Here is a 54,944-nt window from a genome sequence, read left to right as displayed (position 1 = left end):
TCGCCACCCGTCCCTCGTCCCAGACCGGCTCCGGCGCCTCCCGCACCCGCCCGTCCGCGCCGAAGACCAGGAAGCGGTCGAAGGAGCGGGCGAACCAGCGGTCGTGCGTCACCGCCAGCACCGTCCCCTCGTACGCCTCCAGGCCCTGCTGGAGTGCCTCGGCGCTCTCCAGGTCCAGGTTGTCGGTCGGCTCGTCCAGCAGCAGCGCCGTGGATCCGGCCAGCTCCAGCAGCAGGATCTGGAAGCGGGCCTGCTGGCCGCCCGAGAGCCTTCCGAAGGGCTGTTCGGCCTGGCGGTCCAGCTCGTACCGGCGCAGCACGGACATCGCCGCGCCCCGGTCCCGGGCGTGCTCGGTCCACAGGACGTCCAGCAGGGTGCGCCCCTCCAGCTCGGGATGGGCGTGGGTCTGCGCGAAGTGGCCCGGCACGACCCGCGCGCCCAGCTTCCACTGCCCCGTGTGCGCCACGTCCCCGCCGGCCAGCAGCCGCAGGAAGTGCGACTTGCCCGAGCCGTTGGAGCCGAGCACCGCGACCCGCTCCCCGTAGAAGACCTCCAGGTCGAACGGCTTCATCAGCCCGGTCAGCTCCAGTCCGGAGCAGGTGACCGCCCGCACCCCGGTGCGCCCGCCGCGCAGCCGCATCCGGATGTCCTGCTCGCGCGGCGGCTCCTGCGGCGGGCCCGCCTCCTCGAACTTCCGCAGCCGGGTGCGGGCCGCCTGGAGCCGGGAGGCCAGGCCGTCGTTGTAGGCAGCCTTCTGCTTGAGGGTGTTCACCAGCCGCTTGAGCTGCGCGTGCTGCTCGTCCCAGCGCCGCCGCAGCTCCTCGAAGCGGGCGAAGCGCTCCCTGCGCGCCTGGTGGTACGTGGCGAAGCCGCCGCCGTGCACCCACACGTCCGACCCGGCCGGCCCCGGCTCCACGCTGACGATCTTCTCCGCCGCCCGCGCCAGCAGCTCCCGGTCGTGGGAGACGAACAGCACCGTCTTGCGGGTCTCGCCCAGCCTCTCCTCCAGCCAGCGCTTGCCGGGGACGTCGAGGTAGTTGTCCGGCTCGTCCAGCAGCAGCACCTCGTCCGGGCCGCGCAGCAGCGCCTCCAGCACCAGCCGCTTCTGCTCGCCGCCCGACAGGGTGCGCACCTGCCGCCACTGCGCCTTGTCGTACGGCACGCCCAGCGCGGCCGTGGTGCACACGTCCCAGGCGGTCTCGGCCTCGTAGCCCCCGGCCTCGGCCCAGTCGGCCAGGGCCTGCGCGTACGCCATCTGCGCCGCCTCGTCGTCGACCTCCATGACCGCCAGCTCGGCGGCGTCCACGGCCTCCGCGGCCTGGCGCAGGCGTGGCCGGGCCACCGAGACCAGCAGGTCGCGGACCGTCCGCTCGTCGCGCACCGAGCCCACGAACTGCGGCATCACCCCGAGCCCGCCGCCGACCGTCACCGTGCCGCCGTGCGGTTTCAGCTCGCCGGCGATCAGCCGCAGCAGCGTCGTCTTCCCGGCTCCGTTGGCGCCCACCAGGGCCACCACCGAGCCCTCCCCCACCCGGAACGAGACGTCGCCGAGGAGCACCCTCCCGTCGGGCAGGTAGTACTCCAGATGCGCGGCCTCGACGTGTCCCATGCCCCGACTCTGACCGGGGCCGCGGCCCCGTGGCAAGCGAATAAGATGCGCCCATGAGCTTTGGGCAGGGGGGACCGGGCTGGGGCCCGGGAGGACCATCCGAACCGTCCACGCCGGACTGGGCGGCGCTCGCCGAGCGGTCCGAGCGAGCCCGTGCCCGGCGCCGCCGCTGGCTGGTGGCCGGCGGCGGGGCGGTGGCCACGGCCGCCGTCGCCGCGATCGTCGCGACCGCCGTCGTCAGCGAGGGCGGGTCCGGCGCCGGGGCGTCCGCCGGTCCGTCGCCGCGTCCGCTCCCGTCCGCCGAGACGCTGCCGCCCGGCCCGGAGCAGCCGGAGCCGACCTTCTCCTCCGAGCCCCCGCCCCCGCCGCCCGACCCGCGCGACTTCCTCTCCGACGCGGGGAGGGACAAGGCCCCGCTCAGCGCGGACACGCTCTTCCCCGGCCCCTCGATGAAGGCCAACGGCCGCGCCTACGACAAGGGCGCCACCGCCTCCACCAGGAGCTGCGCGTCCGGCACCCAGGGCGCCCTCGGCCCGGTGCTGGCGGGCAACGGCTGCCGCGAGCTGATCCGGGCGACGTACGTGCGCGACGGGCTGGCGGTCACCGTGGGCGTCGCGGTCTTCGACAGCGACGAGGCCGCGCGGAAGGCCAAGGAGCAGGCCCGGCCCAACGTCGCCTCACTGCCCGGCGCGGGCGTCCCCACCTTCTGCCGGGGCGGCGTGATCTGCGTCAGCTCCGCCAACGCGCTGGGCCGCTACGCGTACTTCACCATCTCCGGCTACACCGACGGCAGGAGCGTCACGGTCTCCGAGTCCGCCAAGGAGGCCGCCCGCCGGGCCGGCCGCGACACCGCCGACTTCGCCTTCGCCCGCATCCTCAAGCGCGGCCAGGACCAGGCGGCGGCCTCCGTCACCGGCTGACCCGGGCGGCGTACGTGCGCGGACCTGTACCGGCCCGGCCCCGTACGCGCGGCCCCGGACCGGGCGATCCGGTCCGGGGCCGCGCGGGACGTCAGTCCCGCTGTGCTCCCGCCGGGAGCGTGCGCAGGGTCACCTGGGTGGCCGTCTTCTGCTTGAAGGACCAGTCGAGCATCTTCGTCGCGTCCCGGTAGCGGTCGGAGCTGTTGAGGATCACCCCGACGACCGTGCGCTTGTCGCGCGTCGCCGCGAAGACCAGGCAGGGGCCGGCCTTGGAGCCCGTGCCGGTCTTGATGCCGATCACGCCCTTGTACGAACCGAGCAGCTTGTTGGTGTTGTACCAGGTGTACGTGCGCCCGTTGGTCGCCTTCTGGACGGTCTTGGTCGCCTTGACCACCGTCTTGAACGTGGAGTTCGCCAGCGCGTGCCGCGCCAGCTTCGCCATGTCGCGGGGGGTCGAGTAGTTCTTGCCGCTCTTGGAGATGCCGTCGAAGGAGTCGAACTTCGTGTTCTTCATCCCCAGGTCGGCGGCCTTCTTGTTCATCTTGGAGATGAACGACGTGGTGCGGGCGGCCGTCGTGCTCCCGCTGCCGAAGGTGTCCGCCAGCGCGTACGCCGCGTCGCAGCCGGAGGGCAGCATCATCCCGTACAGCAGCTGGCGCACCGTGAGCTTGTCGCCCGTCTTCAGGTCCGCGGTGCTGGCCCCGTACCTGGTCACGTAGTCGCGGTAGGCCTTCTTGACCGTGACCTTGCGGTCCAGGTCGACGCCCTTGGTGGTCACCACGACCGCCGCGGCCATGATCTTGGTGGTGCTGGCCATCTCGCGCCGGGTGTCGGCGCCCTTGCTCCACAGGGTCTTGTTGGGACCGCTGTCCAGCAGGAAGGCACCCTTGGCGGCTATCCCGGACGGTCCCCCGGCCGCCTGGGCGGGCGCCGCCAGCGGGCCCGCGACGAGCACGGCCCCGGCGGCCGCCACCACCACGCCCGCCCCGCGGGTCCCCCTCGTTCGAAGTCTCAATGGATGCTCCGTCATCATGGTCATCGTGGTCGACGGGCCCGCACGGCGCGGGCCCGACTACTGGACGACCGAGCGGCGGCGGTGGTTGCGCACCCGAACCGGCCAATCCGTCAGCAGCATCCCGCTCCGGCCACCGCATCGGCGCCGGGGAGCGTGCGCCGGTTGCGCGCCTCGGCGTTACGCGCGGCCAGCAGTTCGTCGGCCGGATAGCCGACCTCCTCCAGGGTGAGCCCGTGCGGCCGCACCACGTGCACCGCCGAGTCCCGCACCCCGGCCGCCAGCACCCGGCCCGGCCAGGACGGCGGCCGGTGGCCGTCGCCGACGAAGAGCAGCGCGCCCACCAGCGAGCGCACCATGTTGTGGCAGAAGGCGTCGGCGACCACCCGCGCCTCCACGATGCCGTCGGGGCGCCGCCGCCAGTCCAGCTCCCTCAGCGTCCGTATGGTCGTCGCGCCGTCGCGCCGCTTGCAGTACGCCGCGAAGTCGTGCTCCCCCAGCAGCCGCTCGGCCGCGGCGTTCATGGCGTCCACGTCCAGCGGCCAGTCGTGCCACAGCACGTGGCCGCGCTGGAGCGGGTCCACACCGCCCGGGTGGTCGCAGACCCGGTAGGCGTAGCGGCGCCAGACCGCCGAGAACCGGGCGTTGAAGTGCGGCGGGGCCTCGCCGATCCGGTGGACCCGCACGTCGTGCGGCAGCCGCCCGGCCAGCCGGCGCAGCAGCCTCTCCCGGTGCTCGGCCCACAGCCGCTCGGGCAGGTCGACGTGCGCCACCTGGCCGCGGGCGTGGACGCCCGCGTCGGTGCGGCCGGCGACCGTCAGCTCGAAGGTCTCCTCCGAGCGGGTCACCACCCGCAGCGCGTCCTCCAGCTCGCCCTGCACGGTGCGCCGCCCGCGCTGCCGCGCCCAGCCGGAGAAGTCCCTGCCGTCGTACGACAGGTCCAGCCGGACCCGTACGTACCCGGGCTCCACGTCGTCGTTCACACCGTGATCCTCTCAGAGCGCTCGAACGGCGGCGGACCCGCTCCCGGAGGGGGAGACGGGTCCGCTGCGGTGTGCTCGGGGTGCTTCGGGGCCGAAGGGCGCCTCAGGCGTCCTTCTTCTCCTCGGCCGGGGCCTCCTCGGAGTCCGCGGCCTTCTCCTCGGCCGGGGCCTCGGCGGCCTCGTCCTTCGGGGCGTCGCCCGCGGCGTCCTTCTTGAGGTCCTTCACGGCCTCGTCGCCCGCGGCGTCCTTGGCGGACCGCTTCGTGGCGGCCTCGGCCTCGCCGACGGCCTCCTGCTGCACGGTCAGGGCCTCCACCAGCTCGATGACGGCCATGGGCGCGTTGTCGCCACGGCGGTTGCCGATCTTGGTGATGCGGGTGTAACCGCCGGGGCGGTTCTCGTAGCGCGGGCCGATCTCGGTGAAGAGCGTGTGCACGACGCTCTTGTCGAGGATCGTCTGCATCACCTGGCGGCGGTTGTGGAGGTCGCCCTTCTTCGCCTTGGTGATCAGACGCTCCGCCACCGGGCGCAGGCGGCGGGCCTTGGCCTCGGTGGTGGTGATGCGGCCGTGCTCGAAGAGGGCGGTGGCGAGGTTCGCCAGCATGGCCTTCTCGTGCGCGGCGCCGCCGCCGAGGCGGGCGCCCTTGGTGGGCTTCGGCATGGTTCTTCTCCTCGATGTCTGCACCGGCCGTGTCAGGTACCGGTGTCAGTGTCCGGACGGGCTTGTGCCCGCCGGAGCCCGGGGCGCGCCGAGCGGCCCCGGAAGCGTGGGCCGACCGGGCGCGGCGGGTGCCGCGCCCGGTCGGGGTGCCGGTGCGGGACCGGCGTCAGTACCGTCCGGCGCCGGTCAGTACTGCTCGGTCTCGACGAAACCGGAGTCCGCGTCGTCGTCGGCGCCGAAGGCGTCCGCGGCGGCGGTCGGGTCGAATCCGGGCGGGCTGTCCTTGAGGGTCAGGCCCATGCCGGCCAGCTTCGCCTTGACCTCGTCGATCGACTTGGCGCCGAAGTTGCGGATGTCGAGCAGGTCCGCCTCGGAGCGGGCCACCAGCTCGCCCACCGAGTGGATGCCCTCGCGCTTGAGGCAGTTGTAGGAGCGGACGGTCAGCTCCAGCTCCTCGATCGGCAGGGCCAGGTCGGCGGCGAGCGCGGCGTCCGTCGGGGACGGGCCCATGTCGATGCCCTCGGCGTCGACGTTCAGCTCGCGGGCCAGGCCGAACAGCTCGACCAGGGTCTTGCCGGCGGACGCCATGGCGTCACGGGGACGCATGGCCTCCTTGGTCTCGACGTCGACGATCAGCTTGTCGAAGTCGGTGCGCTGCTCGACACGGGTCGCCTCGACCTTGTAGGTGACCTTGAGGACCGGCGAGTAGATGGAGTCGACCGGGATGCGGCCGATCTCCTGGCCCGCCTGCTTGTTCTGCACGGCGGAGACGTAGCCGCGACCGCGCTCGACGGTCAGCTCCATCTCCAGCTTCCCCTTGCCGTTCAGCGTGGCGAGGACCAGGTCGGGGTTGTGCACCTCGACGCCGGCCGGCGGGGCGATGTCGGCGGCGGTGACCAGACCCGGGCCCTGCTTGCGCAGGTACATCACGACCGGCTCGTCGTGCTCCGAGGAGACGACCAGGCTCTTGATGTTGAGGATCAGGTCGGTGACGTCCTCCTTGACGCCCGGCACGGTGGTGAACTCGTGCAGGACGCCGTCGATCCGGATGCTGGTCACGGCGGCACCGGGGATCGAGGAGAGGAGCGTACGACGCAGGGAGTTTCCGAGGGTGTAGCCGAAGCCCGGCTCCAGCGGTTCGATCACGAACCGGGAACGGAACTCGTCCACGACCTCTTCGGTCAGTGAGGGGCGCTGAGCGATCAGCATGGGGATGTGCCTCCAGTCTTCGGCAACCGCTATTTGATGCCGAGCACCGGGCATGCGGCCCGGTTTCCACTGCAAGGGTACGGGCGGCGCGGCGTGTACGCGCCGCGCCGCCCGTACCGCGAGCCGTTACTTCGAGTACAGCTCGACGATCAGCTGCTCCTGCACCTGGGTGTCGATCACCTGGCGCTCGGGCAGCGAGTGGACGAGGATCCGAAGCTGCGACGGGATGGCCTCCAGCCACGCCGGCACGGTCTTCTCGCCGGCCTCCGCCTGAGCCACCTGGAAGGGGGTCATGTTACGGGAGGACGGACGGACCTCGATGATGTCGTTGGGAGCGACGCGAGCCGACGGGATGTCGGTCTTGCGGCCGTTCACCATGATGTGCCCGTGACGGACGAGCTGACGGGCGTGGTCGCGGGACTTGGCGAAGCCGGCCCGGTAGACCACGTTGTCCAGACGGGACTCCAGGATGCGGAGCAGGTTCTCACCCGTCTTGCCCTGCTTGCGGTTGGCTTCGTTGAAGTAACCGCGGAACTGCTTCTCAAGGACCCCGTAGATACGAGCGGCCTTCTGCTTCTCACGCTTCTGCAGCAGGTACTCGCTGTCCTTGGTGCGCCCGCGCCCGTGCTCACCCGGGGGGTAAGGACGGATCTCGATCGGGCACTTCGCGCTCTCGCACTTAGCTCCCTTGAGGAAGAGCTTCTGCTTCTCCCGACGGCAACGCTTGCAGTCGGCCCCGGTGTAACGCGCCATTGTCGTGTATCTCCTACTTCAGCTGGTCAGACGCGGCGGCGCTTCGGCGGGCGGCAGCCGTTGTGCGGGGTCGGGGTGACGTCCTGGATCGAGCCGACCTCGAGGCCGGTGGCCTGGAGGGAGCGGATCGCGGTCTCACGGCCGGAGCCGGGTCCCTTGACGAACACGTCGACCTTGCGCATGCCGTGCTCCTGCGCACGCCGGGCGGCCGACTCGGCGGCCATCTGCGCGGCGAACGGCGTCGACTTGCGCGAGCCCTTGAAGCCCACGTGACCGGCGGAAGCCCAGGAGATCACGTTGCCGGTGGGGTCGGTGATGGAAACGATGGTGTTGTTGAACGTGCTCTTGATGTGAGCGTGCCCGTGGGCGACGTTCTTCTTCTCCTTGCGGCGCACCTTCTTGGCGCCGGCCGTACGGCCCTTCGGAGGCATAGAGAGTTTCTCCTATGGAGGTGGTCGGTCCTACAGTCCGGACCACTGGCGGTGTCCGGTGAGGACTACTTCTTGCCCGGCTTCTTCTTGCCGGCGATCGCGCGGCGCGGGCCCTTGCGGGTGCGGGCGTTGGTGCTGGTGCGCTGGCCCCGGACGGGCAGGCCGCGGCGGTGGCGCAGACCCTGGTAGCTGCCGATCTCGACCTTGCGGCGGATGTCGGCCTGGATCTCGCGGCGGAGGTCGCCCTCGGTGCGGATGTTGGCCTCGACGTACTCGCGGATCCTGACGAGCTCTTCCTCGGTCAGGTCGCGGACGCGGGTGTCCGGGTTCACACCGGTGTTCGCGAGCGTCTGCTGGGAGAGCGTGCGACCGATGCCGAAGACATAGGTGAGGGCGACCTCCACGCGCTTGTCGCGCGGGAGGTCAACGCCTTCGAGGCGTGCCATGAACGTGGCTCCTGGTTTCGTTGGAGGTCTTCCGCAGCACCGTTCCCGTAGCAAGTACGAGCCGGGTCCCCGGCCTCCGTCCGGGGGTGTCGTCCCCACCGGCGTCGACGGATGTCACGGCGGGGGGTCGGGTGTCTGCGTATCTACGTGTCGCTTGCGTCGCGCGAAGAACCGCGAGAGGTGCGAGGCGAGAGGTCGTGCGTCAGCCCTGGCGCTGCTTGTGGCGCAGGTTGTCGCAGATGACCATGACCCGGCCGTGGCGGCGGATCACCTTGCACTTGTCGCAGATCTTCTTGACGCTCGGCTTGACCTTCATGGGTGTGAGGTTCTCCGGGTCAGGCCACCACCCCGCGGTGGGGCGGGGTGAGGGCGAGATCTACTTGTAGCGGTAGACGATCCGCCCGCGCGTCAGGTCGTAGGGAGACAGCTCCACCACGACACGGTCGTCGGGAAGGATACGGATGTAGTGCATCCGCATCTTGCCGCTGATGTGCGCGAGGACCTGGTGCCCGTTCTGGAGCTCCACCTTGAACATCGCGTTCGGGAGAGACTCGACGACGGTGCCCTCGATCTCGATGGCCCCTTGTTTTTTGGCCATACTTGAGCGCTTCACCTTCCGGGATCGGCTACCTGGGTCAGCCCGTGGGTGCGCGCAGGCACACATGGACCGACGAGCCAGTCTACGCCACGGCCCGGGGAAACACGAATCGGAGATGTATGCCCATCACGGGAGATCCTTATGCGGATCCCGGCGGACTTCGGAGGCGGCCCGGGTGGTGCGGCCGGGGCACGCACTCCGGGCGCCCGGGGCCGGCCCGCTCCGGGCCGGCGCGGTCGGGGGGCGGTCAGTCCAGCGGGTCGGGGGCGGTGGTGACGCCGTACTCCGCCAGCTTCGCCCTGCCGCCGTCCGGCGCCGTCAGCACCAGCGGCCCCTGCTCGGTCAGCGCGACGGAGTGCTCCCAGTGGCAGGCCCAGGTGCCGTCGTTCGTCTTGACCGTCCACTCGTCCTCGAGGACGTGGGTCTTGGCGGTGCCCAGGCTGACCATCGGCTCGATCGCCAGGCACATGCCCGGCACCAGCTTCGGGCCCCGGCCGCGCCGGCGGTCGACGTAGTTGAGCAGGTGCGGGTCCATGTGCATCTGGCTGCCGATGCCGTGGCCGCCGTAGTCCTCGATGATCCCGTAGCGGCCGGAGGCCGGACGGGGCTGGCGGCGGATGTAGCCCTCGATCGCCTTGGAGACGTCCACCAGCCGGTTGCCCTTGCGCATCGCCGCGATGCCGGCCCACATCGACTCCTCGGTGACCCGGCTCAGCTCCTGCACCTCGGGCGCGTGGCCCTCGCCGACGAAGACGGTGATCGCCGCGTCCCCGTGCCAGCCGTCGACGATCGCGCCCGCGTCGATGGAGATGATGTCGCCCGACTCCAGTACCGTCTCCCGGTTGGGGATGCCGTGGACGACGACGTCGTTCACCGAGGTGCAGATGTTGCCCGGGAAGCCTCCGTAGCCGAGGAAGTTCGGCTTGGCGCCGTGGTCGGCGAGCACCTTCGCGGCGACCTCGTCCAGGTCCTTGGTGGTCGCGCCGGGCACCGCGGCCTTGCGGCACGCCGCGTGCATCGCGGCGACGACCAGCCCGGCCGCGCGCATCTTCGCGATCTGCTCGGGGGTCTTGATCTCCACCATGACGGCTGACGCCTTCCAGCTTGCGGTTCTACGGCAACATCCCGCCCGGCGCGCTGCCGCCGGGCCCATTCCCTACACGATACGGCCGCGGCGCCCGTCCGGGGCACCGCGGCCTTCTCGCCGTTCTTCCGGACCTACGCCGGGGACTGCTCGGCACCGCGGCCGAGCGCCTCCATCGAGCGCCGGGTGACCTCGGCCACCTTGCCGAGCGCCGAGATCGTCACCACCAGGCCCTGGGCCTTGTAGTGGTCGATGATCGGCTCGGTCTCCGTGTGGTAGACCTCCAGGCGCTTGCGGACGGTGTCCTCGTGGTCGTCCTCGCGCTGGTACAGCTCGCCGCCGCACACGTCGCAGACGCCCTCGGCCTTCGAGGGGCTGTACTGCACGTGGAAGATGTGGCTGCTGTCGTTGCGGCACATCCGCCGCCCGGCGATCCGCTTGACCACCTCGTCCTCGGGGACCTCCAGGTCGAGCACCGCGTCCAGCCGGGTGCCGGCCTCCCGCAGGATGCCGTCCAGCGCCTCGGCCTGGACCAGGTTCCGCGGGAAGCCGTCCAGCAGGAAGCCGCCGGCGGCGTCGGGCTGCTCCATGCGGTCGCGCGCCATCCCGATGGTGACCTCGTCGGGTACGAGCTTCCCGGCCCGCATGTACTCCTGCGCCTTCTGCCCGAGCTGGGTGCCCTGGCTGATGTTGGCGCGGAACAGGTCGCCTGTGGAGATGTGCGGGATGGACAGGTTCTCGGCCAGGTACGCGGCCTGCGTGCCCTTGCCCGCGCCAGGCGGTCCGACGAGGACGATTCGCATCAGCGGAGGAACCCTTCGTAATGGCGCTGCTGAAGCTGGCTCTCGATCTGCTTCACGGTCTCCAGACCGACACCCACGATGATCAGGATGCTGGTCCCGCCGAACGGGAAGTTCTGATTCGCGTTGAACAACACCAGCGCGACGGTGGGCACCAGAGCGATCAGACCCAGGTACAGCGAACCCGGCCACGTGATGCGGTTCAGCACGTAGCTCAGGTACTCCGCGGTGGGACGACCGGCCCGGATACCCGGGATGAAACCACCATACTTCTTCATGTTGTCGGCAACTTCTTCGGGGTTGAAGGAGATGGCCACGTAGAAGAAGGCGAAGAACACGATCAGCACGAAGTACGTGATGATGTAGTACGGGTGGTCACCCTTGACGAGGTGCTGGTTGATCCAGTCGGCCCAGCCCGCCTGCGACCCGCTGAACTGGACGATCAGCGCCGGGATGTAGAGCAGCGACGAGGCGAAGATGACGGGGATCACACCCGCCTGGTTCACCTTCAGCGGGATGTAGGTGGAGGTGCCGCCGTACGAGCGGCGCCCGATCATCCGCTTGGCGTACTGCACCGGGATGCGGCGCTGCGCCTGCTCGACGAAGACCACCAGGGCGACCATCGCCAGACCCGCGAGGATCACCACGCCGAACTCGATCCAGCCGTCCGCCAGGTTGCCCTGGAGCTTGATCGCCCAGAGCAGGCCCGGGAAGCCGGCGGCGATCGAGACGAACATCAGGATCGACATGCCGTTGCCGATGCCGCGGTCGGTGATCAGCTCGCCCAGCCACATGATCAGCGCGGTGCCGGCGGTCATGACGATCACCATGGTGATCGTGGTGAAGATCGAGTCGTCCGGGATGATCTGGTCGCGGACGGTGCACTGTGCGAAGAGGCTGCCGCTGCGGGCCGTCGCCACCAGGCCGGTGGCCTGGAGCACGCCGAGCGCCACGGTCAGGTAGCGGGTGTACTGCGTGATCTTCGCCTGACCGGACTGCCCCTCCTTCTTGAGGGCCTCCAGCCTCGGGATCACCACCACCAGCAGCTGCAGGATGATGCTCGCGGTGATGTACGGCATGATCCCGAGCGCGAAGATGGTCAGCTGCAGCAGTGCGCCACCACTGAACATGTTGACCAGGCCGAAGAGGCCGGCGCCGGCGCCCTCGGCCTCTTTCACGCACTGGTTGACGTTCTCGAAGCTGACACCCGGGACGGGTACGTGCGCCCCGAGCCGGAAGAGCACCATGATGCCAAGGGTGAAGAGCAGCTTCTTGCGCAGGTCGGGCGTCTTGAACGCCCGGGCGAACGCGGTGAGCACGGTGCCTCCTGCGCCCCCCGCGTCACGCGCGAGAGGTTACGGTCGTGAGGATCAACGGATAAAACGGTACGGATTCCACAGGAGCGCGCCTGTGGAGGTCAATAACGCACGCCACCTTACCGGCGACCATGCCCCCCTTGGAACGACCAACCGGGGACGCCCGTTCCTGGGCGCCCCCGGTTGGTCACTTCACCGTGCTCAGACGAGCTCGGTGACGGTGCCTCCGGCAGCGGCGATCTTCTCCTTGGCGGAGCCGGAGACCTTGTCCACGGTCACCTGCAGCGCCACGGAGATCTCCCCGTTGCCCAGCACCTTCACGAGCTGGTTCTTGCGCACCGCGCCCTTGGCCACCAGGTCCTCGACCGTGACCTCGCCGCCCTCGGGGTAGAGGGAGGCCAGCTTGTCCAGGTTGACGACCTGGTACTCGGTGCGGAAGGGGTTCTTGAAGCCCTTGAGCTTGGGCAGCCGCATGTGCAGCGGCATCTGCCCGCCCTCGAAGGCCTCGGGAACCTGGTAGCGGGCCTTGGTGCCCTTGGTGCCACGACCGGCGGTCTTGCCCTTGGACGCCTCACCACGACCGACACGGGTCTTGGCGGTCTTGGCGCCCGGGGCGGGCCGGAGGTTGTGGACCTTCAGCGGCTTCTGCTCCGCCATGTCAGTCGACCTCCTCGACCGTCACGAGGTGGCGGACGGTCTGCACCATGCCGCGGATCTCGGGACGGTCCTCCTTGACGACCGTGTCGTTCACTCGCTTGAGGCCGAGGGAACGCAGGGTGTCGCGGTGGTTCTGCTTGCTGCCGATGTAGGACTTGGTCTGGGTGACCTTCAGGCGGGCCATCAGGCACTCACCCCAGCCCGCGCCCGCAGCAGAGCGGCGGGAGCAACGTCCTCGAGCGGCAGGCCGCGGCGGGCGGCGATCTCCTCGGGGCGCTGCAGGCCCTTCAGAGCGGCCACCGTGGCGTGCACGATGTTGATCGGGTTCGACGAGCCGAGGGACTTGCTCAGCACGTCGTGGATGCCCGCGCACTCCAGCACGGCGCGCACCGGGCCACCGGCGATCACACCGGTACCGGGCGAGGCCGGCTTGAGCAGCACGACGCCCGCGGCCTCCTCACCCTGGATCGGGTGGGGGATGGTGCCCTGGATCCGGGGGACCTTGAAGAAGTGCTTCTTGGCCTCCTCGACGCCCTTGGCGATGGCGGCCGGCACCTCCTTTGCCTTGCCGTAACCGACACCCACGGTGCCGTCGCCGTCGCCCACCACGACCAGCGCGGTGAAGCTGAAGCGACGACCACCCTTCACGACCTTGGCGACGCGGTTGATCGCGACGACCCGCTCGACGTACGCGGTCTTCTCGGCGGCCGCGCCACCGTCCCGCCGGTCCCGTCGGTCCCGCCGCTCGCCGCCACCGGCGCCGCCACCGCGGCGCTGGGGTCCAGCCATTGGAATTACCTCTCTCTATGCGTCCGCTTGCGTGGGGACCGGCTCAGAACCTGAGCCCGGCCTCGCGGGCGGCGTCGGCCAGGGCGGCGATCCGCCCGGCGTACTTGTTGCCGCCGCGGTCGAACACGACGGCCTCGATGCCCGCTGCCTTGGCGCGCTCGGCGACCAGGGAGCCGACCTGCTTGGCCAGGGCGGTCTTGTCGCCCTCGCCGCCGCGGATCGAGCTGTCCAGCGTCGACGCCGAGGCCAGCGTGTGGCCCGCGATGTCGTCGATGACCTGCGCCACCATGTGACGGTTGGAGCGCGTCACCACCAGGCGCGGACGCTCGGCGGTGCCCGACACCTTCTTGCGGACGCGGATGTGGCGCCGCTTGACAGCGACGGCCTTGCGCGCGCTGCCCTTCGCGATCTTCACACCGTATGCCATGGCTTACTTACCAGCCTTTCCGACCTTGCGGCGGATGACCTCGCCCGCGTACTTCACGCCCTTGGCCTTGTACGGGTCGGGCTTGCGCAGCTTGCGGATGTTCGCGGCGACTTCGCCGACCTTCTGCTTGTCGATGCCCTCGACGCTCAGCTTGGTCGGGGACTCCACCTTGAAGGAGATGCCCTCGGGAGCCTTCACCGTGATCGGGTGGCTGTATCCCAGGGAGAACTCCAGGTCGGAGCCCTTCGCCTGGACGCGGTAACCGACACCGCTGATCTCGAGCTGCTTGCTGTAGCCCTGGGTCACGCCAGTGATCATGTTCGCCACCAGCGTGCGGGACAGGCCGTGCAGGGCCTTGTTCCGGCTCTCGTCGTTCGGGCGGGTCACACGGATCGTGCCGTCCTCACCCTTGGCGACCTCGATGGGCGCGGCGACGGTGTGCGAAAGGTTGCCCTTGGGGCCCTTCACGGCGACCGTCCGGCCATCGATGGTGACGTCCACACCGGCGGGAACCTGGATGGGGAGCTTGCCGATACGCGACATGAGCTTTACCTCCGTTCCCTTCCGTTACCAGACGTAGGCGAGGACTTCCCCACCCACGCCCTTCTTCTGAGCCTGCTTGTCGGTGAGGAGCCCGTGGGAGGTGGAGATGATCGCCACGCCCAGGCCGCCGAGCACCTTCGGCAGGTTGGTGGACTTTGCGTAGACCCGCAGACCCGGCTTGCTGATGCGCTTGATGCCGGCGATCGAACGCTCGCGGTTCGGCCCGAACTTGAGCTCCAGGACGAGGTTCTTGCCCACCTGGGCGTCCTCGACCTTCCAGCCGGTGATGTAGCCCTCCTGCTGGAGGATCTCCGCGATGTGCGACTTGATCTTGCTGTGCGGCATCACGACGGTGTCGTGGTAAGCCGAGTTCGCGTTTCGCAGACGCGTCAGCATGTCTGCGATCGGATCGGTCATGGTCATGTGATGGCCTTCGGCCTCTCTCGCCGGGGTTTCCTGTCTGCTCCGTCCCTCTCCCCGTACGCGATGGCGACGGGACGGGTGCGGTGCGGGGACCTACGGCGTAGTAAGACGGTCATGGGCGGCGAGCGCCCAACCCACAAGCCTAGGGCACGCGGGGAGGGCGTTCGCCGGCCAGGATGCTCTTACCGAGAGTTCCGGTGGTCCGCTGGCGCGGACCTACCAGGAGCTCTTGGTGACGCCCGGCAGCTCGCCGCGGTGGGCCATCTCACGAAGGCACACGCGGCACAGGCCGAACTTGCGGTAGACGGAGTGGGGACGGCCGCAGCGCTGGCAGCGCGTGTACGCGCGCACCGAGAACTTCGGCTTGCGGGCGGCCTTGGCAATGAGAGCCTTCTTCGCCACGGCTCACGCCTCCTTGAAGGGGAATCCGAGGTGACGCAGCAGAGCGCGACCCTCCTCGTCGGTGTTCGCCGTGGTGACCACGGTGATGTCCATGCCCCGGACCCGGTCGATCTTGTCCTGGTCGATCTCGTGGAACATGACCTGCTCCGTGAGACCGAAGGTGTAGTTGCCCCTGCCGTCGAACTGCTTCGGCGACAGACCGCGGAAGTCGCGGATGCGCGGCAGCGCGAGCGACAGCAGGCGGTCCAGGAACTCCCACATCCGGTCGCCCCGCAGGGTGACGTGGGCACCGATCGGCTGACCCTCGCGCAGCTTGAACTGCGCGATGGACTTCCGGGCCTTGGTCACGGCCGGCTTCTGGCCGGTGATCGTGGCGAGGTCGCGGATGGCGCCCTCGATCAGCTTGGAGTCGCGGGCGGCCTCGCCCACACCCATGTTGACCACGATCTTGGTGAGACCGGGGGTCTGCATGACGTTCTCGTACTTGAACTCGTCACGCAGCTTGCCCGCGATCTCCTCGCGGTAGCGCGTCTTCAGACGCGGCTGCACGTTCGTGGCGGTAGTCATCAGATGTCCTCACCGGTCCGCTTGGCAACGCGGATCTTGTTGCCGTCCTCGTCGAAGCGGTAACCGACGCGGGTGACGACCTTCTTGCCGTCCTTCTCCACGACGAGCTGAACGTTGCTCACGTGGATCGGGGCCTCGGTCGTCACGATGCCGCCGGTCTTCGAACCGCGAGCGGTCTGTCCGGCCTTGGTGTGCTTCTTGACCCGGTTGACACCCTCGACCAGGACGCGGTCCTCGCGGGGGAAGGCCGCGATGACCTTGCCCTGCTTGCCCTTGTCCTTGCCGGTGATGACCTGGACCAGGTCGCCCTTCTTGATCTTCATCGGTTACAGCACCTCCGGCGCGAGCGAGATGATCTTCATGAACTTCTTCTCGCGCAGCTCACGGCCCACCGGGCCGAAGATACGGGTGCCGCGGGGGTCGCCGTCGTTCTTGAGGATGACGGCGGCGTTCTCGTCGAAGCGGATGTACGAGCCGTCGGGGCGGCGGCGCTCCTTGACGGTGCGCACGACGACGGCCTTGACGACGTCGCCCTTCTTCACGTTGCCACCGGGGATCGCGTCCTTGACGGTGGCGACGATGACGTCACCGATACCCGCGTAGCGGCGGCCGGAGCCACCGAGAACACGGATGCAAAGGATCTCCTTCGCTCCCGTGTTGTCGGCGACACGCAGCCGCGACTCCTGCTGGATCACGTCTATCTCCTGATCGTCTGCCGGTTCCCGGCGGGTGCGCGCTCACCGCACGCACCTCGCCGAGCCTGGCGGAACTCGTCCCGAGAAGGGATCTCGGGAATTACTTGGCCTTCTCGAGGATCTCGACGACGCGCCAGCGCTTCGTCGCGGACAGCGGCCGGGTCTCCATCAGGAGGACGCGGTCGCCGACACCCGCGGCGTTCTGCTCGTCGTGCGCCTTGAGCTTGTTCGTACGGCGGATGACCTTGCCGTACAGGGCGTGCTTGACGCGGTCCTCGACGGCGACGACAACGGTCTTGTCCATCTTGTCGCTGACGACCAGACCCTCACGGGTCTTGCGGAAGCCGCGGTTCTGCTCTGCAGTCTCAGTCACATTCGTCTCGCTCATCAGGCGCTCTCCACCGTCTCGATGCCGAGCTCGCGCTCACGCATCAGGGTGTAGATCCGGGCGATGTCCTTGCGGACGGCCTTCAGCCGGCCGTTGTTCTCCAGCTGTCCGGTCGCCGCCTGGAAACGGAGCTTGAAGAGCTCCTCCTTGGCCTCGCGCAGCTTGACGACGAGCTCCTCGTCGCCCAGCTCGCGCAGCTCGCTCGCCTTGGTACCGGCCGCCATCACGACTCACCTGCCTCGCGCCGAACGATCCGGCACTTCATCGGAAGCTTGTGAGCAGCGCGGGTGAGCGCCTCACGAGCAATCTTCTCGTTCGGGTAGGACAGCTCGAACATGACCCGACCGGGCTTGACGTTCGCGACCCACCACTCCGGCGAACCCTTACCGGAACCCATGCGGGTCTCGGCGGGCTTCTTCGTCAGCGGACGGTCCGGGTAGATGTTGATCCACACCTTGCCGCCACGCTTGATGTGACGGGTCATGGAGATACGAGCCGCCTCGATCTGCCGGTTCGTCACGTAGGCAGCGGTGACGGCCTGGATGCCGTACTCGCCGAAAGCAACCTCGGTGCCGCCCTTGGCCATGCCCTTGCGCTTCGGGTGGTGCTGCTTGCGGTGCTTGACCCTGCGGGGGATCAGCATGACGGTCAGGCCTCCTTCCCGGCAGAGCCGGTGCTCTCGGCGGCCGGAGCGGCAGCGGTGCCCGCCTCGGCCCGGGGAGCCTCGGTCCGGTCCTGCTGCGGCTTGCGGCCGCGTCCGCCGCGCTCGCCACCGCGGCGCGGACGGTCGTTGCCACCGCGCGACGGACGGTTGCCGGCGCGGGCGGCGGCGTTCTCGGCGCGGACCTCGGCGATGTTCTTGACGTCGCCCTTGTAGATCCAGACCTTCACACCGATGCGGCCGAACGTCGTCTTGGCCTCGAAGAAGCCGTAGTCGATGTTGGCCCGGAGGGTGTGCAGGGGAACCCGGCCCTCGCGGTAGAACTCGGTGCGGGACATCTCGGCGCCGCCGAGGCGGCCACCGCACTGGATCTTGATGCCCTTGGCGCCGGCCTTCATCGTGCTCTGCATCGACTTGCGCATCGCACGGCGGAAGGAGACGCGGGAGGACAGCTGCTCGGCGACGGCCTGGGCCACCAGCTGAGCGTCCGTCTCCGGGTTCTTCACCTCGAGGATGTTGAACTGGATCTGCTTGCCGGTCAGCTTCTCGAGCTGACCGCGGATGCGCTCCGCCTCGGCGCCGCGGCGGCCGATCACGATGCCCGGACGGGCGGTGTGGACGTCCACGCGGACGCGGTCGCGGGTGCGCTCGATCTCCACCTTGGAGATGCCGGCCCGCTCCATGCCCTGCGTGAGCAGGCGGCGGATCTCGACGTCTTCCTTGATGTAGTCCTTGTAGAGCTTGTCGGCGTACCAGCGGGACTTGAAGTCCGTGGTGATGCCGAGCCGGAACCCGTGCGGGTTGATCTTCTGGCCCATTACCGGGTTCCTTCCTTGCTGCTGACGACCACCGTGATGTGGCTGGTCCGCTTGCGGATCCGGTAGGCGCGGCCCTGGGCGCGCGGCCGGAACCGCTTCAGGGTCGGGCCCTCGTCGACGTACGCCTCGGAGATGAAGAGGCTGTCGACGTCCGTGTGGTCGTAGTTGTGCGCGGCGTTGGCGATGGCGCTGTCCAGCACCTTGCCGACGGGCACGCTCGCGGCCTGCGGGGCGAAACGCAGGACCGCCTGAGCCTCCGTGGCGTCCATGCCACGGATGAGGTCCACCACGCGGCGGGCCTTCATGGGCGTGACGCGGATGTACCGCGCCTGGGCCCTGGCTTCCATGGTTGTCCCTTCGGTGTCAGTCATTGGTCTTCGCTATTTCCGCAGATCAGCGACGACGCGACTTGCGGTCGTCCTTCTCGTGGCCGCGGAAGGTGCGGGTCGGCGCGAACTCGCCGAGCTTGTGGCCGACCATCGACTCGGTGACGAACACCGGGACGTGCTTGCGGCCGTCGTGCACCGCGATCGTGTGGCCCAGCATGGCCGGGACGATCATCGAGCGGCGGGACCAGGTCTTGATGACGTTCTTGGTGCCTGCGTCGTTCTGGGCGTCCACCTTCTTGATCAGGTGGTCGTCGACGAAAGGCCCCTTCTTGAGACTGCGCGGCATCGAAAACCCGCCTCCTAGCGCTTCTTGTTCGTCTTGCGGCGGCGGACGATGTACTTGTTGCTGGCCTTCTTCGGCGAGCGAGTACGTCCTTCCTTCTTGCCCCACGGCGAGACCGGGTGACGACCACCGGAGGTCTTGCCCTCACCACCACCGTGCGGGTGGTCGACAGGGTTCATGACCACACCGCGGACGGTCGGGCGGACGCCCTTCCAGCGCATGCGGCCGGCCTTGCCCCAGTTGATGTTCGACTGCTCGGCGTTGCCGACCTCGCCGACGGTGGCGCGGCAGCGGACGTCGACCAGGCGGATCTCACCGGACGGCATGCGCAGGTGGGCCATGCGGCCCTCCTTCGCCAGCAGCTGCACGGAGGCACCCGCGGAGCGGGCGAACTTCGCGCCGCCGCCGGGCCGCAGCTCGATGGCGTGGATGGTCGTACCGACCGGGATGTTGCGCAGCGCGAGGTTGTTGCCCGGCTTGATGTCGGCGCCGGGGCCGTTCTCGATGCGGTCGCCCTGCTTCAGGCCGGCCGGCGCGAGGATGTAGCGCTTCTCGCCGTCGACGTAGTGCAGCAGCGCGATGCGCGCGGTGCGGTTCGGGTCGTACTCGATGTGCGCGACCTTGGCCGGCACGCCGTCCTTGTCGTGACGACGGAAGTCGATCACGCGGTAGGCGCGCTTGTGGCCACCGCCCTGGTGGCGGACGGTCACACGACCGGCGTTGTTACGGCCGCCCTTGCTGTGCAGGGGGCGGACCAGCGACTTCTCCGGCGTGGACCGCGTGATCTCGACGAAGTCGGCGACGCTGGAGCCACGACGGCCCGGGGTCGTCGGCTTGTACTTGCGGATACCCATTTCTCAGTCCTCGTCCGATATCGGACGGTGCGACCTCCGTTAGGAGACCGGACCGCCGAAGATGTCGATACGGTCGCCCTCGGCGAGGGTCACGATGGCGCGCTTGGTGTTGGCGCGCTTGCCGTAACCGGTGCGGGTGCGCTTGCGCTTGCCCTGGCGGTTGATCGTGTTGACCCCGGTGACCTTGACCGAGAAGACCGCCTCGACGGCCTGCTTGATCTGGGTCTTGTTGGCACGCGGGTCGACGACGAACGTGTACTTGTTCTCGTCCAGCAGCGCGTAGCTCTTCTCGGACACCACCGGCTTCACGAGGATGTCGCGGGGGTCGGAGAAGGTCTTGCTGGTGACGGTGGCCTCGGTCATCAGGCGTCGCTCCCTTCGCGCTCGACGGCCTTGCGGCCGGCCACGAAGCTCTCGAAGGCGGCCTGGGTGAAGACCACGTCGTCGGAGACGAGCACGTCGTAGGTGTTCAGCTGGCCCGGCTCCAGGATGTGGACCTGGGGCAGGTTGCGGGCGGACAGCCACGCGGCCTCGTCGGTCCGCTCGGCGACCAGGAGCACGTTCTTGCGCTCGCTGATCTTGCCGAACAGGGTCTTGGCGGCCTTGGTGGAGATCTCGCCCTCGACCACGCCGGTGACGACGTGGACGCGGTTGTGGCGGGCCCGGTCGGAGAGGGCACCGCGCAGGGCGGCGGCCTTCATCTTCTTCGGGGTCCGCTGCGAGTAGTCACGCGGCACGGGACCGTGCACGACGCCACCGCCGGCGAACTGCGGGGCGCGGGTCGAACCCTGGCGGGCGCGGCCGGTGCCCTTCTGGCGGTACGGCTTCTTGCCACCGCCACGGACCTCGCCGCGGGTCTTGGTCTTGTGCGTGCCCTGGCGGGCAGCGGCCAGCTGCGCGACGACGACCTGGTGGATCAGCGGAACGCTGACCTGCGCGTCGAAGATCTCCTCGGGGAGCTCGACGGTCCCGGCCTTGTCGCCTGCCGGCGAAAGGATGTCAATGGTGCTCATCGGTTACCTCAGGCCCCCTTGGCCGCGGTACGGACCAGGACGAGGCCGCCGTTCGGACCGGGAACCGCGCCCTTGATGAGCAGCAGGCCCTTCTCCGCGTCAACGGCGTGGACGGTCAGGTTCTGGGTGGTGACCCGCTCGTTGCCCATGCGGCCGGCCATGCGCAGGCCCTTGAACACGCGGCCCGGGGTGGCGCAGCCACCGATGGAGCCGGGCGAGCGGTGCTTGCGCTGCGTGCCGTGGCCGGCGCCGAGACCGGCGAAGCCGTGGCGCTTCATGACACCGGCGGTGCCCTTGCCCTTGCTCTTGCCGGTGACGTCGACCTTCACACCGGACTCGAACACCTCGGCGGTGACCTCCTGGCCGAGCGTGTACTCGCCGGCGTCGGCGGTACGCAGCTCCACCAGGTGGCGGCGCGGGGTCACATCCGCCTTGGCGAAGTGGCCCTTGAGGGGCTTGTTCACCTTGCGCGGGTCGATCTCGCCGAAGGCGATCTGGACGGCCTCGTAGCCGTCCTTGTCTGCGGTACGCACCTGGGTGACGATGCAGGGGCCGGCCTTGACGACGGTGACGGGGACGACACGGTTGTTCTCGTCCCAGACCTGGGTCATGCCGAGCTTCTCGCCCAGGACACCCTTGATCTGCTTGGTGGTCATCTCTACCGGGCCTCTCAGAGCTTGATCTCGATGTCGACGCCGGCCGGCAGGTCCAGGCGCATCAGCGAGTCAACGGTCTTGGGCGTCGGGTCGAGGATGTCGATCAGGCGCTTGTGGGTACGCATCTCGAAGTGCTCGCGCGAGTCCTTGTACTTGTGCGGCGACCTGATGACGACGTACACGTTCTTCTCTGTGGGCAGCGGCACCGGGCCCGCGACCGACGCACCAGTGCGGGTCACCGTCTCGACGATCTTCTTCGCCGAGGTGTCGATGACCTCGTGGTCGTAGGCCTTGAGCCGGATGCGGATCTTCTGTCCCGCCATGGCTACTTCGTAGTCCTGTCTCTCGTTACGCTCTGGGACCCGGCAGGCCGTGCCCTCTCCGACCCACGCGGTCGGGCGTGTCGCATCCTCGCTGACACGGATATCCCTGGGAGGACGTCCCTTGCGGGGGATGCGGTACGACAGGACCGCGGCCGGGAGTGAACCCACCGGGCGCCTGGCTGGTACCCCGCCCACGCTTCCCGGAAGATTCCCGTACTTCCGCCCCTGACGAGGGGCGACGAATACGTTGGGACTCGCTTCCGGTCCTCCCGGCGGGAGGCGCGCAGCATCGGCACTCAACCGAGCAACCCGGACAGTCTGCCACATGGGTCGGTACCGACGCCAATCGGGACCTAGGACGGTACCCCGCGGGGGCACCGCCGAATCCTGCCGGATCGACGTCTCCCCTGTCCTCTGTATACAGAGCCCATGATCCCATGATCCGGCCGCCCCGCGAAGGCGGCCCGCCGCCCGCCGCGGCCGGCGGTCACGGGTCACCGGTCGCCCGCCGGCCGCAGGGAGGAGCGACCCCCTCCCCCCGCCGTCATCTCCCCTGACCGTCCCGACCGCCGGAGCGCCGGAGCGCCGCACGGCCGGCCCGGGCCCCGAGTGGCCGGAAGGCTCCGGCCCCGGGGCCCTCCCGGACGTATCCGGAGGCGCCGTGTCACCCCTCCACGGCACAATGCCCCGAGCGGCCACCAGGGGAACTCACGTCGCGGCGGGGGGAGTTGGACATGGGGTACGTGCTGCCCGAGGGCGCGGACGCGATGCTCGACATCATCGGCGTGGGCTGGCCCAACGTCGACGAGGACGACTACCGCGACATGGCGACCGAGCTGCGGAGCTTCGCCGACGACGTCGACGACGACGCCCAGACCGCGCACAAGGGCGTCGAGCGGCTGCTCGCCAACGGGCAGAGCGAGGCCCTGGACGCCCTGTCGGGCTACTGGGACAAGGTCAAGGGCAAGCACCTGAAGGACCTCGCGGAGGCGGCGCGGGTCTTCGCGGGCGCGCTGGACGCGGCGGCCGACCTGATCGCGGGGCGCAAGGCGGTGGCGGTCGGCGAGCTGATCGCGCTGGCCGCCTCGATCGGCATCGGCCTGGCGGCGGCCCCCTTCACCGCCGGTCTGTCGACGCTGCTGAGCGCGGGCGCGATCCAGGCGTGCCGGATCGCGGTGAAGCGGGCCCTGAAGGAGGCCGCGGACCTGGCGGTGGAGGAGATCGTCGCCGCGATGTCCGAGCCGGCGGTGGCGGCGCTGGAGGGCATGGCCGCCGAGCTGGTGGTGCAGCTCGCCGCGAACGGGCTCGGCGTGCAGGACGGCGTCGACATGGGCGCGGTGGGCGACGCCGGCGAGGAGGGGCTCAAGGAGGGCCTGAACCTGGCCTCCGCCGACGGCCCCGGGCCGGGTCTGCCGAACCTGGGCGGGCTGATCGGCACCCTCGACATCGACGACGACGAGCACGACCGCGCCGCGACCAGGCTCAACGGCGTCAGCCTCTCGATGAAGGGCCGCACCTCCGGCAAGCTGGGCAACGCGCGCGGGCACCAGGGCCGCACCCGCGGCAAGGACGAACTCGCCGACCTGGTCAACGAGGTGGCCGACCGGGGCATGAACGCCCTGGAGAAGGCCACCAGGCAGCTCGGCGACCACCTCGGCGGCGCGCTCCCCAAGGGCGTGCGCAACATCTCCGCGTCCCACCAGGCCAACGACCGCCGTACCAAGGACTCCTTCGACGGCATCAGGACCCCCGACGGCCCCGACGGGCGCAGGGGCGGCGGCCCGGGCGGCGGCGGCCCGCCCACCGGCGGCGCCCCCTCCGCTCCGCACCTGAAGCCCGACTCGTTGCGCACCGTGAAGTCGGACCCGCGGACCAACGGCATCCCGCTGGAGAAGAAGACCCGCCTGAACGATCCCGTCGACGTCGCCACCGGCGAGATGACCCTGGCCCAGACCGATCTGGAGCTGCCGGGCGTGCTGCCGCTGGTCCTGCGGCGCGTCCACCTGTCGAACTACCGCTGGGGCCAGTGGTTCGGCCGTTCCTGGGCCTCCACCCTGGACGAGCGGCTGCACGTCGACGGCGACGGCACGGTGGTCTGGGCCCGCGAGGACGGCTCGCTGCTGACGTATCCGCGGGTGCCGGAGGCCGGCGGGGAGCCGGAGTGGCCGGTGGAGGGGCCGCGGCTGCCGCTGGTGCGCGCGGTGGACGAGCCGGGCTTCTCCTTCTCGGTCACCGACCCGCGCACCGGGTGGACCAGGTGTTTCGCCGAGGCCGAGCTGCCGGGGAGCGTCTTCGACGCCCCGGCGCTGTGCCACCTGGCCGCGGTCGAGGACCGCAACGGCAACCGCGTGGAGATCGTCCGCGGCAGCGGAGGCGCACCGGAGGCGGTGGTCCACTCCGGCGGCTACCAGGTGTCGGTCACGTCCACCCGCCTGGACGGGGACGGCCCGGTGCGGGTGACGGGTCTGGCCCTGCGCACCCCGGACGGGCCGGTGACGGTCGTGTCCTACGGCCATGACGCCGCCGGGAACCTGGACGCGGTGGTCGACTCCTCCGGGCAGGCCCTGCGCTTCGCCTACGACGACGCGGCCCGCATCACCTCCTGGACCGACCGCAACGACTCCGCGTTCCGCTACGTCTACGACGACGCCGGGCGCGTGGTGCGCACGATCGGCCCCGACGGCTTCCTCTCCTCCACCTTCGAGTACACCGCGGACGAGGCGGGGAACCGGGTCACCCGCTACACCGACTCCACCGGCGCCACCACCGTCCTGAGAACGAACGGACTGCGCCAGGTCGTCGCGCGGACCGACGCCCACGGCCACACCACCCACCAGACCTGGGACGGCCGGGACAACCTCCTGTCCCTCACCGATCCCCTGGGCCGCACCACGAGCTGGACGTACGACGAGGCGGGCAACCTCACCGGGATCACGCTGCCCGACGGCGGCACCGCCGCGGCCGTCTACAACGGCCTCAACCTCCCCGTCGAGATCACGGGCCCCGACGGCAGCGTCTGGCGCCAGACCTACGACGGGCACGGCAACCGCACCTCGATCACCGCGCCGGACGGAGGGACCACCGCCTACACGCACGACGCCCACGGAGCGGTGGCGGCCGTCACCAACCCCGCGGGCGCCGTCCAGCGGTTGGCGAACGACGCCGCCGGCCTGCCGCTGGAGGTGACCGACCCGGACGGGCACACCTCCGTGATCGAGCGCGACGCCTTCGGCCGTCCCGCCACCGTCACCGATCCCCTGGGCGCGGTCACCCGCCTGGAGTGGACGGTGGAAGGGCGTCCGGCCCGCCGCGTCCTGCCGGACGGGAGCACCGAGTCGTGGGCCTGGGACGGTGAGGGCAACTGCACCTCCCACACCGATCCGAACGGCGGCACGACCCGCTTCGAGTACACCCACTTCGACCGGCTCGCCGCCCGCACCGGCCCGGACGGGGTGCGCTACGCGTTCGCCTACGACACCGAGCTGCGCCTCACCCAGGTCACCGGTCCCCAGGGGCTGACCTGGGACTACGCATACGACCGGCTCGGCCGGCTGCTCTCCGAGACCGACTTCGACGGCCGCACCGTCGCCTACGGCCACGACGCGGCGGGCCGGCTGACCTCCCGCACCACTCCGGCCGGCCACGAGATCCGCTACGAGCACGACGTCCTGAACCGCATGACGGCCAAGGACGCCGACGGCCTCCGCACCGAGTACGCCTACGACGCCGCCGGCCGTCCCGTACGGGCGGCCTCGCCCGACTCCGTGCTCACCGTGGAGCGCGACGTCCTGGGCCGGGTCCTGGCCGAGACGGTCGACGGCCGCACCACCCGCTACACCTACGACGTCCTGGGCCGCCGCACCTCCCGCACCACGCCCAGCGGCGCGGTCACCGAGCTGACCTACGACGCGGCGGGCAACCGCACCTCCCTGACCGCCTCCGGCCACACCCTCGCCTTCACCCACGACGCGCTCGGCCACGAGTTGGAGCGCTCCTTCGGCGCCGCCGACCGGCCCGTCACCCTGGCCACCGTCTTCGACGCCCTGGGCCGCCCCACCGAGCAGACCCTGGCCGCCGCCGGGCGCACCCTGCGCTCGCGCGGCTACGCCTACCGGCCCGACGGCCACCTCACCTCGGTCACCGACCAGCTCACCGGCGCCACCCGGCACTTCGGCCTCGACCCGGTCGGCCGCCCCCTGACCGTCACCGCCGAGGACTGGTCCGAGACCTACGCCTACGACGCGGCGGGCAACCAGACCTCCGCCCACTGGCCCGACACCGCCCCGCACACGGAGGCCCGGGGCGAGCGCATCTACGACGGCACCCGCCTCACCCGGGCCGGACGCGTCCGCTACGCGTACGACGCCGCCGGCCGCACCGTCCTGCGCCGGCGGACCCGCCTGTCGAAGAAGCCGGAGACCTGGCGCTACGAGTGGGACGCCGAGGACCGGCTGGTCTCCTGCACCACTCCCGACGGCACCCGCTGGCGCTACCGCTACGACCCGCTGGGCCGCCGCACCGCCAAGCAGCGCCTGACGCCGGGCGGCGAGGTCGCCGAGGAGATCCTGTTCACCTGGGACGGCACCCGGCTGGCGGAGGAGACCAACCGCGCCACCCACACCGTCCTGACCTGGGACCACGACGGCCACCGCCCCCTGGCCCAGACCGAACGCCTCCTCGATCCCGACGACCGGGCCGAGGTGGACCGCCGCTTCTTCGCCATCGTCACCGATCTGGTCGGCACCCCCACCGAACTCGTCGACGAGACCGGCGCCATCGCCTGGCACACCCGCACCACCCTGTGGGGCACCACCACCTGGAACCGCGACGCCACCGCGTACACCCCGCTGCGCTTCCCCGGCCAGTACGCCGACCCCGAGACCGGCCTGCACTACAACCACTTCCGCCACTACGACCCCGACACCGGCCGCTACGCCACCCCCGACCCCCTCGGCCTGGCCCCCGCCCCCAACCCGGTCGCCTACGTCCACAACCCCCACACCTGGACCGACCCCCTCGGCCTGGCGCCCGAGTGCGGCGGCGAGGGCGCCGTGACCGTCTACCGCAAGCAGACCGACCACCCGCTGAGCCGGCGCGTGCACATCGGGAAGAACGGCGAGGTGACGATCACGGGCCACGGAAAGCTCTATGTGAACATGAGCGGCGACATCAAGCACACCACCGAGTTCCGCGGCGACGGCGGGCAGATCGTCGCGTTCGACGTCCCCCGGGAGTACCGCGACGCCATCAGAGCAGCCGCTCTGCCGCAGAACAAGGACGACCACCCGGACGGCTCCGCTTTCACCCGGCAGGAATGGAAGCAGTTGCTCAAGGAGTACCCCGAGATCTCAGACCCCACCAAAGGGCCGGATCTCTATGGAATCCCCGACAAACTACTCGATCAGTTCAGAGGCGCCGTCATCCCCGGCTCGGGTCGCGTCATCCAGGAAGGGTAATTTCTCGCGCAATGATGCACAGCAGGGAAAGTCTGGAGGCCGAGCGGGAACGTCTTCGGCGGCGCCCGGCCGCCGGATCGGCTCCGTCCGTCCTCTCCGAGTTCACGGTGGACCTCCCCGGTGATCCGGCCCGGTACGCCGAGCGCCTGCGCTCGGTCCTGTCGGCCGCGGTGGAGCTGGGGGCCACCGCCGACTTCGAGGAGGACGAGCTCCCCGTCGGCGGTGTACCGGACTGGTTCGTCGCGGTCTGCTCACCGGACGGAGGAGCGGCTCCGGATTTCGCGACGAGCGGCCGTGCCGCGTACGAGACCCACACGCAGAGCAGGCCGTGGGCGCTCCAGAACTGGCTCTACCGTTTCGACCCCGATGACGATTCCAGGGGGTGGGAGTGGTGGGACCTCACCCAGGACGGACCCTCCCGCGTGCGGATCTGGGTCGACAGCTGGGGGGAGTCCTTCTTCGGCTGCCAGGAACTGCGCTGGGCCGCTTATACGGCGGGCGCCCTGCGCGTCGAAGGACCCGTCGTCCGACGGTCCGACGCCTGGGCGGGGGGAACACCGGCGTGACGGCGGCGGACACGCCGCGCCCCGCGGCGGAGAGGCGGGTGAGGGCGTGCTTCACGGAAGAGACCATCACGGTGTACCAGGCGTACGCACCGGTGATAGCCGACGCCGCGCTCGCCGCCGGCACCTTCGTGGCCCCTTTCAAGCGTGAGCGGATGACCTGGATCAAACCGTCGTTCCTGTGGATGATGTACCGCTCCGGTTGGGCGACCAAGCCGGGACAGGAGAAGGTCCTCGCCGTCGAGATGAGGCGGGAGGGTTTCGAGTGGGCACTCGCTCACGCGAGCCTCAGCCACTACGCGCCGGAGGTCCACACCGACGCCGACGCCTGGAAGGAGCAGTTGAGGGCCAGCCCCGTGCGGGTCCAGTGGGACCCGGAGCGTTCGGTCACCCTTCAGCCGCTGCCCCAGCGCGCCGTTCAGGTCGGCCTCTCGGGGGAGGCGGTGGAACGGTACGTCGAGGACTGGATCGTCCGGATCTCGGACGTCACCGACCTCGCCCAGGCGGTTCACCGGCACGTCGCGGCCGGTCGCCTCGACGAGGCGGAGTCCAGGCTCCCGAGGGAGGTCCCGTACCCGCTGCCCGAGCGGATCCGCGAACGCATCGGCGGAACGGCAGGGGTCCGGGAGCAGGAGTCCCCCCGGACGTAAACGCCTCCGCCGACCCCTGGACGTCGCCGTCCGGGACCGAGCCGGGCACGACCGGCTGCGCATCCCGCCATACGGCGGCTCGTTGTCCGACCGGACCGCTTCCCCTGGCCGGCCACAAACGGTGGAAGAAGGCGGAACCCGAGGAGGACGAAGGATTCCAGGGCGGATTGTTCGTCCATTCCAAGAGGCTTTCCGACCGTCCGCGCGGCAGCGCGTCCCGCGCCCGGCAAATGACCGGGCGCGGGACACGGGCGGGTGTCAGCGACCTGCCGTGCGCGACAGGAAGTCGGCCCACGCACCCGGCGCGAAGGCGAGCTGCGGGCCCTGTACGTCCTTGGAGTCGCGGACGTGGACGGTGCCAGGGGTGGCGGCGACCTCGACACAGTCGTTGTTGTCGCTGCCGCTGTAGCTGCTCTTGACCCAGTTCAGCGCGGAACCGTCTCCGGCGGAGGGCTTGAGCGTCATGTGATCTCTCCCAGCAGTTTCTCGATGAAGGCCGACGACTCCCGTGGGCTGAGAGCCTGGGCGCGGATGATGCCGTACCGCAGCTCAAGCACCTGCACCTCTTTGGGATCGGAGATCAGGTGGGTGATGAGCTGCGCCTCGGAGTACGCCACCGCTGCGCCGTCCCCGAGCTTCAACACCTGGAGCTGACCTCCCATCCCTGCGTGGTCCTCACGGTCCAGCGGCATCACCTGGATCTCGACATGCCTCAACTGGCCGATCACCAACAGGTGTTCGAGCTGGTGGCGCAGCACCATTCTGCCCCCGAGCGGACGTCGGAGCGTCGCCTCGTCCAAGACAAAGGTCAGTGTGGGGGTGGGCGTCCGCTCGAAGATCCCCTGCCGAGCCAGACGAGCCGCTACGTGTCGTTCGAGATCATCCCTGGAGTAAGCGGGCCTCCGCATGTCGAACAGCGCCCTCGCGTACTCCTCCGTCTGCAACAAGCCGTGGATGTTGTGGCTGCCGTAGGCGCCCAGCTCCACGGCCTCGGCCTCCAGCTTGGCCAGGTCCCGCACCTTCTTCGGGTACCGGGCCTCCTGCACGTCCTTCTTCATCGCCGCGAGCTTGCCGCCCGCGCCGAGCACCCGATCCGCCTTCTCCAGGAACTCCGGGTGCGGCAGGCGCTTGGCGCGCTCGACCGCCGAGACCATGCCCAGGCTGTAGCCGATGGCCTCGCCCAGCTCGGCCTGCGTCAGCCCGGCCGCCTCCCGCCACAGCTTGATCTGCCGACCGGCGGCCCTCACCACCGGCCCGTACTCCTCGTCCCACTCCTCTTCCCAGGACGTGCCGTCCGCGCCGTCCGTGGTGTGGCTCCCGCGTGCCGCGCCGTCGTTGTCCACAGCCATGTGCACCAGCCCCTCCGTGTTCACCGTGCCCGTGTCCAACAGCGCCCGCACTCGGGCCGTCACGCCGGACAGGCCGCACAGTCCCGGCCCGCACCCGCACAACCACTCCCCGCTCAAGCGCCGTCACCGAGCGTCACATTAGACACCGGGGACCCGCTAACGCACTCATTCGGCGGAAAATCCCTCGAACAGGAAATTCCACTTCAGACAGTCGTTTCGTCGGAGCCGTGGGCAGGACCGGCGGACTCGGGCGCGACAGGACGACGAGGCCCCTGCCCGTCGTGCCGGTGGTCGCGTCCACCAGCACTTCGGACAGGGGCCTCATCGGTCGGCGTCCCTACCGGGCCGCGCCCTTACGAGTAGTTCCAGCGCTGCCCGTCGGCGCGCTGCTTGCAGTAGATGATCCGGCCGGCGGAGTTGTGCGTCTGCATACCGAGGTGCTTGTTGGCGCAGAACTGGCCGGCCTGGTAGCAGTTGCCCGCCGGGGAGGTCAGTTCGCACTGGCCGTTCCACTGGGCTGTGCCGGAACCGCCCGAACCTCCCGTGGAGCCGGAGCCGCCGGAGCCGCTGTCGCTCGGGGGAGGCGGCGGGGTGTAGTCGGGGTCGTTCTTCCGGTCCTGGTAGGTGCCCTTGCCCGACGGGCAGGAGCCGCCCTCGACCAGGGTCAGCACCGCCTCGGTGCCGGGCTTGACGTCCTTGCCCGCCGAGGGCGACTGGAAGCAGACCGTGTAACCGTCCGCGTCGCCCTCCACATCGGCGGAGGAGACGGACACGTCCTTGTACACCGACTCGACGCTGACGTTTTCTTCGTCCAGGCCCGCCTTGACCAGCGCCTTGACGGCCTTGGCGTAAACCGTTCCGGTGACGCCGGGGATCCGGGGCCAGGTGAGCGGGCCGCCGTCCTTCTTCGGGCAGAGGGCGCCTTCCTCGACGGCTCCGTAGTCGACGGTGCCGTAGCCGATGTCCTCGAAACAGACCTTCCAGTTCCCGGAGGGCTCGGCGTCGCCCTCGTTGGCGTTGTGGGCGGAGACCGTGTAACCGGCGGCCTCGGCGGCTTCCCTGGCTTCCTCCAGGGCCGCGTCCTTCTGGGAGGAAATGCTCTCGGGTTTCGCCGTCACGGTGGCCGTGGCCGTGGCGGTCACGGTGGCCGTGGCCGTGGCGGTCACGGTGACGGTTTCCTTCGGCTCCGCCCCGGCGTCGCCGTCGGAGCAGGCTCCGAGCAGAAAAGCACCGAACACGCCGAAGGCGATGAACTTCCCGCGGATCGCGGCGCGGCCCCCCGCCCGCTTTCCTCTCCCCGGCAGACTCCGGATCATCGACCGATCATGTGCTCGCTGTCTCCGCGATATGTTCCGCGCAGCGTGAAGCAACGTCATCCCGCCCCCCTGGCAGTGCCGTTCGTGCGGCGATGCTAGCCGGGCGGAGCCGCCCGGGGTGGGCGGTAGGCGAAACCGGTCCTTCCCCTGGCGGCCGTCGGGATGACATGCCGCTCCTGCACCGGGCCGCACCGGTCGGGCCACCGGCTGGACAAGCGCGGCCTGCGCGAGCGTCACCGCTGGCCGGAGCGGATACGAGCGGACACGCTGGGTGACGTGAGTCCCGAGATCACCCGAACCGAGAACCCCGCCCCCGCCCAGGAGCTCGCCGTGCTCCTCTCCCCCACCCGCCGGGGCGCCCGGCTGGCCCGGCTCCTGACCGTCGCGTACCTGGCCGAACGGGGCCTGCCCACCGGGACGGCGGCGCAGATCACCGCCGAACTGGCGGGCAACGCCGTCCTGCACGGGCGCGTGCCCGGCCGGGACTTCCGGCTGGGCCTGCGCGTCACCGGGAACGGCGACGGCGTCACGCTGCGCATCGAGGTGTCCGACGCGCGCGGCGACCGCTGCCCGGCCGTTCCCCGGCCGCCGGCGCCCGTCGAGGCGGAGAGCGGACGCGGGCTGCTGCTCGTCGAGGCACTGGCCGACCGCTGGGGCGTGGAGACCTGGCCGCCGCCGCGCAAGACGGTCTGGGCCGAGCTCACCCTCCTGCCCTGACCCCGCCGCACGGACCGCCCCCGCGCACCACCATGGACGCACCCCACATGACCCGGACGACCAGCGAACCCGCCCGCGCCGCGCGCAACCGCCTCGGCGACCTCATCGACCGCGCGCTGCGCGGCGAGCACACCGTGATCACCCGCAACGGCAAGGAGGTCGCGGCCGTCGTGCCCGTCTCCGTCCTGCGCAGGCTCCGCCTCCTGGAGGACGCCGCCGACCGCCGCGCCGTCCTGGATGCCCTCCACGAGCGCACCTACGGCCTGGACGAGGTGCTGCGCGAGACGCTGGAGCGTGCCCGGTGACGTACGACGTCCGCCTCGCGGCCACCGCCCGCGACCGGCTCCGCGCGCTCGACCGGGAACGGGCCCTGCGCATCCTGGGCAGGCTCACCGGCCTCCTCGCCGACCCGTACGCGCCGGACACCGACGCCCTGCCCGGCTCGTACGAGAGCGAACGGCGGCTGCGCGCGGACGACCACCGCGTGGTCTACACCGTCCACGACCGCCCGGCCCTGGTGCACGTCGTCCACATCGCCCGCCACGACGAGGTCCACCGGCCCGTCTGAGCGGGGAAAGGCCGCGGGACCACCGGCTCGCGGCGAAGCACGGCCCGGCGGGTGGGAGGCCGGTGGGACACGGCGTCAGAAGCGTCAAAGGACCGGGAAGAGAACCCCACCCGACCCAACCGGCCTCCCCTCACTCGTACGGGTGAGTCGGAGGGATCGGGCTGGCGTGGGGGCCGGTCGTGCGGCATAGGCTCGCCGCGACGAGCACCACAGAGCACCACCGAGCACCGCCACAACCGCAGACATGCGACGGCCCCCGGCCGGGACGGCAATCCCGGACGAGGGCCTGACCACCGAGGAAGTTAGGGCTTCCCAGATGGCTGAGCCGCAGCTTAGCGCGCCCTCGCGCGCCCCATCCGCCGTTCCGCGCGGCGGCGTCGTCCACGTCACCGTCCGGCACACCGAGCGCTTCACGGTCGTCGGCAACCACCTCGCCCAGCACCGCGAGCTGTCGCTGACCGCGATCGGGCTGGCCGTCCACATCCAGTCGCTGCCCGACGGCGCGCGGGTGGACATCCGCACGCTCGCCGCCCGCTTCCCCGAGGGCGAGACGCGGATCGCCGCCGCGCTGCGCGAACTGGAGGCGCACGGCTACCTGTCGCGGACCCGGGAGCGGCTGCCGAGCGGGCGGGTCGTCACGCGCACGGTGTCCTACGACAACCCGGCGGCGCGCACGGCCGTCCGCCCCTCCGCCCCCAGGCCGCGTCCGTCCCGTACCGCCGCGCCCGAGCCCGTACCGGCTCCCGCTCCCCCGGCACCGACGCCCGCCCCGTCACCACCGTCACCGCCACCGCCGCTGCCCGAACCCCGCACCACCGGCAACCCCGTACGCGAGCGGGCCGCCACCGCGATCCTGGCCGAGCTGCGACGCGACGACCCCCGCCTGCTGCTCTCCGAGCGGGACGTGGCGCGCCTGGCCCCCGCCGTAGCGGCCTGGCTGGAACGCGGGGCCGCGCCCGACGCCGTACGCCGCACCCTGGCCGCCGGGCTGCCCGCCGAACCGCTGCGCCACCCGGCCGCCCTGCTCGCCCACCGCCTCACCGCACTGCTGCCGCCACACCTCCCGGCCGTCCCGCAGGCCGCGCCCCGGCCCCCGCGTCCCGACCCGCTGCGGAACTGCGACGGCTGCGACCGCGCCTTCCGCGCCCCCGCCCCGGGCCTGTGCCGCGACTGCCGCGAGGCCGGGGCCGGGGCCCTGTCGTCCCTGGCGGCATGACTGCTTCGAGGTACGGCCCCGAAGGTGGAGGTGCTTGTGCGGAGAGGCGGCCATCAGGCCGTCTCCCCCCGTGGCCGGGCGCGAGCAGGGATACGACCAGCCGTTCGTCATCTCGGGCCCTCACCGCCACCTGCGCCGGCTCGCCCGCCCCGCCGACGGCCCCCTTCGGCTCGTGGACGCCGACGGCGTCCGACGGCAGCGGCCCTCCGCGGGTCCGCTGTCCGTGCGCTGCCGGAAGCGAGTCACGGAAGACCCGGCAGGGTCCTCACCTCACCGTGTGCTTGCAGCCCAGGACGTCCTTGCCGTCCCGGTTGTCGTCGACCTTCCTCCCGTCGACGGTGATGGTGCAGGACGCGGGCTTGAGCATGCCGTCGTCGCCCGGGACCGAGCCGGGCACGACCGACACCAGGACGCCGGCCTCCTGCTCGGCCTTCGTCAGGGAGAGTTCGACCGTCTTCTTCCACGGGAGCGTGACCTGCTCCGCCTTGTTCCCGTCCGCGACGTAGGCGATCTGCGTCCTTCCGGTGCCCCGGACCTCAAGGGTCACCCGGCGCACCGCCTCGCCGCCTCCGTCCGGGCCTCCGCCGCCCGATGCCTCGCTCGCGGAGGCCGACGGGACGGACTTCCCCCCGGCTCCCCCGTCGTCACCGCCGCAGCCCGTCAGCAGCAGCCCCGTCACGATCACGGCCGGTACGGCGGTCGTCCTGCGCATGCGTGTCCCCTGTCGCGAGCGGAAGAGCGGATGACCGGTCCGGGCGTCCTGCCCGGACCGGTCCCCGGATCCTAGCCAGCCCGCCGCGGGGCGGTTGGAAGCGGGCTCCGGCCGCCGTACCGCCTTACCCGCTCCCCGGCGTCAGGAAGCCGGAGGGGCGGACGGAGCCGCCGGCCGCGCCGGGGAAGGCCGCGCAGTCGCGCGGAGTGCGGGCGGCGGGCGGAGCCGCGCCGCCGCAGGCGCCGGAGAACGGAGAGGGCCCGTACGACCGGAGTCGTACGGGCCCTCTCGCTGACCGAGGTCAGGTGGTGCCTAGGAGGCGGACCGGGTCACTTGACGATCTTGGTGACCTGGCCGGCGCCCACGGTCCGGCCACCCTCGCGGATGGCGAACTTCAGGCCCTCCTCCATGGCGACCGGCTGGATGAGCTCGACCTTCATCTCGGTGTTGTCGCCCGGCATGACCATCTCGGTGCCCTCGGGGAGGGTCACGACGCCGGTCACGTCCGTGGTACGGAAGTAGAACTGCGGGCGGTAGTTGTTGAAGAACGGGGTGTGACGGCCACCCTCGTCCTTCGACAGGATGTAGGCCTGGGCCTCGAACTCGGTGTGCGGGGTGACCGAACCCGGCTTGATGATGACCTGGCCGCGCTCGACGTCCTCGCGCTTGATGCCGCGGAGCAGCAGACCGACGTTCTCACCGGCCTGGCCCTCGTCGAGCAGCTTGCGGAACATCTCGATACCGGTGACGGTGGTCGAGGTCTTCTCGGTCTTGATGCCGATGATGTCGACGTTCTCGTTGACCTTCAGGACACCGCGCTCGATACGGCCGGTGACGACCGTACCGCGACCGGTGATCGTGAAGACGTCCTCGATCGGCATCAGGAACGGCTTCTCGACGTCGCGCTCGGGCTCCGGGATCGACTCGTCCACGGCCTTCATCAGGTCGAGGACGGACTGGGCCCACTGCTCGTCGCCCTCGAGCGCCTTCAGCGCCGAGACGCGGACGACCGGAACCTCGTCACCCGGGAACTCGTACTCGGAGAGCAGCTCACGGACCTCGAGCTCGACGAGCTCCATGATCTCCTCGTCGTCCACCATGTCGGCCTTGTTCAGGGCGACGACGATGTACGGAACGCCGACCTGGCGGGCCAGGAGCACGTGCTCCTTGGTCTGCGGCATCGGGCCGTCGGTGGCGGCGACCACGAGGATGGCGCCGTCCATCTGGGCGGCACCGGTGATCATGTTCTTGATGTAGTCCGCGTGACCCGGGCAGTCGACGTGGGCGTAGTGACGGGACTCCGTCTGGTACTCGACGTGCGCGATGGAGATGGTGATACCGCGCTGGCGCTCCTCGGGAGCCTTGTCGATGTTCTCGAACGCCGAGACCTCGTTGATGTCGGGGTAGGCGTCGTGCAGCACCTTGGTGATCGCCGCGGTAAGAGTGGTCTTACCGTGGTCGATGTGACCGATGGTGCCGATGTTGACGTGCGGCTTAGTCCGCTCGAACTTCGCCTTCGCCACTGGGGTCCTCCTGTGGACTGGTGCTGTACTCCCCCGCGCTCTGCGGAAGGGGTTCAGGTGGTCGTGCCGAACCGGTCAGGACCCCTAGGGGGACGCCCTTGACCGCTTCGTATGGGTGGGCGGGCCGCCGGGGCGCCGTCGCCGGACGACTCGCGTCCGGCGACGGGAAACCCCGAATGCCTTGTTGTGCTCCAGCCTAATGGGTGGATAGCGCCGCGAAACGTGCGCTACTCGCCCTTGGCCTTCGCGATGATCTCCTCGGCGACGTTCCTGGGAACCTCGGCGTAGGAGTCGAACTGCATCGAGTAGCTCGCGCGACCGGAGGTCTTGCTGCGCAGGTCACCGACGTAACCGAACATCTCCGACAGCGGAACCAGGCCCTTGACGACCTTGGCGCCGGCGCGGTCCTCCATGGCCTGGATCTGGCCACGGCGGGAGTTGATGTCACCGATCACATCGCCCATGTAGTCCTCGGGCGTGGTGACCTCGACGGCCATCATCGGCTCCAGCAGGGCCGGGCTGGCCTTGCGGGCGGCCTCCTTGAAGACCATGGAGCCGGCGATCTTGAACGCCATCTCGGAGGAGTCGACGTCGTGGTAGGCGCCGTCCAGCAGCGTCACCCGCACGCCGGTGAGCGGGTAGCCCGCCAGCACGCCGAACTCCATGGCCTCCTGGCAGCCCGCGTCCACGGAGGGGATGTACTCCTTGGGGATGCGGCCACCGGTGACCTTGTTGACGAACTCGTAGCCGTCGCCCTCGAGAGGCTCGACCGCGATCTGCACCTTCGCGAACTGGCCGGAACCACCAGTCTGCTTCTTGTGCGTGTAGTCGACCTTGTCGACGGCCTTGCGCAGCGTCTCGCGGTAGGCCACCTGCGGCTTACCGACGTTCGCCTCGACCTTGAACTCGCGCTTCATCCGGTCGACCAGCACTTCGAGGTGCAGCTCGCCCATACCCGCGATGATGGTCTGCCCGGTCTCCTCGTTCGTCTTGACCTGGAAGGACGGGTCCTCCTCGGCCAGACGCTGGATGGCGACACCCAGCTTCTCCTGGTCGCCCTTGGACTTCGGCTCGATGGCGACCTCGATCACCGGGGCCGGGAAGTCCATGGACTCCAGGATCACCGGAGCGGACGCGTCGCAGAGGGTCTCGCCCGTGGTGGTCTGCTTCAGACCCATGACGGCGACGATGTCGCCGGCGCCCACGCTCTCGATCTCCTCACGCTTGTTCGCGTGCATCCGGTAGATCTTGCCGATGCGCTCCTTCTTGCCCTTCACCGAGTTCAGCACCTGGGTGCCGGAGTTCAGGCGGCCCGAGTAGACCCGGATGAAGGTGAGCTTGCCGAGGTGCGGGTCGCTCGCGATCTTGAACGCGAGAGCGGCCAGCGGCTCCTCGTCGGAAGGCTTGCGCTTGATGACCTCGTCGGCGTCCGAGGGGGCCTGCCCCTCGATCGCCTCGATGTCGACCGGCGACGGCAGGTACCGCACGACCGCGTCGAGCAGGGGCTGCACGCCCTTGTTCTTGAACGCGGTGCCGCAGAACACCGGGGTGACGGTGGTGCCGCCGCCCTTGCCGGACTCGATGGTGATGCGACGGATCGCCGTGTACAGCTGCTCCTCGGAGGGCTCCTCGCCCTCCAGGTACAGCTCCATCAGCTCCTCGTCGTTCTCCGCGACGGCCTCGAGCAGCTTGGCGCGCCACTCCTGGGCCTGCTCCACCAGGTCGGCCGGGATGTCGACGATGTCGTACATCTCGCCCTTGGCGGCCTCCGCCGACCACACCAGGGCCTTCATGCGGACGAGGTCCACGACGCCCTGGAAGTCGGCCTCGGCGCCGATCGGGATCTGCATCACCAGCGGCTGCGCGCCGAGGCGGCCGACGATCATGTCGACGCAGCGGAAGAAGTCGGCACCCGTGCGGTCGAGCTTGTTGACGAAGCAGATGCGCGGAACGCCGTAGCGGTCCGCCTGACGCCACACGGTCTCGGACTGGGGCTCGACGCCGGCCACCCCGTCGAACACCGTCACCGCACCGTCGAGCACGCGCAGCGAGCGCTCCACCTCGACGGTGAAGTCGACGTGGCCCGGGGTGTCGATGATGTTGATGGTGTGATCGACGTTCTCGAGCGGCCAGTGGCAGGTCGTCGCGGCCGACGTGATGGTGATGCCGCGCTCCTGCTCCTGCTCCATCCAGTCCATGGTGGCAGCGCCGTCGTGGACCTCACCGATCTTGTAGCTCACACCGGTGTAGAACAGAATCCGCTCGGTGGTGGTCGTCTTGCCCGCGTCGATGTGGGCCATGATCCCGATGTTGCGGACCCTGGCCAGGTCAAGTGAAGTGGTAGCCATAAGGCTCAGTCTTCTCTCGGATCTCGATGGGGTAAGCGACTACCAGCGGTAGTGCGCGAAGGCCTTGTTGGACTCGGCCATCTTGTGGGTGTCCTCGCGCTTCTTCACGGCGGCGCCGAGCCCGTTGGAGGCGTCGAGCAGCTCGTTCATCAGACGCTCGGTCATCGTCTTCTCACGACGCGCGCGGGCGTAGCCCACGATCCAACGCAGCGCGAGAGTGGAGGAACGGCCGGGGCGGACCTCGACCGGGACCTGGTAGGTGGCGCCACCGACTCGGCGGGAGCGGACCTCGAGGGTCGGCTTCACGTTCTCGAGCGCGCGCTTGAGCGTGATGACCGGGTCGTTGCCGGTCTTCTCACGCAGGCCCTCCATGGCGCCGTACACGATGCGCTCGGCGGTGGAGCGCTTGCCGTGCAGCAGCACCTTGTTGATGAGGGAGGTCACCAGAGGAGAGCCGTAGACCGGGTCGATGATGACCGGCCGCTTCGGGGCGGGGCCCTTACGAGGCATGCTTACTTCTCCTTCTTGGCGCCGTAGCGGCTGCGAGCCTGCTTGCGGTTCTTGACGCCCTGGGTGTCGAGGGAGCCGCGGATGATCTTGTAGCGAACACCCGGCAGGTCCTTCACACGGCCACCGCGCACGAGCACGATGGAGTGCTCCTGCAGGTTGTGACCCTCACCCGGAATGTAAGCGGTGACCTCGATGCCGCTGGTCAGACGCACACGCGCGACCTTACGCAGGGCCGAGTTCGGCTTCTTGGGGGTGGTGGTGAAAACGCGCGTGCAGACGCCGCGGCGCTGGGGCGAACCCTCGAGTGCGGGCGTCTTGTTCTTCTCGACCTTGTCCTGTCGGCCCTTGCGGACCAACTGCTGGATCGTAGGCACCGTTTCTCCGGTTTCTGTGTGCCAGTCTCGGTAAAACTAACCTGGGGTTCGCACGGATTCCCGACCACTTACCCGACCCACGCGGTCGGGTGTGTCGAAGCTGCGGACTCCCTGACGAGGCAGGCAGGACACAGAATCGGTGTCGTGGACCGTAACGGTCTCCGGCCCCCGGGCGGGGGCATTTTCCTGCCCTGGGGCCGGGGGAGAATGCGCGCACGGGAGCCCAGGGACACCCCAGGCACAAGGTCAGAGCGTACCTACCGCATGGGCTCCGGTCAAAACAAGTCCGCGTGGCCGACGGGGCGACGGACAGCCGGGTGACCGGGGTCTTTCGCCGCCGGCTCCGCCCGGGGTCCCCGGCCTCCGGCGGCCCCGCCCCGGCCGGGCTCCGTCAGCCCGTGGCCCCCGCGGTCGCCGCCACCACCAGCAGGACCAGCGCGACGAACCCGATCGCCAGCCAGCCCAGGACCAGGCCCGCCAGGGCCAGCCCGTCGCCCTTCTCCCCGGTGCGGCGGATCTCCGCGCGCGCCTTGTGCCCGAGGATCACGGCGGGGATGGCGGTGACTCCGTAGAGCGGCGTGAGGACGCCGCAGACGAGGGCCGCGACAGCGGAGTTGTTGGTCGGGGGCGGGGGCGGCAGGAAGGTGCGCGGCACCATCGGCTGGTACGGCTGCGGGTACTGCTGCGGCGCGGGCGCGGGCACCGCCATCGGCCCCTGCGGCAGATCGGCGATGAGGACGTGCAGTTCCCCGTACGTCTGCGCCCGCTGGGCGCGGCCCATCCGCTGCTCGTACTCGGCGTGGTCCAGGCGGCCCTCCGCGTAGCCGGCCTTGAGCACGTCGAGGGTGCGCTCGCGGTCCGCGTGGGACGCCCGCATCATCGGCATCTGCGACGCCTGGTGCGCGATCTGCGGCGGCTGCGGCCCCGGGCCCGCCCGTCCCGGCAACCCGTACCGGCCCTGCTGACCCGGCTGACCCCATGGTTGGTACGACACCGGCTCCACCTCCCCACGATCGGGCTGCCCCCATCATCCATGACGTTCCCGCCCTCCGGGGAGTTCCGGGACACACAGGACACGTCGGCGGCCCATGGCGGAAGCCCACGGCGGAAGCCCACGACGAAGACCGCGGGGCGGCCCCTCCGGAGAGGGGCCGCCCCGCGGGCGTCCGTCGGACCGTGCGGCCGGCCTCAGCCGTTGTACGGACCGTAGTCGTAGTCCTCCAGCGGGACCGCCTGGCCGGAGCCGGTGCCGAAGGGCGAGTAGTCGATGTCGTCGTAGCCGACGGCCGAGTACATCGCGGCCTTCGCCTCCTCGGTCGGCTCGACCCGGATGTTGCGGTAGCGGGACAGGCCCGTACCGGCCGGGATGAGCTTACCGATGATGACGTTCTCCTTGAGGCCGATCAGGGAGTCCGACTTGGCGTTGATCGCCGCGTCGGTCAGGACCCTGGTCGTCTCCTGGAAGGACGCCGCCGACAGCCAGGACTCCGTGGCCAGCGAGGCCTTGGTGATGCCCATCAGCTGCGGACGGCCGGAGGCCGGCTGACCGCCCTCCGCCACGACGCGGCGGTTCTCGCCCTCGAACTTCGAGCGCTCGACCAGCTCGCCGGGCAGCAGCTCGGCGTCGCCGGACTCGATGATCGTCACACGGCGCAGCATCTGCCGGATGATGATCTCGATGTGCTTGTCGTGGATCGACACACCCTGCGAGTTGTAGACCTTCTGGACCTCGCCCACCAGGTGCACCTGCACCGCGCGCTGGCCAAGGATGCGCAGCACGTCGTGCGGGTTGGTGGCGCCGACCGTCAGCGGCTGGCCGACGTCGACGTGGTCGCCCTCGGAGACCAGCAGACGGGCGCGCTTGGAGACGCCGTAGGAGGTCTCGTCGGAGCCGTCGTCGGGGGTGACGACGATCTTCTTGGTCTTCTCGGTCTCCTCGATCCGCACGCGGCCGGCGGCCTCGGAGATCGGGGCGACGCCCTTGGGGGTGCGGGCCTCGAAGAGCTCGACGACACGCGGCAGACCCTGGGTGATGTCGTCACCGGCCACACCACCGGTGTGGAAGGTGCGCATCGTCAGCTGGGTGCCGGGCTCACCGATGGACTGGGCGGCGATGATGCCGACGGCCTCGCCGATGTCCACCAGCTTGCCGGTCGCCAGCGAGCGGCCGTAGCACATGGCGCAGGTGCCGACGGCGGACTCGCAGGTGAGGACCGAGCGGGTCTTGACCGTCTCCACCCCGTGCCGCACGAGCTCGTCGATGAGCACGTCGCCCAGGTCGGTGCCGGCCGGGGCCAGCACCTTGCCGTCGACGACGACGTCCTCGGCGAGGCAGCGGGCGTACACGCTGGTCTCGACGTCCTCCGCCTTGCGCAGCACGCCGTCCGCGCCCTTGGACGCGATCACGAGCTTCAGGCCGCGGTCGGTGCCGCAGTCCTCCTCGCGGATGATCACGTCCTGCGAGACGTCCACCAGACGACGGGTCAGGTAACCCGAGTCGGCGGTGCGCAGCGCGGTGTCCGCCAGACCCTTACGGGCACCGTGCGTGGAGATGAAGTACTCCAGCACGGACAGACCCTCGCGGAACGACGCCTTGATCGGCCGCGGGATGGTCTCGTTCTTGGCATTGGACACCAGACCGCGCATACCGGCGATCTGACGCATCTGCATCATGTTTCCGCGGGCGCCCGAGTCGACCATCATGAAGATCGGGTTGGTCTTCGGGAAGTTCTCCGCCATGGCCTCGGCGACCTCGTTGGTCGCGCGGGTCCAGATGCCGATGAGCTCGTTGGAACGCTCGTCCTTGGTGATCAGGCCGCGCTCGTACTGCTTCTGGACCTTCTCGTCCTGCGCCTCGTAGTTCGCGATGATCTCCTTCTTGGCCTCGGGGACCACGACGTCGGAGATCGCGATGGTGACGCCGGAGCGGGTCGCCCAGTGGAAACCGGCCGACTTCAGGTTGTCCAGCGCCGCGGCGACGACGACCTTGGGGTAGCGCTCGGCGAGATCGTTGACGATCGCGGAGAGCTGCTTCTTGCCCACGGTGTAGTCGACGAACGGGTAGTCCTCGGGCAGCAGCTCGTTGAAGAGCGCGCGGCCCAGGGTGGTGCGCAGCCGGAACGGGTCGCCGGACTGCCACTCCGCCTCGCCCTCCTCGGGGGCCGGCGGGGTCCAGCCGCGGGGCGGGACCGAGCCGACGGGGAAGCGGATGTCGATCTTCGCCTGGAGCGACAGCTCCCGGGCGTCGAACGCCATGATCGCCTCGGCGACGGAGTTGAACGACCGGCCCTCGCCCTTGACCTCGCCCTCGATCTCGTCGGTGGTGAGGAAGAACAGGCCCAGCACCATGTCCTGGGTCGGCATGGTGACGGGACGGCCGTCGGCCGGCTTGAGGATGTTGTTCGAGGACAGCATCAGGATGCGGGCCTCGGCCTGCGCCTCCGCGGACAGCGGCAGGTGCACGGCCATCTGGTCGCCGTCGAAGTCCGCGTTGAACGCGGTGCACACCAGCGGGTGGATCTGGATGGCCTTGCCCTCGACCAGCTGCGGCTCGAAGGCCTGGATGCCCAGGCGGTGCAGGGTCGGCGCGCGGTTCAGCAGCACCGGGTGCTCGGCGATGACCTCTTCGAGCACGTCGTACACGACCGTGCGGCCGCGCTCGACCATGCGCTTGGCCGACTTGATGTTCTGCGCGTGGTTGAGGTCCACCAGGCGCTTCATCACGAACGGCTTGAAGAGCTCCAGCGCCATGGCCTTGGGCAGGCCGCACTGGTGCAGCTTGAGCTGCGGGCCGACGACGATCACCGAGCGCGCCGAGTAGTCGACGCGCTTGCCCAGCAGGTTCTGGCGGAAGCGGCCCTGCTTGCCCTTGAGCATGTCGGACAGCGACTTCAGCGGACGGTTGCCGGGGCCCGTGACCGGGCGGCCGCGGCGGCCGTTGTCGAACAGCGCGTCGACGGCCTCCTGGAGCATGCGCTTCTCGTTGTTGACGATGATCTCGGGCGCGCCGAGGTCGAGAAGCCGCTTCAGGCGGTTGTTGCGGTTGATGACGCGGCGGTACAGGTCGTTCAGGTCGGAGGTCGCGAAGCGGCCACCGTCGAGCTGCACCATCGGACGCAGGTCCGGCGGGATGACGGGCACGCAGTCCAGCACCATGCCCTTGGGGCTGTTGCGGGTCTGCAGGAAGGCGGAGACGACCTTGAGGCGCTTGAGCGCACGGGTCTTCTTCTGGCCCTTGCCGGTCCGGATGATCTCGCGGAGCCTCTCGGCCTCCTCCTCGAGGTCGAAGGTCTCCAGGCGCTTCTGGAGCGCCGCGGCGCCCATCGAACCGTCGAAGTAGGTCCCGAAGCGGTCGCGCAGCTCACGGTAGAGCAGCTCGTCGCCCTCCAGGTCCTGGACCTTGAGGTTCTTGAAGCGGTTCCACACCTCGTCCAGGCGGTCGATCTCGCGCTGGGCGCGGTCGCGGATCTGCTTCATCTCGCGCTCGGCGCCCTCGCGCACCTTGCGGCGGATGTCCGCCTTGGCGCCCTCGGCCTCCAGCTCGGCCAGGTCGGCCTCCTGCTTCTTGGCCCGGGCCTCCAGGTCGGCGTCGCGGCGCTGCTCGATCTGCTGGCGCTCCACGGAGATGTGGGCCTCCAGCGAGGGCAGGTCGCGCTGACGGCGCTCCTCGTCCACCCACGTGATCATGTAGGCGGCGAAGTAGATGACCTTCTCGAGGTCCTTCGGGGCGAGGTCGAGCAGGTAGCCCAGCCGCGACGGAACGCCCTTGAAGTACCAGATGTGGGTGACGGGGGCGGCCAGCTCGATGTGGCCCATCCGCTCACGGCGCACCTTGGCGCGGGTCACCTCGACGCCGCAGCGCTCGCAGATGATGCCCTTGAAGCGGACGCGCTTGTACTTGCCGCAGTAGCACTCCCAGTCCCGGGTCGGACCGAAGATCTTCTCGCAGAAGAGTCCGTCCTTCTCGGGCTTGAGGGTGCGGTAGTTGATGGTCTCCGGCTTCTTGACCTCGCCGTGCGACCACTGACGGATGTCGTCAGCGGTGGCCAGGCCGATTCGCAGCTCGTCGAAGAAGTTGACGTCGAGCACTCTCGTCAATCCCTCTCAGGGTTTGTGCCCCTCGCGTCGGCGAGACCGAGGAGCTCTTTGGTGGTCTGAACGGGGGTCCCGGGGAGGCCGGGGAGCCGCCCTCCCTCCTCAAGCGGAGGGATGCGGCGCCCCGGCCGGCCCGTCAGACCTCTTCGACGCTGCTCGGCTCGCGCCGGGACAGGTCGATGCCGAGCTCTTCCGCGGCGCGGAAGACGTCCTCGTCGGTGTCGCGCATCTCGATGGACATGCCGTCGCTGGACAGCACCTCCACGTTGAGGCACAGGGACTGCATCTCCTTGATGAGCACCTTGAAGGACTCGGGGATGCCGGGCTCGGGGATGTTCTCGCCCTTGACGATGGCCTCGTAGACCTTCACGCGGCCGGTGACGTCGTCGGACTTGATGGTCAGCAGCTCCTGGAGGGCGTACGCGGCGCCATAGGCCTCCAGCGCCCACACCTCCATCTCACCGAAGCGCTGGCCACCGAACTGAGCCTTACCGCCCAGCGGCTGCTGGGTGATCATGGAGTACGGACCGGTCGAGCGGGCGTGCAGCTTGTCGTCGACCAGGTGGTGCAGCTTGAGGATGTACATGTAGCCGACCGAGATCGGGTCCGGGAACGGCTCGCCGGAGCGGCCGTCGAACAGCCGGGCCTTGCCGGAGGGCAGGACCATCCGCTCGCCGTCGCGGTTGGGCAGGGTCGAGGTGAACAGACCGGCGATCTCGTCCTCGCGGGCGCCGTCGAACACCGGGGTGGCGACGTTGGTGCCGGGCTCGACGTCGTCGGCGCCGATCGCGGCCAGCCGCTTCTGCCACTCCTCCTCGATCCCCTCGACCTTCCAGCCCTGGGAGGCGAGCCAGCCCAGGTGGATCTCCAGGACCTGGCCCGGGTTCATCCGGGACGGGACGCCCAGCGGGTTGAGGATGACGTCGACCGGGGTGCCGTCCTCCATGAACGGCATGTCCTCGATCGGCAGGATCTTGGAGATGACGCCCTTGTTGCCGTGACGGCCGGCGAGCTTGTCACCGTCGGTGATCTTGCGCTTCTGGGCCACGTAGACGCGGACGAGCTGGTTGACGCCCGGAGGCAGCTCGTCGCCCTCCTCGCGGTCGAAGACGCGGACGCCGATGACCTTGCCGGTCTCGCCGTGCGGCACCTTCAGCGAGGTGTCGCGGACCTCGCGCGCCTTCTCGCCGAAGATCGCGCGCAGCAGCCGCTCCTCCGGGGTCAGCTCGGTCTCGCCCTTCGGGGTGACCTTGCCGACCAGGATGTCGCCCGCCTCGACCTCGGCGCCGATGCGGATGATGCCGCGCTCGTCGAGGTCGGCCAGGACCTCCTCGGAGACGTTCGGGATGTCCCGGGTGATCTCCTCGGGGCCCAGCTTGGTGTCCCGGGCGTCGACCTCGTGCTCCTCGATGTGGATCGAGGAGAGGACGTCGTCCTGGACGAGGCGCTGCGACAGGATGATCGCGTCCTCGTAGTTGTGGCCCTCCCACGGCATGAACGCCACGAGCAGGTTCTTGCCGAGCGCCATCTCGCCCTTGTCGGTCGAGGGGCCGTCGGCGAGGACCTGGCCCTCGACCACGCGGTCGCCCTCGTCCACGACGACCTTCTGGTTGAAGGAGGTGCCCTGGTTGGAGCGGAAGAACTTGGCGACCCGGTACGTGGTGTACGTGCCGTCGTCGTTGGCCACGGTGATGTAGTCGGCGGAGACCTCCTGGACCACACCGTCCTTCTCCGCCTTGATCACGTCACCGGCGTCGACCGCGCAGCGGTACTCCATGCCGGTGCCGACCAGCGGGGACTCGGCCCGGATCAGCGGGACGGCCTGGCGCATCATGTTCGAGCCCATGAGCGCGCGGTTGGCGTCGTCGTGCTCCAGGAACGGGATCATGGCGGTCGCGACCGACACCATCTGGCGCGGCGAGACGTCCATGTAGTCGACCTCGTCGCCCGGGATGTAGTCGACCTCGCCGCCGCGGCGGCGGACCAGCACGCGGCTCTCGGCGAACCGCATGTCGTCGCTCAGCGGCGCGTTGGCCTGGGCGATGACGTAGCGGTCCTCCTCGTCGGCGGTCAGGTAGTTCACCTCGTCGGTGACCACGCCGTCGACCACGCGGCGGTAGGGGGTCTCGACGAAGCCGAAGGCGTTGACCCGGCCGTAGGAGGCCAGCGAGCCGATCAGACCGATGTTCGGACCCTCGGGGGTCTCGATCGGGCACATGCGGCCGTAGTGCGACGGGTGCACGTCGCGGACCTCGAAGCCCGCCCGCTCACGGGAGAGACCGCCCGGACCCAGCGCCGACAGACGGCGCTTGTGGGTCAGACCCGACAGCGGGTTGGTCTGGTCCATGAACTGGGACAGCTGGCTGGTGCCGAAGAACTCCTTGATGGAGGCGACGACCGGCCGGATGTTGATCAGGGTCTGCGGCGTGATCGCCTCGACGTCCTGGGTGGTCATCCGCTCGCGGACGACGCGCTCCATACGGGCCAGGCCGGTGCGGACCTGGTTCTGGATGAGCTCGCCGACGTTGCGCAGGCGGCGGTTTCCGAAGTGGTCGATGTCGTCGGTCTCGACGACGATCGTCTGGCCGTTCTCACCGACCGTCTCGGTCTCGCCCGCGTGCAGCTTGACCAGGTACTTGATCGTGGCGATGACGTCGTCGACGGTCAGCACGCCGGCGTCCAGCGGCTGGTCGCCGCCGAGCTTGCGGTTGATCTTGTACCGGCCGACCTTGGCCAGGTCGTAGCGCTTGGGGTTGAAGTACAGGTTCTCCAGCAGCGTCTGCGCGGCCTCGCGGGTCGGCGGCTCGCCCGGACGCAGCTTGCGGTAGATGTCGAGCAGCGCGTCGTCCTGGCCCTGGGTGTGGTCCTTCTCCAGGGTGGCGCGCATGGACTCGTACTGGCCGAACTCCTCCAGGATCTGCTCGGTGGTCCAGCCGAGCGCCTTGAGGAGGACGGTGACGGACTGCTTGCGCTTGCGGTCGATGCGGACACCGACCATGTCGCGCTTGTCGATCTCCATCTCCAGCCAGGCGCCCCGGGAGGGGATGATCTTGGCGGAGAAGATGTCCTTGTCGGACGTCTTGTCGATGGAGCTGTCGAAGTAGACGCCCGGCGAGCGCACCAGCTGGGAGACCACGACACGCTCGGTGCCGTTGATGACGAAGGTGCCCTTGTTGGTCATGAGCGGGAAGTCGCCCATGAAGACCGTCTGGGACTTGATCTCGCCGGTCTCGTTGTTGGTGAACTCGGCGGTGACGAACAGGGGCGCGGCGTACGTGAAGTCGCGCTCCTTGCACTCGTCGATCGAGTTCTTCGGCGGCTCGAAGCGGTGGTCGCGGAAGGTGAGCGACATCGACCCGGAGAAGTCCTCGATCGGGGAGATCTCCTCGAAGATCTCTTCCAGACCGGACTTGGTGGGGACATCCTCACCGCGGGCCAGCGCGGCCTCGACGCGAGCCTTCCAGGCGTCGTTGCCGAGCAGCCAGTCAAAACTCTCGGTCTGCAGCGCAAGGAGGTTCGGAACCCCGAGGGGCTCCTTGATCTTCGCAAAGGAGATACGCAGCGGGGCGGTGCTGGTCGAATTGGCGGTCGAGGCGTTGCGCGAGGCGGCCAAGAGGGGGTCCTTCCGAGGGCTCGGACTCACTACGCGCATGCCGTGCCCCTGGTGACGGGCAGGGAGCAGTTAATAGGCAGCGCAAAGGGTCAGTGTAGCCACAAGCCACACTGATGTCCAGAGCAGATTCCGGAGACCGGCACGCGGTACCAATCTCTCCCTCCGGGAGGGGCGAGCCCCTCGTTGTTGTTCGACGCCTGCCGCAAGGTTTCCCACTTCGTCAGCGATCCATGCCTCGGATCGTGGATCGGTGTGACGACGCGTCCTGAGAATTGCGCGCTACGTGCGGTTCGTCAAGGCCCCACCCCCACCGAGACCACCGGGAGCGTACGACCGGGCAGCGGTGATCACCATACCCGCCGTGCTTCGCCAGGCAAGACGACCGTCGCGGGAACGCCCGAAGGCGACCACCCGCATGGGTGATCGCCTTCGGAAGGAGCGGAGTCAGCGGACTCCGGATGTGACCGAGGTCACCGAGGTCACTTGACCTCGACGGAGGCGCCGGCGCCCTTGAGGGCGTCGGCGGCCTTGTCCGCGGCCTCCTTGTTGACCTTCTCCAGGACCGGCTTCGGGGTGCCGTCGACCAGGTCCTTGGCCTCCTTCAGGCCGAGGGAGGTCAGCTCGCGCACGACCTTGATGACCTGGATCTTCTTGTCGCCGGCGCCGGTGAGGATGACGTCGAACTCGTCCTTCTCCTCGGCGGCCTCGGCCGGGGCACCGGCGGCGGCGCCACCGGCGGCGGCGACGGCGACCGGGGCGGCGGCCTCGACGTCGAACTTCTCCTCGAAGGCCTTCACGAACTCGGAGAGCTCGATGAGGGTCATCTCGCTGAACTGCTCGAGCAGCTCGTCCTGGCTGAGCTTCGCCATGATGGCGGTCCTTCCACTAAGTCGGCTGGTGCCGGGTTGTCCATGTCGGCGGGCGTACAGGAGCCCGCTGCGACCGAGTGCGCCTGGAGCGGGTTACTCGGCCTCGGCGGGAGCCGGCGTACCGGCACCGCCCTGCTCTTCCTGCTTGGCGCGAAGGGCGTCCGCGGTGCGGACGAACTTCGACAGCGGGGCCTGGAAGGTCGCCGCGGCCTTGGCCATGGACGCCTTCATGCCACCGGCCAGCTTGGCGAGCAGCACCTCACGGGACTCGAGGTCCGCGAGCTTCTTGATCTCGTCGGCGCTCAGCGCCTTGCCCTCGAGGACACCGCCCTTGATGACGAGCTGGGGGTTGTCCTTGGCGAAGTCACGCAGACTCTTCGCCGCCTCGACCGGGTCACCGGTCACGAAGGCGACGGCGGTGGAGCCGACGAAGAACTCGTCGAGCTCGGTGACCCCGGCCTCGTTGGCCGCGATCTTGGTAAGCGTGTTCTTCGCCACACGGTACTGAGCGTTCCCACCGAGGGAACGACGCAGGTCCTTGAGCTGGGCGACGCTGAGACCGGTGTACGCGGTCACAACGGCGGCGTTGGAGTTCTGGAAGTTCTCCTTGATCTCCTCGACGGCTGCGACCTTGTCGGGACTCGCCATGAGCCTCGGCCCTCCTTTCCGGGTGATGCGATCCTCGACCGTGCCTTTCGGCAGGTCATGACGCCGGACCGCCCACGTCGGGCGCACGAGGAAGGGGGGCTTGCGCAAAACGAAACGCCCCGGCGCAGGCGCACGGGGCGTGACTCGACCGGCACGTGCGTGCGGGAGTCCTCCACGGTCACCTGCGCAGGTCGCCCGCTCCGAGCGGATCCTTCGGCCGCCGAGCCCCGGAATCTGCGGGAGATCCTGGAAGGCACGGCAACGACCAGCGGTCTTTGGCTTCCGTGGAAGAGTACGCGAACGCCGTCGCGGCAGGCAAATCCGGCGCTCAGACCTCGCCGGCCCCCTCCCGGCCCGCCCCGCCGATCTCCTCGAGGACCTCCATCAGATCGGTCGTCTCGCTCGCCGGAGGCGCCTCCACGGAGACCGGGGTGCCGTAGTCGCTGTAGGTCTGCGAGACGGTGATCCCGCCCTGGGGGCTGTCCATGGTCATGTCGATCCTCGCCGGGTAGTCGCGCTCGTCGACCCAGACGTCGATGTCGAAGCCCTTCACCCCGGACTCCTCCATGGCGCCCAGCAGTTCCTCGCGCTCCTCGGCGGTGAGGTGGTCCGAGGAGGAGTCCGCCGCCAGGGCCTCCTCCATGGTCAGCGTGCCGCCGTAGTGCTCGGTGGGGACGCCGCCGACCTCCTCCTCGCCGACCCGCTCGATGCCGGGCGAGTCCAGGAGCAGGGCCGTCTGCTGGGACGGGCTGCGGTTCATGTCCTGCAGGCCGCCCGTCATCGCCGCCAGCGCCCGCTCGTCGCCGGACCCCTCCGCGATCGCCCGGAGGTCCAGCTTCACCCACGGCTTGCCGCCGAAGCCCTCCGAGCCCTTCCCGTCGACGCTCACGTACATCACGTCGTCGACCCGGAGCATGCGCGTCCCGCCCGGCCCGCCGGCCCGCGCGAGCATGCCGCCGGACGCGGTCACGTCCATGACGAGCGGATCCCAGCCCGTCACGCCGGACATCCTCATCCCGCCGCCGGCGCCGGGGACCGACATCGTCAGCTCGACCCTGGCCGTCCTCGCCTCGCCGGCCCTCTCGGCCGCCGCCGTCAGGGCCTGGACGATCGAGCGCCGTTCCCCGCCGTCCCGCGCGGCCCGCTCTCCCCCTCCCCCGTCGCCGGAGCACCCCGCCAGCGCTGCCGTCACGACCAGCGCGGTGGCCCCGAACGCGGTCCTGCGCATCAGACGCATGATCCCCCCATGCGGTGTGGTGATGGTCCGCTCACCCTATCGACCCGGCCTCTGTGCTCGGATGCCCTCGGTGGACGCGCGCCGGATCAGGCGGCGGCCTCCTCCTCGGCGAGGAGGTTCCGGGTGCGGTTGGGGTCGACGGGGACGCCGGGGCCCATCGTGGTGCTGATGATGGCCTTCTTGACGTACCGGCCCTTGGCCGCGGACGGCTTCAGCCTCAGGACCTCGTCCAGCGCCGCCGCGTAGTTCTCCACCAGCTGCTTCTCGTCGAACGAGACCTTGCCGATGATGAAGTGGAGGTTGGCGTGCTTGTCCACGCGGAACTCGATCTTGCCGCCCTTGATCTCGGTGACGGCCTTGGCGACGTCCGGGGTGACGGTGCCGGTCTTCGGGTTCGGCATCAGGCCACGCGGACCGAGCACGCGGCCCAGACGGCCGACCTTGCCCATCAGGTCCGGGGTGGCGACGACGGCGTCGAAGTCCAGGCGGCCCTTGGCGACCTCGTCGATCAGTTCGTCGGAGCCGACGATGTCGGCGCCGGCGGCCTCCGCGGCCGCGGCACGCTCACCGGTCGCGAAGACCAGGACCCGGGCGGTCTTGCCGGTGCCGTGCGGGAGGTTCACGGTGCCGCGCACCATCTGGTCGGCCTTGCGCGGGTCGACGCCCAGGCGCATGGCGACCTCGACGGTCGCGTCGAACTTGGTCGGAGAGGTCTCCTTGGCGAGGCGGACGGCTTCCAGCGGGGCGTAGAGCCGCGTCCGGTCGACCTTGGCGTCCGCATTGCGGAGAGCCTTGCTGCGCTTCACTTCTGCTCCAGGTTTTCGGTTTGCGGAGTCGTGGTCCGGGGGGCCAGCGCCTGACCCTGCCACTTCCTGCTCGTCTGTGATCGGCTCACCGGTACGGGACTGCCGTCCCGCGGTCGAGCCGGGCCGCGTGCTTCACGGAGTGCCGCGAAGCGGAGCGGTTCAGCCCTCGACGGTGACACCCATCGACCGGGCGGTGCCGGCGATGATCTTCTCGGCGGCGTCCAGGTCGTTGGCGTTGAGGTCGGGCATCTTGGTGGTGGCGATCTCACGCACCTGCTCGCGCGTGATCTTCGCGACCTTCTTGGTGTGGGGCTCGCCGGAGCCCTTCTCGACGCCCGCGGCCTTGAGGATCATCTTCGCGGCCGGCGGGGTCTTGGTGATGAAGGTGAAGGAGCGGTCCTCGTAGACCGTGATCTCCACCGGGATGACCCAGCCGCGCTGCGACTCGGTCGCGGCGTTGTAGGCCTTGCAGAACTCCATGATGTTGACGCCGTGCTGACCCAGCGCGGGGCCGACCGGCGGAGCCGGGTTCGCGGCGCCGGCCTGGATCTGGAGCTTGATCAGCCCCGTGACCTTCTTCTTCTTGGGAGGCATGTTCTCTCCGGGTCCTGGTGAGAGGTGTCGAATCCCCCGCCGGGCTGATCCACCCGTACGGAGGCATACCGCACCACGATAGCCCGTATCGCGGCGAGGTCAGAAACCGGCCAGGTCAGGCGCGCCCCGAGGGGCTGCCTGACCTGGCCGGACGTCGGTGACCGGAAGAACCGCGTCAGTTCTTCTGGATCTGGTCGAAGCTCAGCTCGACCGGGGTCTCGCGGCCGAAGATCTCGACGAGGCCCTTGACCTTCTTCGAGTCCGGGTTGATCTCGTTGATCGTCGCCTGGAGGGTCGCGAACGGGCCGTCGGTGACGGTGACCGAGTCCCCGACCTCGAAGTCCAGGACCTGGACCTCGACCTTGCGGCTCGGCGCCGGCAGCCCGGCCTCGGCGGCGGCCTCCGCGGCGGCGCGCTCCTCGGCCTCGGGGGCCAGCATCTTGACGACCTCGTCCAGGGTCAGCGGGTACGGGTCGTAGGCGTTGCCCACGAAGCCGGTGACGCCCGGGGTGTTGCGGACGACGCCCCACGACTCGTTCGTCAGGTCCATGCGCACCAGCACGTAGCCGGGGAGCTTGTTCTGACGGACGTTCTTGCGCTCGCCGTTCTTGATCTGGACGATCTCTTCCTCGGGGACCTCGGCCTGGTAGATGAAGTCCTCGACGTTCAGCGAGACGGCGCGCTGCTCCAGGTTGGCCTTCACGCGCTTCTCGTAGCCCGCGTAGGTGTGGATGACGTACCACTCGCCGGGGAGGTGGCGCAGTTCCTCGCGGAGGGCGGTGACCGGGTCGACCGGCTCCTCCGCCTCTTCCGCCTCCTCGGTCTCGCCGGCGGCTTCTTCTTCGGCGGCCTCGTCGGCGGTCTCGGCGGGGACGGCCGCCTCCTCGGTCGACTCGTCCTCCCCGGTGGCGTCGGCAGCTTCGGCCCGGTCGACGCCGTCCGCCGCCTCGTCCGCCGTCTCGACGGCGTCGGGCGCGGTGTCGTCGCCCTCGGCAGGGTCGACGGCGTCGTTCAGGTTCGGGTCAGACACGGTGGCTGCTTCTTCCTGGCTTCAAGGGGTCGAACATGCGGAAAAGTGCCCCGGAGGGGCACTCCGCGGGCGGATCAGCCGAAGACGTACGTGACGACCTCGGTGAACCCCCAGTCAATCACGGTCACCAGACCGATGACGACGACGACGAAGATGATCACCACGGTCGTGTAGGTGGAGAGCTGCTTCTTCGTGGGCCAGACGACCTTGCGCAGCTCGGCGACGATCTGCCGGTAGAACAGCGCCAGACGGCCCAGCGGGCCCTTCTTCGCGCGCTTGCCACCGCGCCGGGGCTTGTTGTCGTCCTGCGACCGCCCGGGCTCGGGGACCTCGATGGAGTCCGTGATCTCCGCCACTCGTCCTCACCTGAATCCGGGTCCTGGCCGCGTGCCGTGCCGCGTCCGGCCCGGCCGTACGGCGGTGCGTCCAGTTACGTACACGTGCACGCATCCCTGGCTCAGATGCGTGAAGCAGGGCCGGAGGGACTTGAACCCCCAACCGCCGGTTTTGGAGACCGGTGCTCTACCAATTGAGCTACGACCCTTTGCCGTCCCCAACCTACCGCATCCGAACAACGCCGCGGAGTACGCGATGCGCCGGTGATCGGCCGGGACCAACGACGGTGAGTGTACGTGCTTCCCGCGCCGCCGTCGAACACGTAACCCTTATCGCCCCCAACCTCCCTCTTCGTCCCGCCCCGACCCGCGTGCCCGGGCGGTGCCCCGTCTGCGACGATGCCCCTATGACCGCTGCAACCCCTCCCAACCAGTCGCCCACCGAGCGCCGGGTCTCGGCCCGCGTCGGCTCGATCTCCGAGTCCGCCACGCTCGCCGTCGACGCCAAGGCCAAGGCGCTCAAGGCCGCCGGACGTCCGGTGATCGGCTTCGGCGCGGGCGAGCCCGACTTCCCGACCCCCGACTACATCGTCGAGGCCGCGGTGGAGGCCTGCCGGAACCCCCGCTTCCACCGCTACACCCCGGCCGGCGGGCTCCCCGAGCTGAAGGAGGCCATCGCCGCGAAGACGCTGCGGGACTCCGGCTACGCGGTCGAGGCGTCCCAGGTGCTGGTCACCAACGGCGGCAAGCAGGCCATCTACGAGGCCTTCGCCGCCATCCTCGACCCGGGCGACGAGGTCATCGTCCCCGCCCCGTACTGGACCACCTACCCCGAGTCGATCCGGCTCGCGGGCGGCGTGCCGGTGGACGTGGTCGCCGACGAGACGACCGGCTACCGGGTCTCGGTGGAGCAGCTGGAGGCGGCCCGCACCGAGCGCACCAAGGTGCTGGTGTTCGTCTCCCCGTCGAACCCGACCGGCGCCGTCCACACCCGCGCCCAGGTCGAGGAGATCGGCCGCTGGGCCGCCGAGCACGGGCTGTGGGTGCTCACCGACGAGATCTACGAGCACCTGGTCTACGGCGACGCGGAGTTCTCCTCGCTGCCGGTGGTGGTGCCGGAGCTGGCCGACCGGTGCGTCGTGGTCAACGGGGTGGCCAAGACGTACGCCATGACCGGCTGGCGGGTGGGGTGGATCATCGGTCCGAAGGACGTGGTGAAGGCCGCCACCAACCTCCAGTCGCACGCCACCTCCAACGTCTCCAACGTCGCCCAGGCCGCCGCGCTGGCCGCCGTCTCCGGTGACCTGGACGCCGTGGCGAGGATGCGCGAGGCGTTCGACCGCCGCCGCAGGACGATCGTGCGGATGCTCAACGAGATCGACGGCGTCACCTGCCCCGAGCCGGAGGGCGCCTTCTACGCGTACCCGTCGGTCAAGGGCGTGCTGGGCAGGGAGATCCGCGGGCGGCGTCCGCGGTCCAGCGTGGAGCTGGCCGAGCTGATCCTCGAGGAGGCCGAGGTCGCGGTCGTCCCCGGCGAGGCGTTCGGCACGCCGGGCTATCTGCGGCTGTCGTACGCGCTGGGCGACGAGGACCTGGTCGAGGGCGTCTCCCGGATCCAGAAGCTGCTGGCCGAGGCGAAGGCCTGATCCTCCGGGTCCTCCGGGATCCCCGGCACCCATGCGCGGGCGGGCCCGCCGGAACGTGCT

At 69.8% G+C, this 54,944-nt stretch carries 60 protein-coding genes, 1 tRNA gene and 1 pseudogene (1 of these 62 running past the window's edge); 9 read left to right on the top strand and 53 right to left on the bottom strand.

What is annotated here, in order from left to right:
- Positions 1-1,609, bottom strand: the 5' portion of a protein-coding gene (locus QC029_RS19860; RefSeq protein ID WP_279557050.1) for an ATP-binding cassette domain-containing protein. The gene continues 11 nt to the left of window position 1, outside the view; 1,609 of the gene's 1,620 nt are visible here — the first part of the coding sequence; the start codon lies at positions 1,607-1,609; its stop codon lies off the left edge, out of view.
- Positions 1,610-1,662: 53 nt separating this feature from the next.
- On the opposite strand from QC029_RS19860, the gene QC029_RS19855 reads away from it, so the two are divergent.
- Positions 1,663-2,529 carry a hypothetical protein gene (locus QC029_RS19855; protein ID WP_279557049.1) on the top strand — a complete coding sequence of 289 codons (867 nt, stop codon included), beginning with the start codon at positions 1,663-1,665 and terminating at the stop codon, positions 2,527-2,529.
- A gap of 91 nt (positions 2,530-2,620) precedes the next feature.
- Here the strand turns inward: QC029_RS19855 and QC029_RS19850 are convergent, their stop codons facing one another.
- The 33 genes and pseudogenes from QC029_RS19850 to rpsJ all read right to left on the bottom strand — a co-directional run bounded on the left by QC029_RS19850 (position 2,621) and on the right by rpsJ (position 21,710).
- Positions 2,621-3,544 (bottom strand): serine hydrolase, encoded by a 924-nt coding sequence (locus QC029_RS19850; RefSeq protein WP_279557048.1) that lies wholly within the window; start codon positions 3,542-3,544, stop codon positions 2,621-2,623.
- 110 nt (positions 3,545-3,654) lie between these two features.
- Entirely contained in the window at positions 3,655-4,524 is an 870-nt protein-coding gene (gene truA, locus QC029_RS19845; RefSeq protein WP_279557047.1) for a tRNA pseudouridine(38-40) synthase TruA, read from the bottom strand.
- A 103-nt stretch (positions 4,525-4,627) separates the two neighbouring features.
- On the bottom strand, positions 4,628-5,185 hold the full coding sequence (rplQ, locus tag QC029_RS19840; protein ID WP_279557046.1) for a 50S ribosomal protein L17: 558 nt from the start codon (positions 5,183-5,185) through the stop codon (positions 4,628-4,630).
- A gap of 186 nt (positions 5,186-5,371) precedes the next feature.
- Positions 5,372-6,394: a DNA-directed RNA polymerase subunit alpha gene (locus tag QC029_RS19835; RefSeq protein ID WP_279557045.1), complete on the bottom strand. Its 1,023-nt coding sequence runs from the start codon at positions 6,392-6,394 to the stop codon at positions 5,372-5,374.
- 126 nt (positions 6,395-6,520) lie between these two features.
- Positions 6,521-7,147, bottom strand: a complete 627-nt coding sequence (gene rpsD / locus QC029_RS19830) for a 30S ribosomal protein S4 (RefSeq protein ID WP_279557044.1) — start codon at positions 7,145-7,147, stop codon at positions 6,521-6,523.
- A gap of 26 nt (positions 7,148-7,173) precedes the next feature.
- Positions 7,174-7,578, bottom strand: coding sequence for a 30S ribosomal protein S11 (rpsK, locus tag QC029_RS19825; protein WP_004571845.1), 405 nt, complete (start codon positions 7,576-7,578; stop codon positions 7,174-7,176).
- A 65-nt stretch (positions 7,579-7,643) separates the two neighbouring features.
- Complete coding sequence (gene rpsM, locus QC029_RS19820; RefSeq protein ID WP_155071603.1) at positions 7,644-8,024, bottom strand: 30S ribosomal protein S13; 381 nt, start codon at positions 8,022-8,024, stop codon at positions 7,644-7,646.
- 202 nt (positions 8,025-8,226) lie between these two features.
- Complete coding sequence (rpmJ, locus tag QC029_RS19815; protein WP_003956441.1) at positions 8,227-8,340, bottom strand: 50S ribosomal protein L36; 114 nt, start codon at positions 8,338-8,340, stop codon at positions 8,227-8,229.
- 60 nt (positions 8,341-8,400) lie between these two features.
- Positions 8,401-8,622, bottom strand: a complete 222-nt coding sequence (gene infA, locus QC029_RS19810; RefSeq protein ID WP_003948620.1) for a translation initiation factor IF-1 — start codon at positions 8,620-8,622, stop codon at positions 8,401-8,403.
- A 247-nt stretch (positions 8,623-8,869) separates the two neighbouring features.
- A complete protein-coding gene (gene map, locus QC029_RS19805) occupies positions 8,870-9,706 on the bottom strand; it encodes a type I methionyl aminopeptidase (RefSeq protein ID WP_279557043.1) in 837 nt (278 codons plus the stop codon).
- 134 nt (positions 9,707-9,840) lie between these two features.
- A complete protein-coding gene (locus QC029_RS19800) occupies positions 9,841-10,509 on the bottom strand; it encodes an adenylate kinase (RefSeq protein WP_279557042.1) in 669 nt (222 codons plus the stop codon).
- Positions 10,509-11,825 carry a preprotein translocase subunit SecY gene (gene secY, locus QC029_RS19795; RefSeq protein ID WP_279557041.1) on the bottom strand — a complete coding sequence of 439 codons (1,317 nt, stop codon included), beginning with the start codon at positions 11,823-11,825 and terminating at the stop codon, positions 10,509-10,511. Before secY ends, QC029_RS19800 begins: the two co-directional genes overlap by 1 nt.
- 198 nt (positions 11,826-12,023) lie before the next feature.
- The gene (rplO, locus tag QC029_RS19790; protein ID WP_279557040.1) at positions 12,024-12,479 is read right to left on the bottom strand and encodes a 50S ribosomal protein L15; all 456 of its coding nucleotides are present in this window, start codon (positions 12,477-12,479) and stop codon (positions 12,024-12,026) included.
- Between the two features lies 1 nt (position 12,480).
- A complete protein-coding gene (gene rpmD / locus QC029_RS19785) occupies positions 12,481-12,663 on the bottom strand; it encodes a 50S ribosomal protein L30 (RefSeq protein WP_100201545.1) in 183 nt (60 codons plus the stop codon).
- Positions 12,663-13,268 (bottom strand): 30S ribosomal protein S5, encoded by a 606-nt coding sequence (rpsE, locus tag QC029_RS19780; RefSeq protein ID WP_279557039.1) that lies wholly within the window; start codon positions 13,266-13,268, stop codon positions 12,663-12,665. The genes rpmD and rpsE overlap by 1 nt, the downstream gene beginning before the upstream one ends.
- Before the next feature lie 43 nt (positions 13,269-13,311).
- The gene (gene rplR, locus QC029_RS19775) at positions 13,312-13,695 is read right to left on the bottom strand and encodes a 50S ribosomal protein L18 (protein ID WP_279557038.1); all 384 of its coding nucleotides are present in this window, start codon (positions 13,693-13,695) and stop codon (positions 13,312-13,314) included.
- Positions 13,696-13,698: 3 nt separating this feature from the next.
- Complete coding sequence (rplF, locus tag QC029_RS19770) at positions 13,699-14,238, bottom strand: 50S ribosomal protein L6 (RefSeq protein ID WP_279557037.1); 540 nt, start codon at positions 14,236-14,238, stop codon at positions 13,699-13,701.
- A gap of 24 nt (positions 14,239-14,262) precedes the next feature.
- Entirely contained in the window at positions 14,263-14,661 is a 399-nt protein-coding gene (gene rpsH / locus QC029_RS19765; RefSeq protein WP_155071596.1) for a 30S ribosomal protein S8, read from the bottom strand.
- 216 nt (positions 14,662-14,877) lie between these two features.
- Positions 14,878-15,063 carry a type Z 30S ribosomal protein S14 gene (locus QC029_RS19760; RefSeq protein ID WP_014144326.1) on the bottom strand — a complete coding sequence of 62 codons (186 nt, stop codon included), beginning with the start codon at positions 15,061-15,063 and terminating at the stop codon, positions 14,878-14,880.
- Between the two features lie 3 nt (positions 15,064-15,066).
- Positions 15,067-15,630 (bottom strand): 50S ribosomal protein L5, encoded by a 564-nt coding sequence (rplE, locus tag QC029_RS19755; protein ID WP_093851452.1) that lies wholly within the window; start codon positions 15,628-15,630, stop codon positions 15,067-15,069.
- On the bottom strand, positions 15,630-15,953 hold the full coding sequence (rplX, locus tag QC029_RS19750) for a 50S ribosomal protein L24 (RefSeq protein WP_155071594.1): 324 nt from the start codon (positions 15,951-15,953) through the stop codon (positions 15,630-15,632). The genes rplE and rplX overlap by 1 nt, the downstream gene beginning before the upstream one ends.
- Positions 15,954-15,956: 3 nt before the next feature.
- On the bottom strand, positions 15,957-16,325 hold the full coding sequence (rplN, locus tag QC029_RS19745) for a 50S ribosomal protein L14 (RefSeq protein ID WP_055718836.1): 369 nt from the start codon (positions 16,323-16,325) through the stop codon (positions 15,957-15,959).
- A 100-nt stretch (positions 16,326-16,425) separates the two neighbouring features.
- Positions 16,426-16,713 carry a 30S ribosomal protein S17 gene (rpsQ, locus tag QC029_RS19740; protein ID WP_093660607.1) on the bottom strand — a complete coding sequence of 96 codons (288 nt, stop codon included), beginning with the start codon at positions 16,711-16,713 and terminating at the stop codon, positions 16,426-16,428.
- Complete coding sequence (gene rpmC / locus QC029_RS19735; RefSeq protein ID WP_093851454.1) at positions 16,713-16,937, bottom strand: 50S ribosomal protein L29; 225 nt, start codon at positions 16,935-16,937, stop codon at positions 16,713-16,715. The genes rpsQ and rpmC overlap by 1 nt, the downstream gene beginning before the upstream one ends.
- A complete protein-coding gene (rplP, locus tag QC029_RS19730) occupies positions 16,937-17,356 on the bottom strand; it encodes a 50S ribosomal protein L16 (protein WP_093660605.1) in 420 nt (139 codons plus the stop codon). The genes rpmC and rplP overlap by 1 nt, the downstream gene beginning before the upstream one ends.
- 5 nt (positions 17,357-17,361) lie before the next feature.
- Positions 17,362-18,192, bottom strand: a complete 831-nt coding sequence (rpsC, locus tag QC029_RS19725) for a 30S ribosomal protein S3 (RefSeq protein ID WP_279557036.1) — start codon at positions 18,190-18,192, stop codon at positions 17,362-17,364.
- Positions 18,192-18,539 carry a 50S ribosomal protein L22 gene (gene rplV, locus QC029_RS19720; RefSeq protein ID WP_006130776.1) on the bottom strand — a complete coding sequence of 116 codons (348 nt, stop codon included), beginning with the start codon at positions 18,537-18,539 and terminating at the stop codon, positions 18,192-18,194. The genes rpsC and rplV overlap by 1 nt, the downstream gene beginning before the upstream one ends.
- 46 nt (positions 18,540-18,585) lie before the next feature.
- Complete coding sequence (gene rpsS / locus QC029_RS19715) at positions 18,586-18,867, bottom strand: 30S ribosomal protein S19 (RefSeq protein WP_093660601.1); 282 nt, start codon at positions 18,865-18,867, stop codon at positions 18,586-18,588.
- A gap of 14 nt (positions 18,868-18,881) precedes the next feature.
- Complete coding sequence (rplB, locus tag QC029_RS19710; RefSeq protein WP_279557035.1) at positions 18,882-19,718, bottom strand: 50S ribosomal protein L2; 837 nt, start codon at positions 19,716-19,718, stop codon at positions 18,882-18,884.
- Positions 19,719-19,757: 39 nt separating this feature from the next.
- A pseudogene (rplW, locus tag QC029_RS19705) lies at positions 19,758-20,060 on the bottom strand (50S ribosomal protein L23); the annotation flags it as partial.
- A gap of 20 nt (positions 20,061-20,080) precedes the next feature.
- The gene (gene rplD, locus QC029_RS19700) at positions 20,081-20,731 is read right to left on the bottom strand and encodes a 50S ribosomal protein L4 (RefSeq protein WP_279557033.1); all 651 of its coding nucleotides are present in this window, start codon (positions 20,729-20,731) and stop codon (positions 20,081-20,083) included.
- 8 nt (positions 20,732-20,739) lie between these two features.
- On the bottom strand, positions 20,740-21,387 hold the full coding sequence (gene rplC, locus QC029_RS19695) for a 50S ribosomal protein L3 (protein ID WP_093851460.1): 648 nt from the start codon (positions 21,385-21,387) through the stop codon (positions 20,740-20,742).
- Positions 21,388-21,401: 14 nt separating this feature from the next.
- Entirely contained in the window at positions 21,402-21,710 is a 309-nt protein-coding gene (gene rpsJ, locus QC029_RS19690; RefSeq protein WP_279557032.1) for a 30S ribosomal protein S10, read from the bottom strand.
- Positions 21,711-22,444: 734 nt separating this feature from the next.
- On the opposite strand from rpsJ, the gene QC029_RS19685 reads away from it, so the two are divergent.
- Genes QC029_RS19685 through QC029_RS19675 form a run of 3 tightly spaced genes read left to right on the top strand, consistent with a single transcriptional unit; the run spans position 22,445 to position 28,379 of the window.
- Complete coding sequence (locus QC029_RS19685; protein ID WP_279557031.1) at positions 22,445-27,166, top strand: DUF6531 domain-containing protein; 4,722 nt, start codon at positions 22,445-22,447, stop codon at positions 27,164-27,166.
- A gap of 11 nt (positions 27,167-27,177) precedes the next feature.
- On the top strand, positions 27,178-27,732 hold the full coding sequence (locus QC029_RS19680) for a hypothetical protein (RefSeq protein ID WP_279557030.1): 555 nt from the start codon (positions 27,178-27,180) through the stop codon (positions 27,730-27,732).
- Positions 27,729-28,379: a DUF4291 domain-containing protein gene (locus QC029_RS19675; protein WP_279557029.1), complete on the top strand. Its 651-nt coding sequence runs from the start codon at positions 27,729-27,731 to the stop codon at positions 28,377-28,379. The genes QC029_RS19680 and QC029_RS19675 overlap by 4 nt, the downstream gene beginning before the upstream one ends.
- A 258-nt stretch (positions 28,380-28,637) precedes the next feature.
- Here QC029_RS19675 and QC029_RS19670 read toward each other — a convergent pair whose 3' ends face one another.
- The 3 genes from QC029_RS19670 to QC029_RS19660 all read right to left on the bottom strand — a co-directional run bounded on the left by QC029_RS19670 (position 28,638) and on the right by QC029_RS19660 (position 31,044).
- The gene (locus QC029_RS19670) at positions 28,638-28,844 is read right to left on the bottom strand and encodes a DUF397 domain-containing protein (RefSeq protein ID WP_279557028.1); all 207 of its coding nucleotides are present in this window, start codon (positions 28,842-28,844) and stop codon (positions 28,638-28,640) included.
- Positions 28,841-29,728 carry a helix-turn-helix transcriptional regulator gene (locus QC029_RS19665; RefSeq protein ID WP_279557027.1) on the bottom strand — a complete coding sequence of 296 codons (888 nt, stop codon included), beginning with the start codon at positions 29,726-29,728 and terminating at the stop codon, positions 28,841-28,843. Before QC029_RS19665 ends, QC029_RS19670 begins: the two co-directional genes overlap by 4 nt.
- Before the next feature lie 353 nt (positions 29,729-30,081).
- Positions 30,082-31,044: a PASTA domain-containing protein gene (locus QC029_RS19660; RefSeq protein ID WP_279557026.1), complete on the bottom strand. Its 963-nt coding sequence runs from the start codon at positions 31,042-31,044 to the stop codon at positions 30,082-30,084.
- A 276-nt stretch (positions 31,045-31,320) separates the two neighbouring features.
- Here QC029_RS19660 and QC029_RS19655 point away from each other — a divergent pair, with 276 nt between their 5' ends.
- The 4 genes from QC029_RS19655 (at position 31,321) to QC029_RS19640 (ending at position 33,545) form a co-directional block, all read left to right on the top strand.
- The gene (locus QC029_RS19655; RefSeq protein ID WP_279557025.1) at positions 31,321-31,761 is read left to right on the top strand and encodes an anti-sigma regulatory factor; all 441 of its coding nucleotides are present in this window, start codon (positions 31,321-31,323) and stop codon (positions 31,759-31,761) included.
- A 47-nt stretch (positions 31,762-31,808) separates the two neighbouring features.
- Positions 31,809-32,066: a type II toxin-antitoxin system Phd/YefM family antitoxin gene (locus tag QC029_RS19650; protein ID WP_279557024.1), complete on the top strand. Its 258-nt coding sequence runs from the start codon at positions 31,809-31,811 to the stop codon at positions 32,064-32,066.
- Positions 32,063-32,329: a type II toxin-antitoxin system RelE/ParE family toxin gene (locus QC029_RS19645; protein WP_279557023.1), complete on the top strand. Its 267-nt coding sequence runs from the start codon at positions 32,063-32,065 to the stop codon at positions 32,327-32,329. Before QC029_RS19650 ends, QC029_RS19645 begins: the two co-directional genes overlap by 4 nt.
- A 316-nt stretch (positions 32,330-32,645) precedes the next feature.
- Positions 32,646-33,545 (top strand): helix-turn-helix domain-containing protein, encoded by a 900-nt coding sequence (locus QC029_RS19640; protein WP_279557022.1) that lies wholly within the window; start codon positions 32,646-32,648, stop codon positions 33,543-33,545.
- Between the two features lie 265 nt (positions 33,546-33,810).
- Here QC029_RS19640 and QC029_RS19635 read toward each other — a convergent pair whose 3' ends face one another.
- The 16 genes from QC029_RS19635 to QC029_RS19560 all read right to left on the bottom strand — a co-directional run bounded on the left by QC029_RS19635 (position 33,811) and on the right by QC029_RS19560 (position 53,447).
- On the bottom strand, positions 33,811-34,257 hold the full coding sequence (locus tag QC029_RS19635; protein ID WP_279557021.1) for a hypothetical protein: 447 nt from the start codon (positions 34,255-34,257) through the stop codon (positions 33,811-33,813).
- A gap of 329 nt (positions 34,258-34,586) precedes the next feature.
- Positions 34,587-35,780 (bottom strand): elongation factor Tu, encoded by a 1,194-nt coding sequence (tuf, locus tag QC029_RS19630; protein WP_279557020.1) that lies wholly within the window; start codon positions 35,778-35,780, stop codon positions 34,587-34,589.
- A 227-nt stretch (positions 35,781-36,007) separates the two neighbouring features.
- Positions 36,008-38,128: an elongation factor G gene (gene fusA, locus QC029_RS19625; RefSeq protein WP_279557019.1), complete on the bottom strand. Its 2,121-nt coding sequence runs from the start codon at positions 38,126-38,128 to the stop codon at positions 36,008-36,010.
- A 39-nt stretch (positions 38,129-38,167) separates the two neighbouring features.
- Positions 38,168-38,638, bottom strand: a complete 471-nt coding sequence (gene rpsG, locus QC029_RS19620; protein ID WP_093660564.1) for a 30S ribosomal protein S7 — start codon at positions 38,636-38,638, stop codon at positions 38,168-38,170.
- 2 nt (positions 38,639-38,640) lie between these two features.
- Positions 38,641-39,012, bottom strand: a complete 372-nt coding sequence (gene rpsL / locus QC029_RS19615; RefSeq protein WP_003948652.1) for a 30S ribosomal protein S12 — start codon at positions 39,010-39,012, stop codon at positions 38,641-38,643.
- Between the two features lie 391 nt (positions 39,013-39,403).
- Positions 39,404-39,889, bottom strand: a complete 486-nt coding sequence (locus tag QC029_RS19610; protein ID WP_279557055.1) for a DUF1707 and DUF4190 domain-containing protein — start codon at positions 39,887-39,889, stop codon at positions 39,404-39,406.
- 311 nt (positions 39,890-40,200) lie between these two features.
- The gene (locus QC029_RS19605; RefSeq protein WP_279557054.1) at positions 40,201-44,100 is read right to left on the bottom strand and encodes a DNA-directed RNA polymerase subunit beta'; all 3,900 of its coding nucleotides are present in this window, start codon (positions 44,098-44,100) and stop codon (positions 40,201-40,203) included.
- A gap of 142 nt (positions 44,101-44,242) precedes the next feature.
- Complete coding sequence (gene rpoB, locus QC029_RS19600; protein WP_279557018.1) at positions 44,243-47,719, bottom strand: DNA-directed RNA polymerase subunit beta; 3,477 nt, start codon at positions 47,717-47,719, stop codon at positions 44,243-44,245.
- A 479-nt stretch (positions 47,720-48,198) separates the two neighbouring features.
- A complete protein-coding gene (gene rplL / locus QC029_RS19595; RefSeq protein WP_279557017.1) occupies positions 48,199-48,588 on the bottom strand; it encodes a 50S ribosomal protein L7/L12 in 390 nt (129 codons plus the stop codon).
- 93 nt (positions 48,589-48,681) lie between these two features.
- The gene (gene rplJ, locus QC029_RS19590) at positions 48,682-49,236 is read right to left on the bottom strand and encodes a 50S ribosomal protein L10 (RefSeq protein ID WP_279557016.1); all 555 of its coding nucleotides are present in this window, start codon (positions 49,234-49,236) and stop codon (positions 48,682-48,684) included.
- A 328-nt stretch (positions 49,237-49,564) separates the two neighbouring features.
- A complete protein-coding gene (locus tag QC029_RS19585; RefSeq protein ID WP_279557015.1) occupies positions 49,565-50,464 on the bottom strand; it encodes a hypothetical protein in 900 nt (299 codons plus the stop codon).
- A 95-nt stretch (positions 50,465-50,559) separates the two neighbouring features.
- Positions 50,560-51,279 (bottom strand): 50S ribosomal protein L1, encoded by a 720-nt coding sequence (gene rplA / locus QC029_RS19580; RefSeq protein WP_279557014.1) that lies wholly within the window; start codon positions 51,277-51,279, stop codon positions 50,560-50,562.
- Positions 51,280-51,438: 159 nt separating this feature from the next.
- Positions 51,439-51,873: a 50S ribosomal protein L11 gene (gene rplK / locus QC029_RS19575; protein WP_093660552.1), complete on the bottom strand. Its 435-nt coding sequence runs from the start codon at positions 51,871-51,873 to the stop codon at positions 51,439-51,441.
- A gap of 175 nt (positions 51,874-52,048) precedes the next feature.
- Positions 52,049-52,903 (bottom strand): transcription termination/antitermination protein NusG, encoded by an 855-nt coding sequence (gene nusG / locus QC029_RS19570; protein ID WP_279557013.1) that lies wholly within the window; start codon positions 52,901-52,903, stop codon positions 52,049-52,051.
- A 74-nt stretch (positions 52,904-52,977) separates the two neighbouring features.
- Entirely contained in the window at positions 52,978-53,250 is a 273-nt protein-coding gene (gene secE, locus QC029_RS19565) for a preprotein translocase subunit SecE (RefSeq protein ID WP_279557053.1), read from the bottom strand.
- A gap of 124 nt (positions 53,251-53,374) precedes the next feature.
- Positions 53,375-53,447, bottom strand: a tRNA-Trp gene (locus tag QC029_RS19560).
- Between the two features lie 198 nt (positions 53,448-53,645).
- On the opposite strand from QC029_RS19560, the gene QC029_RS19555 reads away from it, so the two are divergent.
- Positions 53,646-54,884, top strand: a complete 1,239-nt coding sequence (locus QC029_RS19555) for a pyridoxal phosphate-dependent aminotransferase (RefSeq protein WP_279557012.1) — start codon at positions 53,646-53,648, stop codon at positions 54,882-54,884.
- The last annotated feature ends 60 nt before the right edge of the window (positions 54,885-54,944 follow it).

Origin of the sequence: Streptomyces sp. DH37 (assembly GCF_029813835.1) — a bacterium.
Taxonomy (GTDB): Bacteria; Actinomycetota; Actinomycetes; order Streptomycetales; family Streptomycetaceae; genus Streptomyces.
The sequence above is the reverse complement of the archived record's forward strand: the minus strand, read 5'-3'. Positions and strand labels throughout refer to the sequence as shown.

Coding starts and splice junctions, on each gene's coding strand:
- rplX (WP_155071594.1), bottom strand. CDS start 15,953: ATGAAGATCAAGAAGGGCGACCTGGTCCAGGTCATCACCGGCAAGGAC.
- QC029_RS19855 (WP_279557049.1), top strand. CDS start 1,663: ATGAGCTTTGGGCAGGGGGGACCGGGCTGGGGCCCGGGAGGACCATCC.
- QC029_RS19665 (WP_279557027.1), bottom strand. CDS start 29,728: ATGGCTGTGGACAACGACGGCGCGGCACGCGGGAGCCACACCACGGAC.
- QC029_RS19640 (WP_279557022.1), top strand. CDS start 32,646: ATGGCTGAGCCGCAGCTTAGCGCGCCCTCGCGCGCCCCATCCGCCGTT.
- rplQ (WP_279557046.1), bottom strand. CDS start 5,185: ATGCCGAAGCCCACCAAGGGCGCCCGCCTCGGCGGCGGCGCCGCGCAC.
- rpsD (WP_279557044.1), bottom strand. CDS start 7,147: ATGGCGCGTTACACCGGGGCCGACTGCAAGCGTTGCCGTCGGGAGAAG.
- rpmJ (WP_003956441.1), bottom strand. CDS start 8,340: ATGAAGGTCAAGCCGAGCGTCAAGAAGATCTGCGACAAGTGCAAGGTG.
- QC029_RS19585 (WP_279557015.1), bottom strand. CDS start 50,464: ATGCGCAGGACCGCGTTCGGGGCCACCGCGCTGGTCGTGACGGCAGCG.
- QC029_RS19680 (WP_279557030.1), top strand. CDS start 27,178: ATGATGCACAGCAGGGAAAGTCTGGAGGCCGAGCGGGAACGTCTTCGG.
- rpsH (WP_155071596.1), bottom strand. CDS start 14,661: ATGACCATGACCGATCCGATCGCAGACATGCTGACGCGTCTGCGAAAC.
- rplL (WP_279557017.1), bottom strand. CDS start 48,588: ATGGCGAAGCTCAGCCAGGACGAGCTGCTCGAGCAGTTCAGCGAGATG.
- rpmD (WP_100201545.1), bottom strand. CDS start 12,663: ATGGCCCGCCTGAAGGTCACCCAGACCAAGTCCTACATCGGCAGCAAG.
- QC029_RS19660 (WP_279557026.1), bottom strand. CDS start 31,044: ATGATCCGGAGTCTGCCGGGGAGAGGAAAGCGGGCGGGGGGCCGCGCC.
- map (WP_279557043.1), bottom strand. CDS start 9,706: ATGGTGGAGATCAAGACCCCCGAGCAGATCGCGAAGATGCGCGCGGCC.
- rpmC (WP_093851454.1), bottom strand. CDS start 16,937: ATGGCGGCCGGTACCAAGGCGAGCGAGCTGCGCGAGCTGGGCGACGAG.
- rplV (WP_006130776.1), bottom strand. CDS start 18,539: ATGGAAGCCAGGGCCCAGGCGCGGTACATCCGCGTCACGCCCATGAAG.
- rplE (WP_093851452.1), bottom strand. CDS start 15,630: ATGACTACCGCCACGAACGTGCAGCCGCGTCTGAAGACGCGCTACCGC.
- QC029_RS19610 (WP_279557055.1), bottom strand. CDS start 39,889: ATGCGGGCGTCCCACGCGGACCGCGAGCGCACCCTCGACGTGCTCAAG.
- rpsJ (WP_279557032.1), bottom strand. CDS start 21,710: ATGGCGGGACAGAAGATCCGCATCCGGCTCAAGGCCTACGACCACGAG.
- QC029_RS19635 (WP_279557021.1), bottom strand. CDS start 34,257: ATGCGCAGGACGACCGCCGTACCGGCCGTGATCGTGACGGGGCTGCTG.
- rplB (WP_279557035.1), bottom strand. CDS start 19,718: ATGGGTATCCGCAAGTACAAGCCGACGACCCCGGGCCGTCGTGGCTCC.
- rplO (WP_279557040.1), bottom strand. CDS start 12,479: ATGGCGGAGCAGAAGCCGCTGAAGGTCCACAACCTCCGGCCCGCCCCG.
- fusA (WP_279557019.1), bottom strand. CDS start 38,128: ATGGCTACCACTTCACTTGACCTGGCCAGGGTCCGCAACATCGGGATC.
- rplF (WP_279557037.1), bottom strand. CDS start 14,238: ATGTCGCGTATCGGCAAGCTCCCCATCCAGGTTCCCGCCGGTGTGGAC.
- QC029_RS19555 (WP_279557012.1), top strand. CDS start 53,646: ATGACCGCTGCAACCCCTCCCAACCAGTCGCCCACCGAGCGCCGGGTC.
- rplR (WP_279557038.1), bottom strand. CDS start 13,695: ATGGCATACGGTGTGAAGATCGCGAAGGGCAGCGCGCGCAAGGCCGTC.
- rpsC (WP_279557036.1), bottom strand. CDS start 18,192: ATGGGCCAGAAGATCAACCCGCACGGGTTCCGGCTCGGCATCACCACG.
- QC029_RS19670 (WP_279557028.1), bottom strand. CDS start 28,844: ATGACGCTCAAGCCCTCCGCCGGAGACGGTTCCGCGCTGAACTGGGTC.
- rpsK (WP_004571845.1), bottom strand. CDS start 7,578: ATGCCTCCGAAGGGCCGTACGGCCGGCGCCAAGAAGGTGCGCCGCAAG.
- rpsQ (WP_093660607.1), bottom strand. CDS start 16,713: ATGAGCGAGACGAATGTGACTGAGACTGCAGAGCAGAACCGCGGCTTC.
- QC029_RS19835 (WP_279557045.1), bottom strand. CDS start 6,394: ATGCTGATCGCTCAGCGCCCCTCACTGACCGAAGAGGTCGTGGACGAG.
- rpsS (WP_093660601.1), bottom strand. CDS start 18,867: ATGCCGCGCAGTCTCAAGAAGGGGCCTTTCGTCGACGACCACCTGATC.
- rpsM (WP_155071603.1), bottom strand. CDS start 8,024: ATGGCACGCCTCGAAGGCGTTGACCTCCCGCGCGACAAGCGCGTGGAG.
- QC029_RS19800 (WP_279557042.1), bottom strand. CDS start 10,509: ATGCGAATCGTCCTCGTCGGACCGCCTGGCGCGGGCAAGGGCACGCAG.
- rplP (WP_093660605.1), bottom strand. CDS start 17,356: ATGCTGATCCCCCGCAGGGTCAAGCACCGCAAGCAGCACCACCCGAAG.
- rpsG (WP_093660564.1), bottom strand. CDS start 38,638: ATGCCTCGTAAGGGCCCCGCCCCGAAGCGGCCGGTCATCATCGACCCG.
- rpsE (WP_279557039.1), bottom strand. CDS start 13,268: ATGGCTGGACCCCAGCGCCGCGGTGGCGGCGCCGGTGGCGGCGAGCGG.
- rplJ (WP_279557016.1), bottom strand. CDS start 49,236: ATGGCGAGTCCCGACAAGGTCGCAGCCGTCGAGGAGATCAAGGAGAAC.
- infA (WP_003948620.1), bottom strand. CDS start 8,622: ATGGCCAAAAAACAAGGGGCCATCGAGATCGAGGGCACCGTCGTCGAG.
- rplC (WP_093851460.1), bottom strand. CDS start 21,387: ATGACCACCAAGCAGATCAAGGGTGTCCTGGGCGAGAAGCTCGGCATG.
- rplD (WP_279557033.1), bottom strand. CDS start 20,731: ATGAGCACCATTGACATCCTTTCGCCGGCAGGCGACAAGGCCGGGACC.
- QC029_RS19685 (WP_279557031.1), top strand. CDS start 22,445: ATGGGGTACGTGCTGCCCGAGGGCGCGGACGCGATGCTCGACATCATC.
- QC029_RS19650 (WP_279557024.1), top strand. CDS start 31,809: ATGACCCGGACGACCAGCGAACCCGCCCGCGCCGCGCGCAACCGCCTC.
- rplK (WP_093660552.1), bottom strand. CDS start 51,873: ATGCCTCCCAAGAAGAAGAAGGTCACGGGGCTGATCAAGCTCCAGATC.